Source organism: Nonomuraea sp. NPDC005692, assembly GCF_040631115.1.
GTDB lineage: Bacteria > Actinomycetota > Actinomycetes > Streptosporangiales > Streptosporangiaceae > Nonomuraea.
This window is the reverse complement of sequence record NZ_JBEXYU010000052.1, coordinates 1-54830: the sequence shown is the minus strand read 5'-3', so window position 1 is coordinate 54830 and position 54830 is coordinate 1. Positions and strand designations below refer to the sequence as shown.

The 54830-nt window shown below is 71.3% G+C and carries 48 protein-coding genes and 2 pseudogenes; 22 read left to right on the top strand and 28 right to left on the bottom strand.

The genetic code is table 11. The annotated features are described in order from the left end of the window. Positions 1 to 148: 148 nt before the first annotated feature. From ABZ459_RS49950 to ABZ459_RS49935, 4 genes are all read right to left on the bottom strand, one after another. Positions 149 to 301: a hypothetical protein gene (locus ABZ459_RS49950; RefSeq protein WP_357987662.1), complete on the bottom strand. Its 153-nt coding sequence runs from the start codon at positions 299 to 301 to the stop codon at positions 149 to 151. Between the two features lie 101 nt (positions 302 to 402). After that, entirely contained in the window at positions 403 to 4935 is a 4533-nt protein-coding gene (lanL, locus tag ABZ459_RS49945) for a class IV lanthionine synthetase LanL (protein ID WP_357987659.1), read from the bottom strand. 315 nt (positions 4936 to 5250) lie between these two features. Continuing rightward, positions 5251 to 5388 (bottom strand): hypothetical protein, encoded by a 138-nt coding sequence (locus tag ABZ459_RS49940; RefSeq protein ID WP_357987656.1) that lies wholly within the window; start codon positions 5386 to 5388, stop codon positions 5251 to 5253. Positions 5389 to 5451: 63 nt separating this feature from the next. Next, positions 5452 to 7782 carry a hypothetical protein gene (locus tag ABZ459_RS49935; protein WP_357987653.1) on the bottom strand — a complete coding sequence of 777 codons (2331 nt, stop codon included), beginning with the start codon at positions 7780 to 7782 and terminating at the stop codon, positions 5452 to 5454. A gap of 85 nt (positions 7783 to 7867) precedes the next feature. Between ABZ459_RS49935 and ABZ459_RS49930 the strand changes: the two genes are divergently transcribed. The 3 genes from ABZ459_RS49930 to ABZ459_RS49920 are packed head-to-tail and all read left to right on the top strand — an operon-like array spanning position 7868 to position 11309. Beyond that, positions 7868 to 9091: an ROK family transcriptional regulator gene (locus ABZ459_RS49930; protein WP_357987650.1), complete on the top strand. Its 1224-nt coding sequence runs from the start codon at positions 7868 to 7870 to the stop codon at positions 9089 to 9091. After that, positions 9088 to 10311 carry a 6-phospho-beta-glucosidase gene (locus ABZ459_RS49925; RefSeq protein WP_357987647.1) on the top strand — a complete coding sequence of 408 codons (1224 nt, stop codon included), beginning with the start codon at positions 9088 to 9090 and terminating at the stop codon, positions 10309 to 10311. Before ABZ459_RS49930 ends, ABZ459_RS49925 begins: the two co-directional genes overlap by 4 nt. Then, complete coding sequence (locus tag ABZ459_RS49920) at positions 10308 to 11309, top strand: BadF/BadG/BcrA/BcrD ATPase family protein (RefSeq protein ID WP_357987644.1); 1002 nt, start codon at positions 10308 to 10310, stop codon at positions 11307 to 11309. The genes ABZ459_RS49925 and ABZ459_RS49920 overlap by 4 nt, the downstream gene beginning before the upstream one ends. Here the strand turns inward: ABZ459_RS49920 and ABZ459_RS49915 are convergent. Next, complete coding sequence (locus ABZ459_RS49915) at positions 11269 to 11886, bottom strand: GNAT family N-acetyltransferase (protein ID WP_357987641.1); 618 nt, start codon at positions 11884 to 11886, stop codon at positions 11269 to 11271. The two genes, ABZ459_RS49920 and ABZ459_RS49915, sit on opposite strands and share 41 nt — an antisense overlap. 52 nt (positions 11887 to 11938) lie before the next feature. Here ABZ459_RS49915 and ABZ459_RS49910 point away from each other — a divergent pair, with 52 nt between their 5' ends. The 4 genes from ABZ459_RS49910 to ABZ459_RS49895 are packed head-to-tail and all read left to right on the top strand — an operon-like array spanning position 11939 to position 16054. Next, entirely contained in the window at positions 11939 to 13165 is a 1227-nt protein-coding gene (locus tag ABZ459_RS49910; protein WP_357987638.1) for a beta-N-acetylglucosaminidase domain-containing protein, read from the top strand. Next, positions 13159 to 14397: an extracellular solute-binding protein gene (locus ABZ459_RS49905; protein WP_357987635.1), complete on the top strand. Its 1239-nt coding sequence runs from the start codon at positions 13159 to 13161 to the stop codon at positions 14395 to 14397. Before ABZ459_RS49910 ends, ABZ459_RS49905 begins: the two co-directional genes overlap by 7 nt. After that, entirely contained in the window at positions 14394 to 15251 is an 858-nt protein-coding gene (locus ABZ459_RS49900) for a sugar ABC transporter permease (protein ID WP_357987632.1), read from the top strand. The genes ABZ459_RS49905 and ABZ459_RS49900 overlap by 4 nt, the downstream gene beginning before the upstream one ends. Further along, complete coding sequence (locus ABZ459_RS49895; protein ID WP_357987629.1) at positions 15248 to 16054, top strand: carbohydrate ABC transporter permease; 807 nt, start codon at positions 15248 to 15250, stop codon at positions 16052 to 16054. Before ABZ459_RS49900 ends, ABZ459_RS49895 begins: the two co-directional genes overlap by 4 nt. A gap of 18 nt (positions 16055 to 16072) precedes the next feature. Here ABZ459_RS49895 and ABZ459_RS49890 read toward each other — a convergent pair whose 3' ends face one another. Beyond that, positions 16073 to 16729, bottom strand: a complete 657-nt coding sequence (locus tag ABZ459_RS49890) for a TetR/AcrR family transcriptional regulator (RefSeq protein ID WP_357987626.1) — start codon at positions 16727 to 16729, stop codon at positions 16073 to 16075. An 84-nt stretch (positions 16730 to 16813) separates the two neighbouring features. Then, a complete protein-coding gene (locus ABZ459_RS49885) occupies positions 16814 to 17614 on the bottom strand; it encodes an acetylxylan esterase (protein ID WP_357987623.1) in 801 nt (266 codons plus the stop codon). 114 nt (positions 17615 to 17728) lie between these two features. Between ABZ459_RS49885 and ABZ459_RS49880 the strand changes: the two genes are divergently transcribed. Then, entirely contained in the window at positions 17729 to 18850 is a 1122-nt protein-coding gene (locus ABZ459_RS49880) for a helix-turn-helix domain-containing protein (protein WP_357987620.1), read from the top strand. Here the strand turns inward: ABZ459_RS49880 and ABZ459_RS49875 are convergent. From ABZ459_RS49875 to ABZ459_RS49845, 7 genes are read right to left on the bottom strand one after another with little or no spacing between them, the layout of a single operon-like run. Further along, the gene (locus ABZ459_RS49875; RefSeq protein ID WP_357987618.1) at positions 18822 to 20216 is read right to left on the bottom strand and encodes a carboxylesterase family protein; all 1395 of its coding nucleotides are present in this window, start codon (positions 20214 to 20216) and stop codon (positions 18822 to 18824) included. The two genes, ABZ459_RS49880 and ABZ459_RS49875, sit on opposite strands and share 29 nt — an antisense overlap. 33 nt (positions 20217 to 20249) lie before the next feature. After that, a complete protein-coding gene (locus ABZ459_RS49870; RefSeq protein WP_357987615.1) occupies positions 20250 to 22169 on the bottom strand; it encodes a geranylgeranyl reductase family protein in 1920 nt (639 codons plus the stop codon). Continuing rightward, the gene (locus ABZ459_RS49865; protein ID WP_357987611.1) at positions 22166 to 23119 is read right to left on the bottom strand and encodes a polyprenyl synthetase family protein; all 954 of its coding nucleotides are present in this window, start codon (positions 23117 to 23119) and stop codon (positions 22166 to 22168) included. The genes ABZ459_RS49870 and ABZ459_RS49865 overlap by 4 nt, the downstream gene beginning before the upstream one ends. Continuing rightward, positions 23116 to 24555, bottom strand: a complete 1440-nt coding sequence (locus ABZ459_RS49860) for a hypothetical protein (protein ID WP_357987608.1) — start codon at positions 24553 to 24555, stop codon at positions 23116 to 23118. The genes ABZ459_RS49865 and ABZ459_RS49860 overlap by 4 nt, the downstream gene beginning before the upstream one ends. 53 nt (positions 24556 to 24608) lie before the next feature. After that, complete coding sequence (locus tag ABZ459_RS49855; RefSeq protein ID WP_357987605.1) at positions 24609 to 24836, bottom strand: hypothetical protein; 228 nt, start codon at positions 24834 to 24836, stop codon at positions 24609 to 24611. After that, positions 24829 to 28410 carry a PKD domain-containing protein gene (locus tag ABZ459_RS49850; protein ID WP_357987602.1) on the bottom strand — a complete coding sequence of 1194 codons (3582 nt, stop codon included), beginning with the start codon at positions 28408 to 28410 and terminating at the stop codon, positions 24829 to 24831. Before ABZ459_RS49850 ends, ABZ459_RS49855 begins: the two co-directional genes overlap by 8 nt. Then, the gene (locus tag ABZ459_RS49845) at positions 28410 to 28949 is read right to left on the bottom strand and encodes a hypothetical protein (RefSeq protein ID WP_357987599.1); all 540 of its coding nucleotides are present in this window, start codon (positions 28947 to 28949) and stop codon (positions 28410 to 28412) included. Before ABZ459_RS49845 ends, ABZ459_RS49850 begins: the two co-directional genes overlap by 1 nt. A gap of 289 nt (positions 28950 to 29238) precedes the next feature. Here ABZ459_RS49845 and ABZ459_RS49840 point away from each other — a divergent pair, with 289 nt between their 5' ends. The 4 genes from ABZ459_RS49840 to ABZ459_RS49825 all read left to right on the top strand — a co-directional run bounded on the left by ABZ459_RS49840 (position 29239) and on the right by ABZ459_RS49825 (position 32305). Next, positions 29239 to 29571: a hypothetical protein gene (locus ABZ459_RS49840; protein WP_357987596.1), complete on the top strand. Its 333-nt coding sequence runs from the start codon at positions 29239 to 29241 to the stop codon at positions 29569 to 29571. 178 nt (positions 29572 to 29749) lie between these two features. Then, entirely contained in the window at positions 29750 to 30592 is an 843-nt protein-coding gene (locus ABZ459_RS49835) for a hypothetical protein (RefSeq protein WP_357987593.1), read from the top strand. A 159-nt stretch (positions 30593 to 30751) separates the two neighbouring features. Continuing rightward, the gene (locus ABZ459_RS49830) at positions 30752 to 31687 is read left to right on the top strand and encodes an alpha/beta fold hydrolase (protein ID WP_357987590.1); all 936 of its coding nucleotides are present in this window, start codon (positions 30752 to 30754) and stop codon (positions 31685 to 31687) included. A gap of 9 nt (positions 31688 to 31696) precedes the next feature. Then, the gene (locus ABZ459_RS49825; protein WP_357987587.1) at positions 31697 to 32305 is read left to right on the top strand and encodes a TetR/AcrR family transcriptional regulator; all 609 of its coding nucleotides are present in this window, start codon (positions 31697 to 31699) and stop codon (positions 32303 to 32305) included. A gap of 123 nt (positions 32306 to 32428) precedes the next feature. Here the strand turns inward: ABZ459_RS49825 and ABZ459_RS49820 are convergent, their stop codons facing one another. Then, positions 32429 to 33409 carry a nitrilase family protein gene (locus ABZ459_RS49820; RefSeq protein WP_357987584.1) on the bottom strand — a complete coding sequence of 327 codons (981 nt, stop codon included), beginning with the start codon at positions 33407 to 33409 and terminating at the stop codon, positions 32429 to 32431. A 152-nt stretch (positions 33410 to 33561) separates the two neighbouring features. On the opposite strand from ABZ459_RS49820, the gene ABZ459_RS49815 reads away from it, so the two are divergent. After that, positions 33562 to 34458: a LysR family transcriptional regulator gene (locus ABZ459_RS49815; protein WP_357987581.1), complete on the top strand. Its 897-nt coding sequence runs from the start codon at positions 33562 to 33564 to the stop codon at positions 34456 to 34458. A gap of 58 nt (positions 34459 to 34516) precedes the next feature. Here the strand turns inward: ABZ459_RS49815 and ABZ459_RS49810 are convergent, their stop codons facing one another. From ABZ459_RS49810 to ABZ459_RS49770, 9 genes are all read right to left on the bottom strand, one after another. After that, positions 34517 to 35770, bottom strand: a complete 1254-nt coding sequence (locus tag ABZ459_RS49810) for a hypothetical protein (protein WP_357987578.1) — start codon at positions 35768 to 35770, stop codon at positions 34517 to 34519. Between the two features lie 120 nt (positions 35771 to 35890). After that, entirely contained in the window at positions 35891 to 36376 is a 486-nt protein-coding gene (locus ABZ459_RS49805; protein ID WP_357987575.1) for a hypothetical protein, read from the bottom strand. Between the two features lie 69 nt (positions 36377 to 36445). Beyond that, positions 36446 to 36676, bottom strand: a complete 231-nt coding sequence (locus ABZ459_RS49800) for a hypothetical protein (RefSeq protein WP_357987572.1) — start codon at positions 36674 to 36676, stop codon at positions 36446 to 36448. Between the two features lie 490 nt (positions 36677 to 37166). Further along, positions 37167 to 37757 carry an MFS transporter gene (locus ABZ459_RS49795; protein WP_357987677.1) on the bottom strand — a complete coding sequence of 197 codons (591 nt, stop codon included), beginning with the start codon at positions 37755 to 37757 and terminating at the stop codon, positions 37167 to 37169. A gap of 156 nt (positions 37758 to 37913) precedes the next feature. Then, positions 37914 to 38144 (bottom strand): hypothetical protein, encoded by a 231-nt coding sequence (locus ABZ459_RS49790; protein WP_357987569.1) that lies wholly within the window; start codon positions 38142 to 38144, stop codon positions 37914 to 37916. 401 nt (positions 38145 to 38545) lie between these two features. After that, positions 38546 to 38998, bottom strand: a complete 453-nt coding sequence (locus tag ABZ459_RS49785; RefSeq protein WP_357987566.1) for a MarR family transcriptional regulator — start codon at positions 38996 to 38998, stop codon at positions 38546 to 38548. A 127-nt stretch (positions 38999 to 39125) separates the two neighbouring features. Further along, on the bottom strand, positions 39126 to 40796 hold the full coding sequence (locus ABZ459_RS49780; RefSeq protein WP_357987564.1) for a protein kinase: 1671 nt from the start codon (positions 40794 to 40796) through the stop codon (positions 39126 to 39128). 347 nt (positions 40797 to 41143) lie between these two features. Further along, complete coding sequence (locus ABZ459_RS49775; RefSeq protein WP_357987561.1) at positions 41144 to 41416, bottom strand: hypothetical protein; 273 nt, start codon at positions 41414 to 41416, stop codon at positions 41144 to 41146. Between the two features lie 177 nt (positions 41417 to 41593). Continuing rightward, positions 41594 to 42868, bottom strand: coding sequence for an alpha/beta fold hydrolase (locus ABZ459_RS49770; RefSeq protein ID WP_357987558.1), 1275 nt, complete (start codon positions 42866 to 42868; stop codon positions 41594 to 41596). A 232-nt stretch (positions 42869 to 43100) separates the two neighbouring features. On the opposite strand from ABZ459_RS49770, the gene ABZ459_RS49765 reads away from it, so the two are divergent. Continuing rightward, on the top strand, positions 43101 to 44057 hold the full coding sequence (locus tag ABZ459_RS49765) for an aldo/keto reductase (protein WP_357987555.1): 957 nt from the start codon (positions 43101 to 43103) through the stop codon (positions 44055 to 44057). Positions 44058 to 44322: 265 nt separating this feature from the next. Then, the gene (locus tag ABZ459_RS49760; RefSeq protein WP_357987552.1) at positions 44323 to 45459 is read left to right on the top strand and encodes a hypothetical protein; all 1137 of its coding nucleotides are present in this window, start codon (positions 44323 to 44325) and stop codon (positions 45457 to 45459) included. A gap of 814 nt (positions 45460 to 46273) precedes the next feature. Here ABZ459_RS49760 and ABZ459_RS49755 read toward each other — a convergent pair. After that, the gene (locus ABZ459_RS49755; protein ID WP_357987549.1) at positions 46274 to 47461 is read right to left on the bottom strand and encodes an FAD-dependent monooxygenase; all 1188 of its coding nucleotides are present in this window, start codon (positions 47459 to 47461) and stop codon (positions 46274 to 46276) included. A 65-nt stretch (positions 47462 to 47526) separates the two neighbouring features. Here ABZ459_RS49755 and ABZ459_RS49750 point away from each other — a divergent pair, with 65 nt between their 5' ends. The 6 genes and pseudogenes from ABZ459_RS49750 to ABZ459_RS49725 all read left to right on the top strand — a co-directional run bounded on the left by ABZ459_RS49750 (position 47527) and on the right by ABZ459_RS49725 (position 52912). After that, the gene (locus tag ABZ459_RS49750; RefSeq protein ID WP_357987546.1) at positions 47527 to 48177 is read left to right on the top strand and encodes a hypothetical protein; all 651 of its coding nucleotides are present in this window, start codon (positions 47527 to 47529) and stop codon (positions 48175 to 48177) included. Between the two features lie 631 nt (positions 48178 to 48808). After that, positions 48809 to 50572: a hypothetical protein gene (locus ABZ459_RS49745; RefSeq protein ID WP_357987543.1), complete on the top strand. Its 1764-nt coding sequence runs from the start codon at positions 48809 to 48811 to the stop codon at positions 50570 to 50572. 296 nt (positions 50573 to 50868) lie between these two features. Beyond that, positions 50869 to 51105: a tyrosine-type recombinase/integrase gene (locus tag ABZ459_RS49740; RefSeq protein WP_357987674.1), complete on the top strand. Its 237-nt coding sequence runs from the start codon at positions 50869 to 50871 to the stop codon at positions 51103 to 51105. A 315-nt stretch (positions 51106 to 51420) separates the two neighbouring features. Then, positions 51421 to 52110, top strand: a complete 690-nt coding sequence (locus ABZ459_RS49735; RefSeq protein WP_357987540.1) for a Pr6Pr family membrane protein — start codon at positions 51421 to 51423, stop codon at positions 52108 to 52110. Positions 52111 to 52359: 249 nt separating this feature from the next. Then, a pseudogene (locus ABZ459_RS49730) lies at positions 52360 to 52662 on the top strand (DUF2165 family protein); the annotation flags it as partial. A gap of 85 nt (positions 52663 to 52747) precedes the next feature. Then, positions 52748 to 52912 carry a DUF2165 family protein gene (locus ABZ459_RS49725; protein WP_357987671.1) on the top strand — a complete coding sequence of 55 codons (165 nt, stop codon included), beginning with the start codon at positions 52748 to 52750 and terminating at the stop codon, positions 52910 to 52912. An 18-nt stretch (positions 52913 to 52930) separates the two neighbouring features. On the opposite strand, the gene ABZ459_RS49720 is transcribed toward ABZ459_RS49725, so the two are convergent. Beyond that, positions 52931 to 53311 carry a hypothetical protein gene (locus ABZ459_RS49720; protein WP_357987668.1) on the bottom strand — a complete coding sequence of 127 codons (381 nt, stop codon included), beginning with the start codon at positions 53309 to 53311 and terminating at the stop codon, positions 52931 to 52933. Positions 53312 to 53335: 24 nt separating this feature from the next. Next, positions 53336 to 53407: pseudogene (locus tag ABZ459_RS49715) on the bottom strand (TetR family transcriptional regulator); the annotation flags it as partial. On the opposite strand from ABZ459_RS49715, the gene ABZ459_RS49710 reads away from it, so the two are divergent. Next, the gene (locus ABZ459_RS49710) at positions 53376 to 54227 is read left to right on the top strand and encodes a nuclear transport factor 2 family protein (protein ID WP_357987665.1); all 852 of its coding nucleotides are present in this window, start codon (positions 53376 to 53378) and stop codon (positions 54225 to 54227) included. The pseudogene ABZ459_RS49715 and the gene ABZ459_RS49710 sit on opposite strands and share 32 nt — an antisense overlap. Positions 54228 to 54330: 103 nt before the next feature. Here the strand turns inward: ABZ459_RS49710 and ABZ459_RS49705 are convergent. After that, positions 54331 to 54830, bottom strand: a 500-nt coding sequence (locus ABZ459_RS49705; protein WP_357987537.1) for a proprotein convertase P-domain-containing protein, incomplete at its 5' end; no start/stop codon positions are given.

Sequence of the window (54830 nt, the reverse complement as noted above, 5' to 3'; positions counted from 1 at the left end):
GTTGTTTTTTTTTTTTTAGTACTTGGTTTTTACCTCCCCCACACCCGGCGGGCGGCGGGGGGGGGCGGCGGGGGCGGCCCCCCCCCCCCGCACCTCATTCAGCTGTCCGTCCGGTCATCACCCGGAACGCCGTGGGCGTCCGGACGGCTCAGTACCAGCCACCGGTGGTGGTGATGGTCTGGGTGTTCATGGTGGACCCGCCGCAGTTGACGCTCACGTCGAAGCAGGTCATGTCGCAGTACATGAGGCCGGCCTCGTCGGCGGTCGGCAGCATGTCCAGGGCGGAGACGTTCAGCTCCATGGCAATTCCCTTCCCTATGGTGGTGAGCGGGCGGCCGCCTCGCGCGGCGCCCCATTTCACGGCCGGTCCCGGAGCGAATCCGTACCGGCCGAGCCGGTGAGCTACGCGCCTGGTCCGGCGCGCAGGAAGCCGACGACGCGGTCCAGGGCCACGGTGTCGCGGACGTCGTGCTGCAGGTCGTGGCCCCCGCCGGGGACCTCCAGATAGGCCGGTGCGGCGCCCTCGGGCCACCGGGCCGCGCGCAGGCGCGCGTACAGACGGCGGGAGTGCTCGACGGGGATGATCGGGTCGTCCTCGCCGTGCACGATGAGCAGCGGCAGCCGCATGCGGCCGGCGAGCCGCAGCAGGTCGCGGGGGCCGAGCTCGTCGTCGATGTCGGTGCGTCCGCCGAGCCGGTCCAGCAGGGCGCGCACCGGGGGCGGACCGTCCTCGTACAGCTGCCGTCCGGACAGGAAGGGCGCGACGACCGCGGCGCTGGACCAGAGGTCCGCCTGGGCGGCGCAGGCCAGCAGCGCGAGGTACGCGCCATAGCTGGCCCCGTACAACATCGGCCGCGGTTCGCCGGGGCCGCGGGCGCCGGCCAGAGCGCGGCCGAGGGCGAGGACGTCGGCGAGGTCGGGGCCGCCCCAGGCGTCGCGGATGGCGTCACGGTGGGCGGCTCCGTAGCCGGTGCTGCCGCGCTGGTTGGGCGCGACGACGGCGATGCCCGCCCCGGACAGGCGCTGGAAGAGCGGTTCGTGGGCGAACCGCCAGGCGGCCTCGGGGCCGCCGTGCAGCGCGACCACCACCCGGCGACTGGCCGCGGGATCGCCGTACACGATCGCCTCGATCGGCCCCGCCGCCCCCGGCCAGGACAGCACCCGGGCCGGGGACGGCCGGATCGCCGCCGGCGGACGCGACACGGAACAGCCGGCGAGGTCGACCAGGCCGGCAGGGCGGTCGGGCGCACTGTGGACGAGGTGCAGGCCGCCGGTGTTCCAGCGGGCGGCCGGATGGATCACCCCGGCGGGCAGGCCGGCCTCGGCGCCGGCGTCCTCGGCCAGGTCGTGCAGGACGAGGTGGGAGCGGGTGCGGCGGTTGACCGCGAGGGCCAGCCGCCGTCCCGAGGGGTTCAGCGCCAGCGGCGTCACCTCGCCGTCGAAGGCGTTCAGCCGCTCGGGGTGGCGGGTGGGCCCGTCGTCGTCGCGGTCGCGGACGCCCAGGCGGTACGCGCCCTCGCGGCGCACGGCCGTCAGCAGCACGCCCGCGCCGGGCGCCGCCAGCAGGACGTACTCGTCGCCCGCCGGGCCGGGCAGCGGGGTGAGTGCGCCGTTCGAGGTGTCCAGGACCACGGTGGCCGGCCCGGTCCCGGCCCTGGTCAGGGCGAGCCGCCGGCCGGCCTCGTCGAGCCAGATCCCACCCCTGACCGGGTGCGGCGCCGTGGCGATCCGCTCCGGGCGTTCCGCCCGCCCGGACAGGCGCCACACCGAGGTACGCCCGTCGGCGCCGGTGGCCAGCACCAGGGCGGCGGTCCCCGGAGCCACGCCCGCCACGACCCTGACCACGCCGCCGCGGAAGACCGCCAGCTCCTGTTCCTCGGCGTCCCCGTCCTCGCGGGGCGGCGCGGTGACCAGCGTCAGGCGGTGCGCGTCGGCCCCGGCGCGGCACAGCAGCACGTCGCCGCCGTCCGTGGGCGTCGGCACGCTCGTCGAGGTCTCACCGGCGCGGGTGCGGAGGGTGCGCGAGCGTGCTCCGGCGACGTCCCATACCTCCGGGACGAGGTGGCCGCGGCCCCGCCGGGCGAGGCAGGCGGCGTACCGGCCGTCCCCGGAGAACCGGAAGTTGATGCGGGTGACGTCGGGCAGGTGGCCCTCCTCCGCGGCGGTGTTGCTCATCGGGCGTGCCCCCCCGGGAACGCCGTCCGCCGTCCAGGGGCGGGGCCCGCCGTGCCGGAGCCTGTCCAGGAAGCTCAGGACGCCCGCCAGCCCGGTGTTCCAGCCGACGCCCGTCGCCGCCCCTCCCTCGTCCGGCGTCACCAGCGACCCGCCGCGCACGACGGCACGGCTCCACAGGACCGCGGCCAGTTCCTCGGCCTGCGCCCGGTAGCCGGGCTCGTCCAGGAAGCCGGCCAGGTCGAGCAGGAACTGCCCGTCACCGGCCAAACCGTGGCAGGCCGAGGTGCCCGAGGCCAGGCGCCGGGCGTACACGGTGGCGGCGGCGCCCTCGGCGGCCTGCCGGAATCGCGGGTCGCCGGTGGCCACGTGCAGGCGGACGAGGAACGTCCCTATCCCCGACGATCCGCTGCACCAGTGAGGAATCCCGCCGCCGCCGCCGGGAGAGTCCGGCCACCAGGCCGTCCCGTCGCGGTGTTCCGCCGCGGCCAGCAGCGTCTCCCCCGCCGCCACGGCGGTCTCCAGGCAGTCCGCGCGATCCAGCGCGGCGCCGGCGGCCAGCAGGAACGTCGCGATCCCCGCGACCCCGTGGGCGAAGCCGTAGTGCACGAGGCCGGCCAGCGTGGAGTCAAAGTCGCCGGGGACGGGCCACAGCACCTCACCGGCGGTGTGCCGGGCCGCCTTCAGCAGGGCGTCGGCGCACTCACCTGCGCGCTCGCCGAAGCGGGCCTCGCCCGTCTCCCGCCAGAAGTGCAGCAGGGCCAGCCCCGTACCGGCCAGGCCGTGGCACACGTCCGGGTTCGGCCAGGTCACCGGCAGGGTGAGCGCCATCTCGACGCCCGCGGCGCGCACGGCGTCGTCACCGAGCCGGCGTCCCGCCTCGAACAGGCCCCAGGCGATGCCGGCCCGGCCGAAGTACAGGCCGGGGGACGGCCGGTGTTCACCCTCCAGACGGCGGATCGTCCAGGCCGCGGCCTCCCGCAGGACCGTGCCGGCGTCGGCCCGCGCCTGCGGGGTGAGCGCCCGGTCATCCGCCCGGAGGACGGACGCCAGCAGGTGGAGCACCCCCGCCGAGCCGTACTGGACGGCACACGGATCGGCCGTCGCCCCGAACCCGGAGGCGGGCCACAGGGCGCCCGCGGGGCCGGGGGCGGCGAGCGCCTCCGGCGACATCGCGTGCCGCAGGTAGGCGATGCCGTCCCGGAGGAGGCGATCCTGCCCGGACACGTCCAGGCGGCGGACGTCGGCCGCCACGGACGGCACGTCGCGTCCGGACATCTCGGCCAGGAACTCCTCCGCCCGGCGCAGGTCCCACCGCTCCTCGGGGTGCTCCGCCATCAGGCCGAGCAGCAGGGGCGCCATCGCGGTCGCCACGGGATCACCGCCGACGGCGACGCCGACCAGCGTGGCCAGCCGCGCGTCCCGTGACCGCCCGCCGGGGGGCTCGTCGTCCAGCAGCATCGGCGTGGACGCGGTGCACAGGTGGTACAGCGTCGCGCCCAGCGCGTACAGGTCGACGGCGCCACCGGGCGCGGGCGCGTGCACGGCCGCGGCCCGCTGCTCGGGAGCCGCGTAGCCCGGCGTGAAGCTCCGCTGGACGGCCGTACCGGGGACGGCGGCCAGTTCCAGGTCGATCAGCCGGCATTCGTGCTCGGGGGTGATCATGACGTTGTTCGGCGTCAGATCGCGCAGCACGTACCCCTGGCCGTGCACGGTGGAGACCAGCGCCACCAGGCTTCTGGACAGGCGCAGGACGACCTCCAGCCACGCCGCGTCGGAACCGGCGCGGCGGTGCTCGCCGGCCCAGGTGCTCAGCGCGGTCCCGGGCAGCAGTTCCTGCGCCAGGAACAGGTTGCCGTCCTGCTCGAAGAGAGCCACCTTGCGCGCCGTGACGCCCGGCGGGGCGAACAGGTCGAGCATGTGCGCCTCGTGACGGAGCAGGTCACGCATGTCGCGCCCGTCGATCGACGCGCCGAGGTGGGGGCGGGCCTGCTTGATGACCACCTCTCCCCCCTCGTGCCGGTCCTCGGCCAGGAACACACCGCCCTTGGCGCTGTGCCGGATGGCCTTGCGCACCACGAACCGGCCGGCGAGCAGCACCTGCTCCGGGCGGGCCGCCCGCGACGGCGCCTGTTCCGGCTCGAAGGGGCACGCCGCCCACGCCGGCGGGGAGTACCACGCCTCACGCCGGTCGATCTCCTTGGTGCCGTCGGGCGCGGTCAGCCGGGAGACGTAGGTGCCGTCGTGGCCGAGTTCGCTCGGGGCGGCGAACACCCCGTAGCGGTAGTGGACGAGACTTCCCGTCCGGTAGGCGCGGTCGGACAGGATCGGCGGCCCGCTCAGGGCGTAGGTGGCCGCGTGCAGATCCTCGGCGATCGCCGCGGCGGCCCGGTCGTCCGGCGGGTACACGGTGACGAACTTGCCGACCGAGCCGCGCGGGGTCTCACGGGAGAGGAGTCCGGTCACCTCCTGAAGGCCGGAGGCGAACTTGAACGCGCACCGGTGGCGGCTCAGCACGCCGACGACCCGGGTCAGCACGAGGGGCGCCGACAGCGGGGTGGCCGACACGTGCAGCTTCCAGCCCTGCGCCCGCTGGACGGAGTCCGCCGGGGTCACGTAGGTCCACGGAGTGCCGGGGTGGATCTCCCAGCCGGCGATCGCCGCCTGCCCGGTCGGCTGCTGCCCGGTCGCCCGTGCCAGTGCCGCCCTGGCGACGTCCTGGAGCAGGAAACGATCCCCCTCGGGGCGCTCTCCGTTGTCCATGGGCTCACTTCCGTCCTCACATCTGTTCACTCGACCTGGGAGGAAGGTATGGCGACGAGTTGTGGCCGGCTTGTGGCCGGGCTCGGCGGCCTGGGCCGTCGGGGTCGTCCAGGGCGGCCAGTCGCCACAAGTGATTCCAAGGTTCTGCGGGCCGCCGCGGACGGCGGCCGGGAAGGCTCAGCTCAGGGCCGTGGTGAGGGTGTCCGGAACCGACGGAAGCCCGCGCGCCGGGATCGGCGCGCGGGCTTCACTGTCAGGCGGGAGACGGCGGAACCGTCACCGCCGGATGGAGGCGCCTTTCCGGCGCCGCGGCCGTCAATACACGTCGAACATCACCAGCCCCTCCACCACGGTCCTTCCGCAGCCGGTGAACCCGCAGCTCATCATGCAACCGGAGAGCTGGGCTTCCTCCTGGGCGGGCAGCATGTCCAAGGCGAAGATGTCGAGTTCCATGCGGACGACTGTTCAGCACCCACCTTGTGGCTCACATGTGGCCACCTGCGCCTCGCGGACGGCTCACTTCTCGGCGATGAACCCGTGGTACCGGCCCATCCAGTACGGAAGCAGGTACGAGGTGCCGTCGTTCTCGCCGTAGCCGTCGCCGCCCTGGTCCAGCTTGTACGGGTCGTGGTTCCAGTGGCTGATCACCCGCTCGTCGATCGGCAGCACGGTGCCGCTGCGGAGCATGCCGAGCTTCTTCGGGTCGGCGTCGGGCCGGATGTGCCGGCCGAGGTTGACGATGTCGAGGCGCTGGCTGTTGCTCTGCTTCCAGTCGATCATGTTGATCGGGAAGCGCTTCAGGGTGTCGATCGACTGCTGCAGCCAGGGCCCGTTCATCTCCAGGGGGAAGGGGCCGTAGGCGTCGGTCCAGACCTGGTCCTTCAGGGTGACGCCGGCGATGAAGTTGAAGAACGGGTTGAGCTCGTACTGCTCCTGCTGCCAGTAGTCGTAGAGGGAGCGGGCCCAGGTGGCCTTCAGGCCGGCGTCCTGCTCGTAGCGGAGCAGGTGGTAGTAGTTCATGAAGGCCATCTCGTCGTCGGACTGGTTGCCGCCGCCGACGCCCGGGGTGATCTTGGGCTGCTGGGTGTTCAGGTCGTAGCCGTGCTCGTCGATGAGCTTGGCCTTGGCCTGCGCGTATTTTTCTGGATTTTTCGCGACATGTTGGGCGATGGTGAGGAAGGTAATGATCGTCTGGCTGTTGAGGCCGCGTTCCTCCCTCCGCCACGGGTTGCCGTTGAGCTCCTTCGGGTTGAAGAAGCCCCAGCGGGTGGGCTTGCCGTCATGGTCGACCAGCGAGAAGTCGTGGTCGATCAGGTGGTCGGTGAGCCTGGTGACGACCCCCGCCACCTCGTCCTTCTCCGCGCCGGTCGCGACCAGGTCGTAGTAGAGCGCGTAGAGGAAGTAGTGGCCGACCAGCTCGTCCGAGCTGGCGTCGGTCTTCCAGAACCACTTGCCGTCGGCGCTCTTGGGCCAGCGCGGGACCAGGATCTTCCAGTACGCGTCGCCCTTCTGCTTGTCGCGGTCGTGCTGCTCGTCGTCCTTGATGTTGGGGTCGGTCGCCGTGGTCTCCAGGATCGTGCGGGCGATGAAGCCCTTGGGCGCCGGGTTGGTGCCCGCCTGGGTGACGTCGCCGAGGAACTTCAGCGCCTCGAACGCCTTGCGCGCGTTGGCCTTGGCCGTGCCGTCCTTGGTGGCGGCGTACCTGAACGCCTCGGCCGCGCCGTACATGCCCGTCCAGAGGCCGTCGTTGTCGCTGGCGCCCTGGCCGTACTGGGTCAGGTCGCCCGGCCTGGCCAGCCCGATGCCCTCGACGAAGCCGTACGGGGTGCGCTTGTGCCGGGCGTCGATGGCCTGCTCGTAGACGGCCGCCTTGTCCTCCAGCGTGGTACGGCGGGCCTCGATGACGCCGGCGGCCGTGGCGGTGCCGAAGTAGGCGTTGGCGTTCTTGTCCACGGCGATCGCGGCGACCGTGTCGTCGGGCAGCCAGCGGCGGCCCTGCCGGTACTCCCAGGTGACTCCGTCGAAGTGCACGGCGCCCTTGGCCGTGCCGAGCCAGACGTCGCCGCCGGCGCCGGGGGCGATCGCGGTGAAGCCGAGCATGGGCAGCCCTTCGGCGGGGCCGTACTGCTTGAGGGTGGCGCCGTCCCGGAGCGTGAGGCCGGTGGGGCCGGCCAGCCAGAGGCGGCCCTTGGAGTCGTAGGCCAGGTGGGTGGTGCCGGGGGCGGGTGAGATCTGGCCCCACGACCGGCCGGTCTGCTCGAAGACGCCGGTGGCGGTGGCGACGGCGACGGCCCCGGATCCGGCGCGGGCGGCGGCGGTGGCCTGTCCGGGCAGCCGGTCGGGACGCCACGAGCCGCCGGGGCCCTTGCGGTAGAGGCGGTCGCCCTGGACGAGGATCACGTCGTCACCGCCGAGCAGCAGGGCCGTGGCCGGATCGACGCCCGGCGGCAGCCGATCGGCGCCGCCCTTGGCGGGGTCGGCCCGGTCGTCGCCCTCCCCCGCCTGCCGGCCCGCCTTCGCCGCGTTCCTGATCGTCAGCAGGCCGCCGGCGGTGAGGGCGACGAGGTCGTCGCCGCGCCAGACGACCTTGTGGGCGGCGGTGGCCGACAGGGAGGTCCAGGCGCCGGCGGCGTACAGCGCCAGGCCCTTGTCGTGGGCGGCGGCGACGACGCCACCAGGGCCGGCGGCGAGTGCGGTGATCTTGCCTGGCAGAGCCGGCAGCGTGGCGCCGACCTGGAGGACGAAGGGTTCGACGACCGTGGCGGCCGACGCGGGTGCGGCGGTGACGGCCGGTCCCGCGCCGAGCGCGACGGTCGCGGCGAGCAGGAGGTTCTGGAGTCGTGCCATGGGGTTCCTCCGGATGAGGGGGCTGCGAGATACAGTAAAGAGTCTTTATTGCATCCGGGCAAGAGTCTTTACTAGAATTCGGGCCATGTCCCAGCATGCGACGCTCACCACCCTGCGCGAGATCAACGCATCCGTGGTCCTGGAGGCCATTCGAGCCGACCCGCCGATCTCACGGGCCGAGGTGAGCCGCCGCACCGGCATGACCAAGCCGACGGTGGCCAACGCCCTCGACCTCCTCGCCTCCGCCGGTCTGGTCCGCCAGGCCGAGCCACCCGGCGAGATGCATTACGGCGCCGTCTACTTCGAGCCGGTCCACACCCTGGCCCACGTCCTGGCCCTGGACATCGGCACCCGCTTCGTCCGCGGCGCGCTGTGCGACCTGCGCGGCACGATGCTGGCCAGGCACGACGAACGCATCGACGACTCCGACCCGGCGACGATCCTGCGCGCCGCCGTGGCCGTCCGCGACACCCTGTCCCCCGGCGGCCCGGCGGCGCGGAGCGGGGGGATCGAGCTGGTCGCGGCCGGGGTGCCGGGCGTGGTGGACCCCGAGGAGGGGGTCATCCGGCAGAGCAACCGGCCCGCGCTGGAGGGCATGGCGATCCGGTCCGGGCTGGAGGCCGCGCTCGGCGTGCCCGCCGAGGTCGAGACCGACGTCAACCTGGCGGTCATCGGCGAGCACGCCCTGGGCGCCGGGCAGGGGGTCGCCGACTTCGCGTTCCTGTCCATCGGCGCCGGCGTCGGGGCCGGGCTGATCCTGGGGAACCGGGCCCATCGAGGGCATCGCGGGGCCGCCGGCGAGGTCGACGACCCCGCGCCCGGCGAGGACGAGCTGCCCGACAGCCCTTCGGGGGACGCGCTGATGAAATGGGCCCGCGCCTGGATCGCCGCAGGTCTGCGCGACGGCGACACCGCGCTGCGGCTCGACGCCACCCCCGAGGCCATCTTCGCCGCCGCGTCCAGGGGAGACGGGCTGGCCTCGGCCATCGTCGCCGAAGAGGCCCGGCGGATCGCGCTGCGGATCGCCACCATCTCCCGGGTCGCCGACGTCGAACTGGTCGTGCTCGGCGGGGGCATCGGGCTGGCCTGCGCGAGCATCCTGCCGGAGATCAGCGCCGCGCTGGCGGGCATGCTGCGCCACCCGCCCACCGTCCAGGTCTCGGCGCTCGGCAACGCCCCCGTGCTGACCGGCGGCCTGGCCCACGGCACGCGCCTGCTCAGGGAGTCGGTCGCCACCCGCCGCATCTCGGCCGCGGCCAAGGTCTCAGGGGCGGCGAAGGCCGCCGGTTCCGGGGCGGAGGCCCGATGAAGGTCACCGTCGTCGGGGGCGGCTCCACCTACACACCCGAGCTCGCCGGCGGCCTGGCCGCCCTGGAGCTGGACGAACTCGTCCTCATGGACCCCGACCAGGAACGCCTGGCCGTCGTCGGCGGCCTGGCCACCCGCATGCTGCGCGGCAGGGCGGGACGCGTCCGGCTCACCACCGTCCTGGACGACGCCGTCGAAGGCGCGGACGCCGTGCTGCTGCAGTTACGCGTCGGCGGCCAGCGAGCGCGGCACGGCGACGAGACCTGGCCGCTGGAGTGCGGCTGCGTCGGCCAGGAGACCACCGGCGCGGGCGGCCTGGCCAAGGCCCTGCGGACCGTTCCCGAAGTGCTGCGCATCGCCGAACGGGTCCGCGTCCTCGCCCCCGCCGCCTGGCTGATCGACTTCACGAACCCCGTCGGGCTCGTCACCCGCGCGCTGCTCGACTCCGGTCATCGGGCCGTCGGCCTGTGCAACGTGGCCATCGGGTTCCAGCGGCTGTTCGCCCGGCTGCACGGCTGCGCGCCCTCGGAGCTCACACTGGGACATGTCGGGCTCAACCACTTGTCGTGGGAGCGTTCGGCGTGGGTGGACGGGGTCGACGTGCTGCCCGGGCTGATCGAGCGGCACGTCGCCGAGCTGGCCGGGGAGTGCGAGCTGCCCGCCGAGCTGATCACCGCGCTGGGCGTCGTGCCCTCCTACTACCTGCGCTTCTTCTACGCCCACGACCAGGTGGTGGCCGAGCAGCTCGGACGTCCGACGCGGGCGCAGGAGGTGCTGGAGCTGGAGCGGCGGCTGCTGGCGATGTACCCGACGCTGGACGACAAGCCGGAGCTCCTGGAGCAGCGGGGCGGCGCGTTCTACTCGACGGCCGCGGTCGACCTGCTCGCCTCGCTGCTCCATGATCGGGGGGATGTCCAGGTGGTCAACGTCCGCAACGAGGGCACCTTGCCCTTCCTGCCCGCTTCGGCGGTGATCGAGACGCCGGCGCGGATCACCGCCGCCGGTGCCGTGCCGCTGGCCGTGCCGGCGGTGGAGCCCTTGCAGGCGGGGCTGATCGCGCACGTCAGCGCGTACGAGGAGCTGGCGGTGCGGGCGGCGGCCTGCCCTGACCGGGCGCATGTGGAGGCGGCGCTGCTGGCCCATCCGCTGGTGGGGCAGTACGACCTGGCGCAGGAGCTCGCCGACCGGCTGCTCGCGGCCCACCAGGTCTGGGCCTCGTGACCGGGGCTGCGGTCCTGGCGATCGACGCGGGCAACAGCAAGACCGACGTGGCGCTGGTCGGCGCCGACGGCGAGTTGCTCGCCTGGGTGCGCGGCGGCGGGTTCCAGCCGCACGGGCCGCGGCTTCCCGCCGCGATCGGCCTGCTCGCCGACCTCGCGGCGGCGGCCGCACGGCAGGCGGACCCGCACCGGGAGAGCGCCCGCGGCGGGTTCGCGGCCGAGCGGGTGTCGGCGTTCCTGGCGCACTGCGACCTGCCGGTCGAGCAGGAGATCCTGCAGCGGGCCGTCGAGGCGCGGCGGTGGGCGCCCGAGGTCACCGTGGACAACGACACCTTCGCGATCCTGCGGGCGGGGGCGGGCGTGCCGTACGGCGTGGCGGTGGTGTGCGGCGGCGGGATGAACTGCGTGGCGCGCGGCCCCGGCGGCCAGGTCGCGCGGTGGCCGGCGCTGGGACGGCGCTCGGGCGACTGGGGCGGCGGGGAATGGCTGGGCGAGGAGGTGCTGTGGTGGGCCGTGCGCGACGAGGACGGCCGCGGACCGCGCACCCTGCTGCGCGAGGCCGCGGCCGCCCGCTTCGGCATGCCGGACGTCACCTCGGTGTGCGTGGGCTTCCACCTCGGACACCTGCCCGAGGAACGGCTGCACGAGCTGGTGCCGGTGCTGTTCGAGGTGGCGGGACGAGGGGACGCCGTCGCCGTCTCGCTGGTGGAGCGCCTGGGCGACGAGGTCGCCGCCTGGGCCGGCGCGGCGATCGAGCGGCTGGACTGGGGCGAGGTGAGCGTGCCCGTCGTGCTCGGGGGCGGGGTGCTGACCGGCCGGGACGCCCGGCTGCTGGCCCGGATCGGCAAGGGGCTGCCCGGGGTGGACGTCCGGGTGCTGGACGCGCCGCCGATCGTGGGGTCGGCCCTGCACGGGCTGGACCGCCTCGGCGCGACGTCCGAGGCGGTGGAGCGGCGGCTCAGAGCCGGATTCGCCACTCGGCGGCCGTCATTCCCATGAACACGACCGAGTCCTCCCGCTTGAGCTCGGTGAAGCCGAGCTTGGCGTAGAACGCCACGGCCCGGGTGTTCCGCGCGGAGACGCCCAGGTGGACGCCCCGGGAGCCGCGTTCGTCGAGGGCCTGGAGGAGCGTGGCGATCAGCCTGCTCCCCCAGCCCGCGCCCTGCAGGCGGGGCAGCAGGTCGATGTGCAGGTGCGAGGGGTGGCCGGCGACGACCTCGGCGGGGGCCGGGCGGGGGGCGGCCAGGTGGTCGGCCAGCCAGCGTTCGGGCTCGGTGACGTGCCGGTACCGCGCGCGCAGCGCCGGCCACCACAGGCGTTCGCAGTCGGCCTCGAAGGCCCGCGTGTCCAGGGCCCCGAGCACGTATCCCCCGGGCCCGCCCGGCCCGTCGCCGGAGCCGTCGTCGAGCACCCAGGCCAGGGACGGCTGCAGGGCCAGGTAGGGGCCCACGTAGACGTCCGCCAGCAGGTGTGGCGTCGGGTAGACGGCTGAGGCGTCCTGGCCGTCGAGGCCGGTGCGCAGGCAGACTTCGTACAGAGCCGGTTCGTCGCCCGGTCGGTATGTCCTGATTCTCATGAGTCTAGTAAAGACTCTTGCCTAGATGAGATAAAGACTCTTTACTGTCTTCATGAAGTCAGCAGGCTTTGCGGTCCGCGGGGTCATCGAAGGGTTCTACGGCCGCCCATGGAGTCACGAGCAGCGGCTCGACCTGCTCGGCTTCCTCGGCGCCCGGGGCATGAACACCTACGTCCACGCTCCCAAGGCCGACCGGCCGTCGTGGCGGGAGGCCGGCGTGCAGGGGCTGGGCGAGCTGGCCGCGCGCGGCAGGCAGGCGGGGGTGGACGTCATCCACTGCCTCTCGCCCGGCCTGTCACTGCGTTACTCCGACGCCGGCGACGTCCAGGCGTTGTGCGTGGCGTTCGAGCGGGCCATGGAGGCCGGGGCCGCAGGCGTGGGGCTGCTGCTCGACGACATCCCCCTGCGGCTGCGGCACCCGCGGGACGCCGCCGCCTTCGACGACCTCGCCGCCGCGCAGGTCGCGCTCATCGAGGCCGTCTTCGCGCGCACCGGACGGCTGATCGTCTGCCCCACCGTCTACTGCGGCACCGGCGACGACCCGTACGTACGGGCCCTCAGCCTGATCGACGCCCGGATCGACCTGTTCTGGACCGGCCGGAGCATCTGCTCGGCCACCATCGACCTGGCCGACGCCGCCGCCGTCACCCGCACGCTGAACCGGGCCCCGCTCTACTGGGACAACTACCCGGTCAACGACGTCGCGATGGGCCACGAGCTGCACATCGGCCCGTACCGGGGCAGGGACCGGCACCTGTACCGGTTCGCGACCGGTGTCGTGGCCAACGGCATGGAGCTCTACGAGTCCTCGAAGATCGCCTTCGCCACGGTCGCCGACTACCTGCGCGACCCGGAGGGCTACGACCCGGAGGAGAGCTGGCAGCGGGCCCTGGCCGACGTCGTCGGAGACGGCGCGGATCTGGCCGCCTACCGGCTCTTCGCCGACAACGTGCGCGGCTCCTGCCTGGAGCCGTACGACGCGCCCAGGCTCACGGGGGTGCTGGAGCAGTGGGCGTTCGAGCGCGAGTCCGGCGACGCCGTGGCGGCCGACCGGCTGCTGGCCGAACACGCGCGGGAGCTGCTGGCCGCGGCCGAGCACCTGCTGCGCGGGCCGGTGCGGCGCAGCGCGCTGGTGGCGGAGGCCCGGCCCTGGCTGGAGGAGTTCGAGCGGGGCGCGCTGGCGCTGCTGGCCACCGCTCGTCAGAACGTACGACCGCACCCCCGTCGCCCCGCACCCAAGCGGGTGTTCGGCGACTGTCTCGAGGAGTTCTCATGGTGAACAGGACGGCCGGGGCGCTCGCCCTGATGCTGCTGGTGTCGGCCTGCGGTGGCGGCGGGCAGAGCGCGGCCACCGACAAAGTGTTACGGATCGCGATGAGCTCCCCCGGCGAGGAGCAGATCAAGGTGTGGAAGGACGTCGCGGCCCAGTACGAGAAGACACACCCGGGCGCCAAGGTCGAGCTCAACTTCCAGGAGGACGACCTCTACCAGACCATCGGCCTGCAGAACCTGCTCAACGGCCGGCAGGCGCCCGACGTCTACTTCGAGTGGGCGGGCGACCGCCTGCGCACCCGGGTCAAGGACGGCTTCGCCGCCGACATCTCCTCCCAAGTCACCACAGGCCCCCTCAAGGGCCTCATCCCGGACGAGGCGTACAAGCGCACCACGGTCGACGGCAAGACGGTCATGGTGCCGTTCGCGGCCGACGTCACCAACGTCCTCTGGTACAACACCAAGATCCTGGCCGACGCCGGCGTGCGACCGCCCAGGACGTTCGAGGAGCTGCTCACGGCCTGCGACACGCTCAACGCCAGGGGCGTCACCCCGATCGCCTCGGGCAACAAGGACCTGTGGGCCGCCGGCAACTGGCTGTCCCACCTGGTCTCCCGGGTCGTCGGCGAGCAGTCCTACCAGGACGTGCTGTCGGGCAAGTCCCCCATGACCGACCCCGCCTGGGAACGCGCGCTCGGCTACGTGGCCCAGCTGCACGACCACAAGTGCGTCAACAGCAGCGCCAACGCCGCCAACGACAACGAGGGCGCGCAGCTGTTCTTCCAGGGCAAGGCCGCCATGCACCCGATCGGGGCGTGGCTGGTCAGCTGGGCCCTGGACGAGGCCCCGAAGCTGGACTTCGACTACGTCAACCTGCCGGCGATGACCGGCGGCGCCGGCGACCAGGACAGCGTGATCGGCGTCGTCACCGGCTACGTGATCAACGCCAGGAGCAAGAAGGTCAAGGAGTCGGCCGAGTTCCTGGCGCTGCTGAACTCCCCCGCCAACGCCGCCGCGTTCGTCAAGGCGGGCACGGTGCCCCAGGCCAGGGCGGAGGGCGCCGGGCAGATCGACGCGCGCACCACCCGGCTCAACGACCTGCTGGCCGACGCCAGAACCGTGGTCTCCCCGCCGGACACCGGCTATGACCTCAAGCGCGCCGACGCGCTCTACCGCGCGCTGGCCGCGGTGCTCGGCGGGGTGAAGTCTCCCAAGGAAGCGCTGGCCGTCGCGGGATGAGACGCAAGCTCACGCCGTACCTGTTCGCCGCCCCGGCGCTGCTGGTGTTCGGCTTCGCGGTGCTGGTGCCCGCGCTGGCGACCGGGGCGTTCAGCCTGACAGAGTGGACCGGTTTCGGGCCGATGGAGTTCGTCGGCCTCGACAATTTCCTCAGAGCAGCCCAGGACACGATTTTTCTGGATTCGTTCGTCCATGTCGGCATCTACATTCTGGTGACCATCGTCCTGGAGGTCGCCGTGGGCCTCGTCCTCGCCGGGCTGCTGGTCACCCGGCGCGGCGGGGCGCCCTGGTTCCGCGTCGCCCTCTTCACCCCGGTCATGTTGCCGATGGTGGTCGTGGCCGTGCTCTGGGCGTTCGTCTACAACGCCGACTTCGGCCTGGTCAACGCGCTGCTGGAGCTCGTCGGCGTGCCGGGCGGGGTCTGGCTGGGCGACGAGAGCACGGCGCTGCTCGCCGTCTGCGTCGTCTCCGGCTGGGTGTACGCCGGCTTCTACATGGCGATCTTCTACGCCGCCTTCGCCCAGATCCCGTCGGACGTGGTCGAGGCCGCCCGCCTCGACGGCGCCGGTGAGCCGGCCATCTTCCGCCGGATCAAGGTGCCGATGATCAGGGACGCGGTCGAGGTCTGCCTGCTGCTCTGCGTCACGGGCGGCTTCCAGACGTTCGACCTGTTCTACGTCATGACGGGCGGCGGGCCGTACAACGCGACGGAGATCCCCACCACCTACCTGACCCGGGTGGTCTTCCGCGACGGCGAGGTCGGCTACGGCTCGGCCATGGCGGTGCTGATGACCGCGGCCGTCGTGCTCATCGGGCTGGCCTTCATGCGCCTGCGCAGGAGGTCGGCCCGATGAGAAGGCTCTCGACCGTGCTGCTGGCCGTGGTGTCGGCGGCGTTCTTCCTGCCGCTGCTGTGGATGGTGGCCTCCAGCTTCAAGTCCAACGCGCAGATCTTCGCCGACCCGTTCGCCCTGCCCGAGGCGCTGGACTTCGGCCGCTGGGCCGAGGCGTGGGAGGTCGGCGGCATCGGCGGGTACGCGCTCAACAGCGTGATCGTGACCTCGGTGTCGGTGTTGCTGATCCTGGCGCTGTCGTCGGCGGCGGCGTTCGCGTTCAGCCGCTTCGACTTCCGCGGGCGCGGGCTGCTCATGGGCCTGCTGGCGCTCGGGCTGCTGCTGCCGCTGCAGTCGTACTTCATCGCCCAGAGCACGATGTTCACCGAGCTGGCGCTGAGCGACACCCGGTGGGCGCTGATCATCCCGTACACGGCCATGGGGCTGCCGCTGGCCACGTACCTGATCAAGGTCTACCTGGACGCGCTGCCACGGGAGCTGTTCGAGGCCGCGCACATCGACGGCGCCTCCGACCTGCGGGTCTACCTGCTGATCGCGCTGCCGCTGCTGCGGCCGGGGCTGGCGACCGTGGCCGTGTTCTCGGCGCTGTCCTGCTGGAACGAGTTCCTGCTGGCCCTGCTCTACATCCAGGACGACTCGCTCAAGACGATCCCGACCGGCCTGCTGGCCTTCTCCAGCCGCTACGTGACCGACTACGGCCTGCTGTTCTCGGCCCTGTCGATCATCACCCTGCCGATGATCGCGGTCTACGTGGTGTTCAACCGTCAGGTGGTGAGCGGCATCACGGCGGGCAGCCTGAAGTAAGCCCGGCGCCGTTCGCCGTCAGGAGCTCTCCCCGGTGATGCGCAACGCGAAGTCCGCGTAGGTGTCCGCGACTTCGTACGGTTCGTACGGCAGGGCGGAGTCGTACCAGTTCGCCACGCGCATCCCCATCCCGCTGATCGCGGTCACCGCGAGAAAGGCGTCGGGCACGGCGAAGACGCCCGCGGCGATGCCCTCGTCGATGATGTCGATGAGCAGTTGCCGGCCGGCCGCGCGCAGCCTGAGCGCGGGGCCGGCCAGCTCGGGAGACAGGGCGTGCAGCTCGTTGTCGGCCACGACGGCCAGCATGGGGAACTCCGCGTGCGCCAGGACGTGGGCGCGGACCACCCGGCGCAGGCGCGACGCGGGATCCGCCGGGCCCGCCGCGGCCGCCTCGGTCAGCCGCCGGTGGTGCTCCTCGTGACCGATGCGCACCAGCTCCGCCAGGACGTTCTCCTTGGTCGGGTAGTGCGAGTAGAGCGTCGCCGAGCGGATCTCGCAGGCCACCGCGAGGTCGCGGATGGAGGTGCCGTAGAAGCCCCGCTCGGCGAAGAGCTGCAGCGCCTCGCGCAGGATCCGGCCGGAGGTGCCCCGGAGCAGGATGTGCTCGGGCAGCCGGATGTCGGAGGCGGCGATCCGGCGCTGGGTCGCCGGAGCCGCCGATCGGTCGTCAGTCACGCGCTCATTCTGCCAAGACGCCGCTCCGGCTGGTCTCCTCGCACGTCGGGACGCCGACGTGACCACGGCCGGAGGGCTCTTCGGTCACCGCGGCACGAGCGCGTTGCGGCGCACGTCCGACCAGGTGTCGTGGTCCAGGCAGATGCCGCAGTCCGGGCCGTGGAACAGGGCCCGCGCCTCGGGGTCGTCCATGAGCTGGAAGCGCCACCAGGCGGTGGTGGGCGCGGCGAACGGCCCGGGGTCGCCGACGACGGTGAAGTGGTCGGCGCCGCGCACCTCGCCGTAGATCGCCGGGATGTGGTCCGCGTCGTCGTAGAAGGACCTGACCAGCCAGGGCCAGACGATGGAGTCGTTCTGGCCGGCCATGAGGAAGGCGGGCCCGTGCACGCCGTCGATGTCGGCCAGCGGGCCGGGCTGGATGGGCAGGACGGTGTCCACCCGGGCGTCGGCGCCGACGACGATGGCGGCCGCGCCGCCCTGTGAGTGCCCGGAGGCGCCGATGCGGGTCAGGTCGACCTTGCCGTGGAAGGGGCTCGACGGGTCGGCGTCGCGGCGGGCGAGCGCGTCGATCCCGGCACGCATCGAGACGCCGAGGTTCGACATCGGGGTGTTGGCGGCGGAGACGATGAACCCGTGGCCGGCCCACTGCAGCAGCAGGTCGCGGTAGACGAGCGGGGCGCCGCCCGTGCCGTTGCCCCACACGATCACCGGGTGGCGGCGGTCGCTGCTCGCGATGTCGCGCGGGTAGTAGAGGGTGTTGACCACGCCGACCTCCACGGCGGTCGCGTAGGGGCCGGGCGCGCCCCAGTCCGTGGTCGCGGCGTGGGCGGGAGCGGTGCCGAGTGCGTGCACGACGAGCAGGGCGATGAGCAGGCGTCGGAACAAGGCGGCCTCCTGACTGGGGGGTTTGCACGAATCCTGTACACGGCGGAGGCCGCCGTCTCTCCGCATTCGGGCCAAGAATTGACGCGCGGGTTTGGGCAATGTGACGATCACGGGATGTCCGACCTGCACAGCCGGATGCAGCCGAGGGTGCGCGGGCTGACCGCCGCGGTGATCGCCCGGTGCGCCGCCGAAGTGCCGTTCTACCGGGAGTTGCCGCCCGAGACCCTGCACGGCGAGGTGGCCCACTCGGTCTCGGCCGTCCTGACGATCCTGCTGCGGACGCTCAGCCGCCCCGACGCCATGGGCCCGGCCGACCTCACCCGCGTCATCGAGTGGTCCGCGCGCCGCGCCGAGGACCACCTGCCGCTGGACGCGGCGGTGACCGCCTACCTGATCGGCGCCGAGGTCTGGTGGCAGGCGCTGACCGAGGTGGCCGCGCCTGAGGAACTGGCCTCGGCCGGCCGGCGGATGCTCGGCTGTCTGCGCACGGCGATGCCCGCCGTGGCCCTGGCGCACCAGCAGGCCCAGGAGGACATCAGGAGCGAGGACAAACGGGCGCGACGCGCGCTGATCGGCGCGTTGCTGGGCGGCCACCCGTACGAGAGCCTGGCCGGGGCGGCGGGGGTGGAAGTGGGCCAGGAGCACGAGGTCCTGCTCCTCGACCTGGGGCAGCCCGCGCCGCCGGCCCGGCTCGTGCAGTCGGCCCTGGACGCGCACACCGGGACGCTGGTCCTGATGGACCACGTCGAGGGAATCGCGCTGCTGCCCGGCGGACACGCCCTGGACGCCGTCCCGGGCAGGCTGGCCAGGGCCGTGGGACGGCCCGTGCTGGCCGCCGCGGCCCGCGCCGCGGCGCCCGCGGCGATCCCCGACGCGGCGCGGGAGGCCCGCGAGGTGCTGGACCTGGTGCGCAGGCTCGACCGGCCGCCCGGCCTCTACCGCCTGGACGACGTGCTGCTCGAACACCAGCTCGCCCGTCCGGGCGCGGGGCTGGCCCGGCTGGCCGCCAAGCTCGCGCCGCTCGACGGCCATCCCCACCTGCTGGAGACGCTGCGGGCCTTCGTCGAGCGCGGCCACAACCGCCGCCGGACCGCGCTCGACCTGCACATCCACCGCAACACGCTGGACTACCGGCTGCGCCGGGTGAGCGTGCTGACCGGCCTCGACCTCGCCGAACCGGCGCAGGCGCGGCTGCTGGCGGCGGCGATCACCGCGCGCGAGCTGACCAGACCCTGAGCTCCTCGTCGCGCGGCGCGTGCACGACGCCAGAGCCCGGCGAGTCGAAGACCATGACGGGCCGGGAGGAGTCCCACGACTGCCAGCCCGGATCGCCGGTCGCGGCGAAGGCGACCCAGGCTCGGTGCATGGTGTCGGCCAGTTCTTGCGGAGGCTCGTCGCCGGCCAGCTCGCGGGAGTGCCGCAGGTTGTCGAAGACGAAGCCGATCTCCAGGGCGTGACAGGCGCGCAGGTCCATGACCTTCGACCGCCAGGCGAACTCGTAGACGTGGGCCCGCTCCACGCTGTCGGCCAGGCGGTTGACCGGGGCGCGCAGGAGTAGGTCGGTAGCCATCTCGCCGAGCAGCTCACCGGGCGTGGCGCCGGGGCTGGCGGACCGGTAGAGCCGCAGGGCCCGTCCCGGGACGCGCAGCTTCAGCAGGGCCAGGCGGAGCATGAGCCGGCCGACCCGGTCCACGGCTCCGCTGGGCACGAACCAGAGCCGGTACTCCTCCCGGTTGGCGCCGATGAGCAGGGCGGCCTCGACCGGACCGGCGTCCGGCTCGGTCACGATGTGGAAGCCGGGCCCGCCGCTGATCGGGTCCGCCTTGCCGACCACCTCGCTCTGGACGTCGAGCAGCCGCTCCCGGTCGATCGCGGCGAACGCCTCGGCCGTGGCCGGCACCTTCAGCCGGGCCGCCATCAGCTGCGCCGTCCGCGCGGCCTCGGCCCGCGTGACGGTGTGCGGCGGGCCGCTCTGCATGATCGCCCGGCGGAACAGGCCCCTGGCGCGCGGGCTGGTGAGCAGCGCGCCGATGCTGATCGCGCCCGCCGACTCGCCGAAGACGGTGACGTTGCCTGGATCGCCGCCGAAGGCCGCGATGTTGTCGCGCACCCATTCCAGCGCGGCGATCTGGTCGAGCAGGCCGCGGTTGTCCGGCGCGTCGGGGAAGACGCCGAAGCCCTCGACACCGAGCCGGTAGTTGATCGAGACCAGGACGACGCCGTCCCTGGCGAAGGCGTGGCCGTCGTACAGGGGCAGGCTGGACGAGCCGTTGCGCAGGGAGCCGCCGTGGATCCACACCATCACGGGACGCGCGCCGCCGTCCGCGCCAGGCGTCCAGACGTTCAGGTTGAGGCACTCGTCGCCGGGGATCTGCTCCTCGGGGATGAGCCGGTCGAGCGGCGGCCGGTAGGGCCGTTTGGGGGCGGTCGGGCCGAACTCCGCCGCGTCACGGACGCCGTCCCAGCACTCGACGGGCGCGGGGGCGCGGAAGCGGTGGGCGCCGAACGGCGGCGCCGCATAGGGGATGCCCCGGAAGACCTGGATCCCGTCCTGGAGCCGGCCGCGCACCTTGCCGTGCCGGGTGGCCGCGATGATGTCCATGCGCCGGATCCTACCGATCGATCGGTCGGGACGTCAGACGACTGATCCGGAGAGCGCAGAGAGCAGGTCGACGACGGGACCGGCAGGGAGGACGGACAACGCGGCGTGGGCCAGGCCGGCGTGTTCGGCGGCCAGTGCGCGGAGCTCGGCCGGGTCCGCGCCCCCGGGGCCGTCGCGCAGGTCGTCGATGAGGGCGAAGCTGACGCCCAGGTGCCGTCCGTAGGCGGCGAGGGCGGTGACGGTGGCCGGGGGCGCCCCCGACAGGCGGGCCCCCAGGCGGCAGGGCAGTTCGAAGGCGATCGCCAGCTTCCCCGCCAGCATCTCGGCGTACTCGGGCAGGCCGAGCTCTCCGGCACGCAGTTCGCGGGCCCGGGCCTGGCAAGCGGCCGCCAGCGCCCGCGAGAAGTCGGCGGTGACGGCGCCACCGGCCTTGGCCGCGAAGTCGAAGGCGCGGGCGAGGAAGAAGTCGGCCACCAGCACCGAGAACCTGTTGCCCCACGGAAGGCCGGACGAGGAGCGCTCCTCCCGAGTGCCGTCCGTGGCCAACGCCGCCAGCAGGCCGAGGTCGGCCGCGGCGGCCAGGGCGTGGATGAGCGGATGGCGTTCCCCGCCGCCCAGGTAGGAGGCAAGGAGCAGGAGCACGGACGGCCGGACCGTCTGGGCCGACAGGTCGTCGGTGACGCCGCTGAGCCGTACGAACATCGGCCAGTCCGCGCGCACGCAGTCGGCGAGCAGCTCCGCGACGGCCAGGAGGTCGCGGCGGAGCATGCGGCTCAGCTCGGGGTCCGAAGGTGGGAGCGGGGGAAGGACGAGCTCGGTCCGGGCGCCGTCGGGAAAGAGCGCCAGACGGCGGCAGAGCGTGAACAGCGGGCGATCGTCGTCGAAGGTGGCGTCCAGGACCCGCCAGGCGAGCTGGTAGCGGCGTACCGAGTGGCGTCCGGCCTCGAAGTAGCCGCCGTAGCGGGCGGCCAGCCGCCGGGCGTAGGGGCCGGGGAGGATCGGGCCGGGCAGGGTGGCGTCGATGTGGGCGGCCGCCAGCGCGCCGGATTCGAGGGCGTAGCTGATGCCTTCTCCGGTGAACGGGCTGATGAGCCCGGCGGCGTCGCCGGCCAGCAGCAGTCCGGGAACGCCGCAGCGCTCCGGCTCGAAGTCGAGGCGGAGGGGGGCGCCGCTCATCGGGCCTTCCCTGGTCGCGGTCGCGAACCCCGGGTCCAGCTCGGCGAGGTCGGCGACGAAACGGTCGAACATGCCGCGCAGTCCCTCGGGGTTCATGGGACCGAACAGGCCGACGCCCACGTTCGCACGCCCCTGGCCGAGCGGGAAGATCCAGCCGTAGGACGGCAGCAGGTGCTTGTCCGTGACGTCGGTGAGGGGAAGGACGATCTGCAGCAGGTCGTCCGTCCCCTTGATCCCGGCGTAGTAGGCACGGGCCGCGAATCCGGTCCACTCCCGTCCGGGTGAGCGAAGGCCGGTCTGCCTGGCCAGCCGGGAGGCGGCGCCGTCGGCGGCCACCACTACCGGTGCCTCCACGCGCGTCCGCCGGCCGTCCCGGATCATCTCGATGCCGCGCACCCCGGAGGGCCCGCCGATCGGCCCGCTCACCTGCGCGGTCCAGAGCGTGGCGCCCGCCTCCACGGCGCGGGCGCACAGCCGGGCGTCGAGGTCGAACCGGGGCAGCACCAGACCGAAACCGGAATAGGGGAAGTCGCGGGCGCCCTTGCCGCGCATGTGCACGCGCACACCGCCCACCCGCTGCGCGTCGGCGAGGTCAGGCAGCACGCCCATCTCCGCCAGCTGCCGCACCGCACCACGCGTCAGACCGTCGCCGCAGCACTTGTCCCGGGGAAAGGCGCGCCGCTCGACCAGCAACACGCTCCTTCCCCGCCGAGCCAGGTGGTAGGCGGCGGCCGACCCTGCCGGACCCGCTCCCACGACCACCGCGTCAAAGCTCATGCCGCCCTCGCCACCGCGTAGGAGGCCAGCAGGGCGAGGGAGTCGCGGGCGGCGTTGCCGGGCAGCACGCCGAGCCGGTCGCGGGCGTCCCGGGCCAGCGTGCCCGCCTCCTCCAGGACCTCTTCCACCACGCCCGACGCCAGCACGCGCCCGGCCACCTGCGCCGGATCGGGCTCGATCTCCGCCAGGAGCGTACGCAACCGTTCGTCCCGTCCCAGCAAGCGGAGCACCGGCAAGGTGTAGACCCCCTCCCTGAGGTCGTTCAAGGGCTGTTTTCCCATCGACGCCGCGCTGCCGCGCAGGTCGAGGGCGTCGTCCGCGAGCTGGAAGGCCAGCCCGAGCTCTGCGCCGTAGCGGGCCAGCGCCTCGGCCTGCTCCTCGGGCACCTCGGCCAGAAGGGCGCCCAGGCGGCAGGGCAGCTCGAACAACGTGGCCGTCTTCCGGCGCAGGATGTCCAGATGGGCGCCCTCGGTGAGCCCGGTGTCGAACGCGCTCTCCGTCTCCAGAAGCTGCCCCGAGCACAGCCGTACCATCGCCCCGGCCGCCGCGCGGCCGCACGCGTCGGGCAGGCCGGCCAGCAACCGGGTGGCCTGGGAGACCAGGAACGTGCCGGCCACGACGGCGGCGGGCTCGCCCCACAAGGCGTTGACGCTCGGGCCGTGGCGCCGGGTCGGAGCCCGGTCCATGACGTCGTCGTGGTACAGCGAGGCCAGATGGAACATCTCCAGCGCCGCCGCCGCGTCGAGCAACGGTTCGGCGCGGAACGCGCCGAACTCGGCGGACAGCAGCAGCAGGGCCGGACGCAGGCGTTTGCCGCCCCTGCGCGCCAGGGTGACGGCCATGGTACGCAGGCCCACGTCGGCGGAGGCGACGGCGGCCTCGATCCGCCGGTCCAGGCCGGCGAGCGTCCGTTCGGTACGGGCGCTCACCAGCCACTGGCCGTCGGTCACCGGCCGTTGTCCGGCTGTGTCAGGAACTCCACCCGGTCCACCATCGACCGGACGCGGCGTAGCAGCTCGGTCTCGTCCAAGGCGCGCAGGATCTCGGCGGCGGTGCGGCCCACGAAGTCCCGCGCGATGCCCAGGGCCTCCTCGGCCACCTCGGCTTCGTCGGCCCTGAGGTGCTCGCGCATGCGGGCCAGCGCTTCCCGCGCCTCCTCCAGGTGCTCGTCGGTCACCGTCGCCTCCGAGCGCAGCGGCTGTAGCGCCACCGCTCGGGCGGTTTCGGCGTACTTGTCGTACAAGCCCTGCAGTGTGCGCACGGTCGCCTCGTCGAGCTCGGTGCGGCGGTTGCGCTCCAGGATGCGCGACTCGTTGGCGAAATAGGTGTCCACGAGGTAGCGGCCGACCCGGGTCTGCTGCAGGTGCCGCTGGCGGAACTCACGCTCCACCGACTGGTCCAGCTTGAGGTCGCGTTGCAGCACCTGGCTCGCGGCGGCGGCCGACCCGCAGCCGCAGGCGTCCTCGTTGCCGCCCTCGCCGCCCCGATAGACCACCGAGCCCGAGTCCCCGCCCTCGGACATGTAGGCAGTGGCGATCTGCCCGTCGAAGCTCCGGATCACGTTCGAGGCGTACTGGACGAGCGCGGTGACGTCGATCTCGGTCACAGTCGAGGTGGTGTACTCCGTGGTCCGGCCCACCTTCTCCACGTTCGTCCCGATGTCCACTCCGGCGGTCACCGCGGCGCCGCCCAGGAACTCGACGTTGAGCTGGGTCAGCACCTGGTCGATGGGGTTGATCAGGGTACGATTGCACGTCCCGGCGAACAGCAGCCCGATCGCCGGATGGTCCGGGGTGGCGACCGGGATGAGGTCGTTCTTGACCCGGTCCTCCACGTCGTTCGGATCGCGCGGCTGGGCGATGGCCGCGTCCGCGGTGTTGCCGTTGGCGTTCAGTGTCACGAAGCGCTTGAGCGTGGCGATGGTGTCGCCGGCGGTGGTGCCGCCGTCGAAGACGCCGGGCTGCACGATCGCGTCGCCGATCATGGCGTTGTTGCCGTCGGCCAGCACGTGGTTGTTGCTGAGGATGTTGACCGTGCGATCGGTGTTGTCGATGACCAGCGAGCCGAGCGTCCCGGCGGTGACGTTGAAGTGGCCGATGCTGACTCCGTTGGGCGCCGGCCGTTCCCTGGCGGTGAACGACTGCGCGTAGAACGGTCCGGTCTCGACCACGTCCACCTCGATGGCGTCGCGGCCGAAGTACAACCTCCTGGGTAACAGGCGCGAGGTGGGCAGGAACTGCTCGGGCACCTTGCGCAGCACGTAGACGACGACGGCGGGCTCGTCGGTACGGCCGCCGTCGACGATCCGCCTGCCGTAGGCGAAGCCCGCGATGTTCTGATCGGCCAGCAGGCCGGCCAGCGGGCCCTCCCGAGCCGCGCGGGCCAAGGCCCGCCCCCTGAGGTATCGGTCATCACCTGGAATGGTCACGGCTGGCCTCCTCATCTGTGAGCGTCGAATGGTCCTGCCGGTTGAAGGCGCACGGGGACGCCCTCGACGGCGGCGGGCCGCGCGGGCACGGGCTCGCTGACGTAGACCGTGATGACGTACGGCCCTTCCGGGTCGGGCCGGCCGATGCCGATGCCGTGGCCGGAGAAGCGGGCCAGCAGTTCCTGGCGATGCTCGGCGAGCACGGTCCGGACCTCGGCCAGCGAGTACGGATCAGCCATCGCGTCCCTCCGCTGGGATCAGCGCGCACACCCGGATCAGCACGCCCTCGGCCGCCTCGCCCTCGATCTCCACGACGGCGATCCCGGGCCCGGTGAGCGTGACGGTGACCGGGGCGGCGGGGTGAGCGGCCGTCACCTGGGCGCTGTCCAGGACGGCGCCGCCGGGTCCGCGGGCGGTCAGCGTGATGTCCCGTCCGCCCTGGTGGGCGAGCGTGACGGTCACTCGTATGGCCGGTACGGCGGGCCAGGCGGCCAGCCCGGGGCCGAGGAAGAGCGCGGTGCCGGCCGCGAACCCGGTGATGTGCCGGCCGGCGCCGTCGGGGGTCGACAGCCGGAACCCGGACTCCGTCCAGGTGGCCGGGAAGCTCTCGTCGCGCCCGCGGTGGCTGAAGTCCAGGCAGACCTCGCGCGGCTCGGGCGGCTCGGCCGCTTCGGGGCAGAACGGCTGGACGGCCAGCAGCTCGACGTCGTCGAACCAGGCGATGCCGTCGCGGGTCTCCAGGAAGACCGTGATCGCTCGGGCGGCGGCGGTGACCCGGACGGTCAGCGGCGTCCAGCGGTCGGCCACGACGCCTTCGGACCAACTTACGGCCGGGTGGTCGGGGTCGGTGCCGCCGGTCGGGTCGACGCCGAGACGCGCTGCGGCGGGGCGCGACTCCTCCAGGTCGTACCAGGCGGTGAGCTGGTAGGCCCAGCCCGGGTTGGCGCCCACCCGCTGGTGGATCCCGGCCCGTCCGCGCTCGGCGCGGATGCCCTGAGCGCGGCGTCCGGAGTGGACGACGAAGCCGGTGGCCAGGTGCGTGCCGGTGCGGTACGGCTCCCACCCGTTGGCCACCTCGCCGCTCCTGCGGCGGGCGAAGCCGCCCTCGAAGTGGCCGTTGACCACGTCGGTGACCTGCACCACGAGCGTGTCCTCGGCGACGCCGCCGTCGTCGTCGGTCACCACGCAGCGCGCCAGGTAGGTGCCGCAGCGCCGGTAGACGTGCGAAGCGACGGCGGTGCCCCGGCCGGCGGGCGGCTCGTGGGTCTCGGTGACCGTGGCCGGGATCGCAGCGGTGCAGTCACCGAACTCCCAGGTCGCGGCATGTGTGTCGCACCAGCCCTGATCGGTGAAGGCGGCCGAGAGCGTGATGACGCTGCACGGGTAGGCGAACAGGGCCGGACCGGCGACCACGACCGGCGGCACGTTGCGGACGGTGACCGTGCGCGTGTCGGTGTCCATGCCGCCGTTCTGGTCGCGCACCTGGAGCGTGACGGTGTAGACGCCGTTGTCGCACCAGGCGTGGGTGACGGTCGTGGAGGTCCCGGAGATCGTGCCGGTCTCGGTCGGCTGGTCGTCGCCGAAGTTCCAGAGGGTGGTGTGGGTGTCGGCCGGTTCGACGTCGGAGAAGTGGCCGACCAGCGTGACCTGCCGGCCCTCGTCGAGGGTGATGTCCGGCCCGGCGTCGGCCACCGGGGGCACGTTCGCCACATGGACCAGCGTGTAGTGGGCGCTGGCCGCGCCGCCCGGTTCGGTGATGGCCAGTGTGTGCGCGGCGAGGTAGACGCCGCTGGCCGGGTAGACGTGGGACAGGTCGCGGGTCGCGGCTGGTGGGGTGCCGTCGCCCGGGTTCCAGGTGTAGGCGGCGACAGGGGTGGTGCTGGCCGCCGCCAGGGTCAGGGCGGACTGTGCCGTGCCGAAGTAGGGGCCCCCGCTGCGCGCGGCCAGCACCTGCGTCTGCTCGCAGGAGGAGAGCACGTCCATGGTGCCGGCGATGACCAGGCCGTCGGCGGCGATGACGATCGGATCATGGAAGATCGCCCGCACCCGGCCGATCCGGGCCAGCTCCGGCGGCCAGCCGGTGATCCCCGTGACCGCTCCGGTGATCGGGTCGATCGCCATCGAGCTGCCGATGCCGGAGGCGATGGCGGTGATGATCGCGGCGGCCACGATGATGACGATCGCGATGAGGATGCTGCCCGCGCCCCAGGTGATGATCGCCAGGATGACCGCGATGATCCAGAAGGCCACCGACTCCTCCGGATCGACGTCGGGGTCGCCGATCAGGTGGTTGTCCATCTGCTGCACGCCGTCGGGGTTGAGCGCGCCGTCCGGATTCCAGTGGAGGCCGACGTCGGCGCGGAAGTCGGCGTCCACGTCGATGCTGCCCAGGATGGCGTCGATGACGGTCAGCTCGCCGGTCATCCGGATCGCGCCGTCGACCAGGTCGATGTCCAGGCTTCTGACGTCGGCCGCGGTGCCGTCCTGGTCGACCCGGCGCGGCAGGTCGGAGTCGGCCCAGCCGTTGTCCCGGCGGGCCTTGTCGATGTTCTGCCGGACGAGCGAGCCGGTCAGCGCGACGGCGAACTCCATGCCGTCGGGGATGAAGGCGGGCATCGCGGCGATGTCCGCGCCGGGGGCGGAGTTGATCGCGATCACCAGGTAGTCGGCCGGCACCCTGGTGGCCACGTCGCGGGCGTCGAACACCTCACCGCTCGCTTCGGGGGTCCAGAGGCCGACGAAGCGGCGGGCGGCCAGGTCGGCGTGGATCAGGTCGCCGAGCGTGCGCTCCAGGTCGGCCACCGTGGGCGCGGCGATCGACCGCGCGCCGAACGCCCGCACCAGCGCGGTGCCCCGCTGGCCGAGCTGGGTGCGCAGCGCGCCTTCCAGCAGGTTGAACAGCGTCGCGTTGTTGGCCGTGTAGTTGGCGCCCTCGATGCCGAACCTGGGCGTCGGGATGATGACGCCGGCCGTGCACGTGGCGGTGTCGAAGCGGAGGGTGCAGGAGCCGGGCGGGCGCTCCAGCGGGACCCGGATCTCCAGGCGGGTCTCGACGCCCATCGGGGTGGCCAGCGGCGGGGCCGCGCCGCTGCGCCTGATGTTGAAGACGCGCAGGTAGACCGGGAGGCTGAACAGCACGGTCGCCGGGTCGGGGCGGCTGACCGTGATGGCGCGCGCCGCGTCCTTCTGGTCGTCGTAGATCTCCAGATGCGTGTCGACGGTGTAGCCGCCGATGCCGAACGAGAGCGCCTGATCGGTTTCATCCTGCGTCCACGGAAGGGCGGGAATGCCCGGATGGACCGTTCCGTCGGGTCCGCCGTTCTCGTAGGCGAAGTGCACGTACTCCTGCAGTACGGTCAGCAGCTTGCCCTCGATCGGGTCGCCGCCGGTCACCGTGGCGCTCACGCGTTCCCGGGCTAGCGCGTCGAACCTGATCCCCACGTTCTTCGAGCCCGGGAGCACCCCGATCGGTGCCTCGACCCGGGCGGCCGCGGTCAGGTCGAGCAGCCCCGCGGACGGCACCGGCGGATCGGCCACGAGCACCTGGATGATCAGTCCCAGCGTGAGTCGCGCCCCGTCCACGGCCGGTTCCGTCGTCGCGTCAAGCTGGTCGCGTGGGAGCTCGACCTGTCCGCCCGCGGTCACGTACGTCCCGATCGCGACTCCCGGCGGGATCGGCAGGTACTGCGGGATCCGGCCGTCGCCGGTCGCGGTGCCGCCGCACTCGGCCGACTTCCATGCCCCGATCAGAGCCTTGCGCAGTACGGCGGCGCCGGCCTCCACAACAACCTCAAAGCCGTGCGTGTCGGCCATCACCCCTCCTGCAAACGCCCCTTGACCGCGGTCACCGCAGGAACCCGCTCGCCCGACAGCACCGCCTCGAAGACGGCCTCGGGCGCCAGTGCCGGTCGCCTGCCCGACAACCGGCGGTACTCCAGCAGGGGCCGCATCACCTCGTGGCGGTCCCGCAGGGCCTCCAGGCGATCCGCGCCGGCCCCTCCGGGACGCCAGCGTGGCGGCTCGGTGCCGATCATCTCGTTCTCCCCCGTCACGCCGAGTTCCAGCAACGCCCGGCGCACGTCGGCGCCGTCGTCCGGATCGACCGGCCTGCGAGCCAGGCGCTCGACCTCGCGCCGCAACCTGGCCAGGAGCTCGGCCGCCTCGGGGCCGAGGCGCAGACGGTCCGTGATGCCGGGGCGGGCATGCGGGGTGATGGTGTAGCCGAGGCGCTCGATGGCGAGTACCGGGTTGGCCGCCGCCGCCCGCGCGAGGGTCGGATGATCATTCATCCGGCGCAGGATCGCGGCCGCCGCACGCTGCAGGTCTGCCCACGAATCGATCGTCTTCGACATCTGATCTCCCTGCTTGGCCGCAGGCCGGACCTTGTTATTTCACGCAGCGAAGGGGCTGTCAACGAGGCGGAACGTCCGTTTCAGGACGTCGTGAGCGGCCGGAGGGGCAGGAGATGATCTCTGGAGACGGAGCTGTGGCAGGAGCGAGCCTCTGGCGAGCATCGCTACGGAGAGGCACCGGCCGTGATCGGCTTTTCGGCTGCGCCGGGGCCGGGAAGCTCGGGTGGAAGGGTGGGCGGCGACCGGGCAATCAGTAGTGTCCGACATCCCCGGCGAGAGAGACCCATGCATGACCACGTTCCTCGACGGAGCGGTCGCCGATCCCGAGCGATTCTCCGCCCTCTTCGATGCCCACTACGAGGAGATCCGCAGCTACATCGGCCGCCGCCTCGACCTCGACGTCGCCAAAGGCGGCGTCAGACCTTGGCTGTACGGCATCGCCACCAAGCTCATCGGCCGGCACCGGCGCGCCGAGTTCCGGCGATACCGGGCAGAGGCCGGCGGGTCCTCGGCGTACGTGATCGAACGGCTGGGCTGGACCGACGACCCGGCGCCCAAGGGAGTCGACCTTCTCCTGACGCGCAAGGGGGGCCAGAACAGGTTCGGTGCCGGTCGCAGGTAGGGGCCCAGCAGCAGTTGGGCGGCTCGCTCACCCATCCGCAGATGCGCCGCCGGGTCGGGGTGCAGGACGTAGGGCTGTTTCCCCGGCCTTTGGCGCACGAGCAGGACGCCGGTCGTGGCGACGCCCGTGCAGGATCAGCTTCCCCGCGGAGAACAACTGTTGCCGCATAATCGGTGTCATGGATCCCGCGTGGATAGCTGTGGTCGGAACCGCGATTGGAGCCACAGGTGCTACAAGCGCAGCACTGATTGCGGGATGGGCCGCCCGACGGCAGGCCAACGTGCAAAGCGTCAGCCAACGAGCACAGTGGCGCCGTCAAACGAGACGAGACGCCTACAGCGCCTTCCTCGACGCCGGAGTACAGGCGCGCGATGAGCTGATGGTCGTGTGGCGCCTGCTCCGGGAGGCCAGTCCCGATGTGGTCAGGCTTGATGCACAGATAGCGAGTGTCGAGCCGCACATCAACGCGGTGAAGCGAGCGAGCGCAACAGTCTTCGTGGAGGGGCCTCAAGCCATTCTGGAGCCGACTCGCCGCACGGAAGAGAACATCACGCTGTTTCGCACCCTTCTTCGCAGGACGCTGACGGACCTGCGTGCGGGGCGGGACGTCAAGGAGTACCTCTCCTTGTGCGACCGGCAGGATCACCAGGTCCGCGACCTGCTCGACCGCTTCGCCGCGTTCGCCCGCGCGGTGCTCGACGAGGTCGAGCCCGACTGGAATCTGCTGAGTATCGTCGAGGTGTCCGACGTCGACGAGGAGTTGCAATGGCTGAAGAAGGCCATGAGCGAGCGACTCGAAATAGATGAGAGTGAAATTGACGTCAAGGGAAGGCTGACGGGCCAGGGCTACGATTCGCTCGCCGTCTTCGTCCTGTTCAGTCGAATCCAGGCGCAATGGGGAGTGGCTCCGGATGGCGGCTGGCCGATCTCCTCGCTTTTCGACAAGTCCGTCGAAGAAATCGCCGGCTATATAGCGACTCAACGCAACCATGCCAACTCGAGGAGTTTGCCAAGGAGTTGACAGCGCGCTTCGGCGTGGGCTCCGTGCCGTCCTGGTGCTCACGGGCGGAGATGTTGGCGCCGGGCAGATCGGGAACGTGCCTGTCACCTTTCAACCACCTCGACGGCACCCGGCCGGCCGTTAGGATACGACTGTATCCATACGGGAGATGGGGGTACGATGCGCATCCCTGACCGGCCGTCCGCCTTCACCAACGACTCTGCCCGTGACAAGTACTACGCCGTCTATGACCGGTTGCTCGGCGAGTTGTGGCCGGTGCCGGTGGACGCCGTCGACGTGCAGACCCGCGCCGGCAGTGTGCGGGTCCACCGGGCCGGGCCCGCCGCGGGGGATCCCGTGGTCCTCGTGGCCGGCGCGGGCGGGAACGCGCTGGCCTGGTACCGCTACATCGAGCCGCTGGCGCGCACGCGTCCGGTCCTGGCCGTCGACCCGCTCGGCGAGCCGGGCCGCTCGGTTCAGAGGCGGACGCTGGCGACCGGTGCCGAGGTCGGCGGCTGGCTCACCGACGTCCTGGCCGCTTTCGGAGCCGAGCGTGCACACGTGGCGGGCTTCTCCGCCGGCGGCTGGACCGCGGTGTGGGCCGCGGCGCAACAGCGACCCGGCGAGGGCGGCAGAGTCGCCGCGCTGACGCTGCTGGATCCGGGGGGCTTCGCGCCGATCACCGGGCGGTTCGTCCGGTGGGCCGCCGCCGGCGCCGTCGCCTCCATGCTTCCGCGTCCGTTGCGGCACCGCATGGCCGATGTCGTGAACAACGGGCTGCTGCGCGATGACGGGCTGGTCAGGCTGGGGCGGGCGGGCGGATGGTCCTTCCGCCGGCACGTACTCATCCCCTCCCCCTACACCGACGAGCAGATCCGCGAGGTGGCCGTGCCCGTGCAGGTGCTGCTGGGCGCCCGCAGCGCGCTGCACGACGCGCGGGCGGTCGCCGCGCGGCTGGCCGACGTCGCGCCGTCCTGGCGCGTGGAGATCGTGCCCGGCACCGGCCATTCGCTGCCCGTCGAAGCTCCGGAGCTGGCCGCCGAGCGGATCCTCAGCTTTCCCGCCCAGGAGCGTCCCGGGACCGCGGCACCGAACCACAACAGCAACAGAAGGTAGGAAACGGGCATGCCCCGGCAGGTCGATCACGACGAGCGGCGGCGCCAGTTGACCGAGGCGCTGCTGCGCATCGCCAGCACCCGCGGCCTGCAGGCGGTGTCGATGCGCGAGATCGCCGCCGAGGCCGGGGTCTCCCTGCGTGTCGTCCAGTACTACTTCACGAACAAGCAGGCCCTGATCGAGTCCGGCCTCACCGAACTGGGCGCCCGCATGGACCGCCGGGTCCGGCAGCGGGCCGCCGCCGTCGCGGGCGAGCTGACAGCACGGGACGTCTTCGCCGCCGTCCTCGACGCGGCCCTGCCCTGCGACGAGCAGAGCCGCCTGGACTCCATGGCCTGGACCGCCTACTACACCGCCGCCCTCACCGACCCGGTGCTCGCCGCGGTCGGGGTCACCCTGCCCAACGCGTTGGAGAACTTCCTCACCGTACGGCTGACCGCCGCACAGCAGGCCGGGGACATCGCCCCCGATCGCGACCCGCGTACCGAGGTCGCCGGCCTGCTGGCCCTCGCCACCGGTCTGACCCAAAGTGTCCTGAGCGGGCAGCGCAGCCACGAGTCCGCCGTCAAGATCATCGAATACCACCTGGACCGGCTGTTCAGGCCCGTCTCGGATTGACCCAGCAGGGCCTCTGCCCTGGTCGAGCACCTGTTCAAAACCGCCTCGGCCGAACGCGGCGCACATATGTCCCGCTTTGTCGGCGTGCCGACCAAGTTCACGTTCAAGAGCGCGGAGGAAGGCTCAGCCCTCTGCCGACGCTTCGGCGCCGCGGGTGCGGAGGAGTGGCACCGGGTCGGTGGCGAACCGGGCGGCGCGAGGCTCACGTTCGTCTCCGAACCGGTGGGTGAGGATGCCGTAGAGTTCCGGGCGTCGTCCCTGGATCCATCGGCGGCCGGTCGAGAGTGGCAGCAGGGTGAGGTCGAGGTCGGCGGTCACCATGTCGTCGCCGGCCTTCCAGGTTTCGCCGAGGATGCGGCCGTAGGGATCGATGATCATCGCGTTGCCGGTGCGGATCTCGTCGTCGTCCTCACCGATGCCGTTGCTGAACAGGACGAACAGCCCGTTGTCATGAGCCCGGGCGGGCAGCCAGCGCATCAGCCACTGGCGTCCGCTGGGGCCGCGCAGCTCGGCTTCGATCGCCTTCGGAGCGCTGTGCCGGTTCCGCCATAGCTCCACGGGGATCGGGCGCATCCCGTGCGGGCTGCGCGAGGCGGTGCCGCCGGTCTGGTGGGGCGCCACCAGGATCGAGGCGCCCATCAGCGCGGTGGCGCGGACGTTCTCGACCAGGTTGTTGTCCCAGCAGATGAGGATGCCCACTCGGACGCCCCAGGGGGTGTCGAAGACGGTGTAGGCGTCGCCGCTGCTGATCGCCGGGTGCTCGAAGGCGTGCAGCTTGCGATGACGATGGACGCGTCCGTCCGGGAGGCAGAGGGCATAGCTGTTGAACAGCCGCCCTTCCGCGTCGCTCTCCAGGAAGCCGACCCCCACCGCGACGCCGTGCTCGGCCGCCAGCGCGCGGACGGCGGTGACGGACGGACCGCCCAACGGCTCGGCGAGTTCGCGCAGCCGCTCGGGGGTATGGCGGCGGAGATGCCAGTACCCCAGCAGGCACATTTCCGGGAAGGCGACGACCTGCACGCCATCCGCGCTCGCCACGCGCACGTAGTGCTCGACCTGGGCCAGGTTGTACGCCTTGTCATCGGGCCGATGCTCGAACTGCACGGTCGCGCACCGCAATGTCGGCGTAGGGGTCTCGGCCGCTTCATCGTTCCGTGCCATCGCGAACCTCCGGATACTCGGGTGGTTCACCAGGAGACCGTACGTGCATCCCATTCGTCCAATGAATCTTTTTCGCTGTTCGATAGAATTCCGGAATGGATCTGGTTCTGCTTCGCGCCTTCCTCACGGTCGCCGAATACGGTCATTACGGCCGCGCCGCGCGCACGCTGAGCGTCACCCAGCCGACGCTCACGAAACAGATCCAGTCGTTGGAAGCGCAGGTGGGAGGCCGGCTGTTCGATCGCGGCCGGCACGGCGCCGTACTGACCGATCTGGGCACTGCCCTGCTCCCGGACGCGCAGGCCCTCCTGCGGCAAGCAGGCGCGCTCACCCGGCGGATGGCGAGAATGGCCGCCGGCGAGATCGGGAGGCTGGCGGTCGGCTTCGGGCTGTCGAGCATCGACCTGGCCCCTCGGATCGTCGCCGCGTTCCGGCGGCGCCATCCCGACGCGCACGTCACCTTGGATGACATGTCGTCACAGGCCCAGCTCGACCGGATCAACGCGGGCGACCTCGACGTCGGTTTCGTCCGCCTGCCCCTCGAACGCGGATGGGGACGACTGCCACTGGCCGGCGACCGCCTCGCCCTGGCCTGTGCCGACCATGACGACCAGCCTCCGCACGACATCGGGGATCTCGCCGAATGGGTGGCCCGCCACGACTTCCTCCAGTTGGCGCAGGAGAGAGGGCCTGGACTGGTACGGCAGATCAACCGACTGTGCACGGCCGTCACGGTCCGCCCTGCCGTCGTCCAGGAGGCGCAGGATCTGCAGACCGTGCTCGCGCTGGTGGCGGCCGGTGCGGGAGTCGCCTTCGTGCCGGCCAGCGCCCGCCGCATCGCGCCGCCCTCGGTCACCATCACGCCGATTCGCCATCCGGCGGCCGAATGGCAGATCGCCGTGGTGTGGAAGGACGGGCAGCCGCGCCCGTTGACGACCGGTTTCCTCGACCTCGTACGAGAACACGGTCATCTGGAAGCCGGCGGCTCCTGAGCCGGCTGCCCCGCGACGCGTCCGGCTCCAGACAGCCGGACGCGACGCTGAGGAGACGTCAGGAGATGGTGAGCGTGCCGTTCGGGTTGCGGGCGCACGTGACGGTCGTGCGGGGCGCCGCGGCGAGGGCGCCGGCCAGGCACTGGCCGAGCACCGTGTGGCCGGCGGCGTTGGGGTGCCACGACTCCTGACAGGTCTGGAAGTAGGTGACGCAGGTGTTCGCCGCCCGCTGGATGCCGATCTTGTCCCAGCCGGACAGGCTTGTGATGAACGTGCCGGACGGCCCGTCCTGTACCCGGACCGGCGTCGCGAGCGCACCGGCCGGGCTGCCGGGGTTCTCGCAGAGCCTGGCGCCGTCGAAGGCCCGCTGCACGTCCAGTACGCGCAGGTCGGCCGCCGGGCGTTCGGCTGCCAGCGTGGCATAGGCGTTCTTGACCAGTGAGCCGAGGTTCTGGGAGAACACGTGCCCAGGGGCGAGGCTCGCACGGTGGATCGGGCACCCGGCGGCGTAGCGCTCGGCGCCGAGGGCGCGGAACTTGTCGCGGGTGTCGGTGCGGCCGTCCTCGTCGTAGTACTGCGGGGCGACGTCGGGCGGCAGCGGGTTGGTGTAGGTCTGCAGAATCACCTGGTGGGTGCCGTCGGCGTCGATCTGGTCGAGGGTGTCGAGGATCTGGCGCAGGGCCGCGGTGGTCTCGGTGGTGGCGGCGGCGACCTCGGTGTCGGTGGCCAGGTCCGAGGCGGTGCAGGGCCGCTGCGGCACCTCGCCCTTCAGATAGGCCCAGAACTCCCACCAGCCCGTCCAGGCGTCGGCGATGAAGCGGTTGGCGCACAGCGTGGCCACGTCGCCGAAGGTGAACTGGGTGTTGTTGGAGCCGAGGCCGACGAGGACGACGTCGATGTCGTGCGTCCGTGCGACGGCGCGCAGCTGATCGAGTTGCGAGGCGACGGCGCGGCCCTCGTCCCGCGCGCTTGCGGGGGCGGCGATGTCGGCGGGCTGGGCGCCGGAGCAGGCGAGGTTGAAGCGTTGCTGAATGCCCGGGAGCGGCGCCGTGAACACCGAGGCGTTCGCCGACCGGTGACAGAAGTAGGCGTTGCTGTTGGCCGCCGACCAGCCGGGGAAGGCCTGTGCCGTGCCGGAGGCGTCGACGACGGGCTGGTAGTCCCCCGCGCCCTCCCCGCTGATGAAGCTGTCGCCGAGCGCGACGGCGGCGGTGGGCAGAGCCGCCTGCGCCGGTCCACTCTGCACGGCCTGGATGCCCGCAGCACTCGCCAGGAGCATGACGACCGCGGCGGCACTCTGGAGGAGCCTCATGACCACCTCATTTCATACTAAATAAGTACGAAATACGCATGTGTGGATCACAACATGCCGCACCAGCAGCGTCAACATCTGCGCGGGCCACGCGTTTCCGTGGTGGTGCGCGCGCGGTGGTTACTCGATCACCCGTCCCGTCGACTTCTGTCCGTCCATGCGTACGGCCAGGCAGTACACGGTCCTGTTTCGAGGCCATTCCTCCGGCAGCGGCGCAAGCCCCGCGGTGTCGATCTCATCCCTTTTCGAGTTTTTGATGCGCATCCTGGGAAGACACCCGTTCTCCATGAGCCGCGTCATGTCCGCACCCGGATACGGCCCCTCCGGGAGCACATATGTGGTGGCGAACTCAGCCGAGTGCGGCACGTGGCAGGGGACGACGGTCACCATGTACGTCTGGGGCAAGGGCTCGATGCAGTCGCCGGGTCGCAGGACGGTGGCGGGAAACCGTTGCGTGCCGGGAATGGTGCTCTGCTGCAGTGGAGTCTGCGGGACGGCGGCGGCTTCCGGCTGAGCGGACTCGGACGACTCCACCGGCACCGGGTCACCTGCGCAGCCGGCGAGCGAGATGGCTAAGCAGCATGCGATCAGTGATGTACGAACCATGGCACAAGGGTGGCAGCTTCAGAGCACCTCCTGGTGTGCCTACCGACACCCTCCGCCAGCACGGAGGGCCTACGTGGATCCCTCCTGGCGGGCGGCCGTTGCCGCGTGCGGCGGCCGCATGCTGGCGATGGCGTCGCTGTCACGCACGCGCAGGGAGATGAGGAATCCGAGCACTGCGAGGGCGGCGGTGCTGAGGAAGATGTCATGGTAGGCGGCGAAGAGCGCCTCCTGCCTGCCCGCGAGCTCGGCGGCACGGGAGCCGAGATCGCCCAGCCTGGACTCGGTTCGCGTGGTGAGCAACGTGGCGGCCACTGCGACGCCGGCAGCGCTGGCGACCTGACGCGTGGTGGAGAGCCCGCGCCGTCGCCTCCGGGGAGATCGTGGCGAAGGTGGCGGCCTGCAGCGAGATGATGGTGAGCGCCATACCCGCGCCCATGGCCAGCAGCGGCAGCCGCACGGCCCAGAGGCTCGTACCGGGGCCGACCACGACCAGTGATGCCAGGGCGACGGCGATGACGGCGAATCCGGTCGAGCAGGCGGCGAGGGCCGAGCCGCGGGTACAGCCGTCCGGCCAGCGGGAGAGCCGCCATCATGCCCAGCGCCTGGAACATCGTGACCAGGCCGGAGCCGGTCGCGTCGACGCCCATCTGGTACTGCAGAAGCAACGGCACGAGGAACAACGCGCCCATCAGCGCCCCCGAGGCCGGGAGGCCGGGAGCATCAGCAGGTTGCCGGTCCGGAACAGGCGGTCCTTCAGCAGGCGTAGATCGAATCATCGGTTCGGCGCGGGTCAGCTCGATCGCGGTGAACGCGGCGGCCAGCGCGAGGCCGGCTCCCAGCGGCACCAGTACGGCGGCGCCGGTCCCCCCTCTCGGGCGCCGCCGTCGAGCCCGAGCAGCAGCAGCGCGTGCGCGCCGCCACCGGTCAGGAATCCGGCGACGTCGAAGCGACCGGGGTGGTCGGCGCGTTCCTCGCGAAGAGCCGCCATCGCGAAGAGGAGACCGAGCACGCCGATCGGGACCTTGATGAAGAAGATCCACCGCCAGCTGATGTTGTCGACCATCCACCCGCCGAGCACCGGGCCGAGGGCCGGGGCGAGAGTGGTCGGTATGGACAGCACCGCTGAGGCTTTGGCGCGCTCGGACGGCGGGAAGGCTCGAAACAGCTCCCCGAGGGAGCCGGCGAGGCCGCCCCAGACCGAGGCGGCGGTGAAGACCGCGAGCGCGAACAGGAACGTGCGCTTGGTGCCGAACCGGTCGGCGACCCACCCCGAGGCAGGGATGAACACCGCCATGCTGACCAGGTAACCGGTGACCAGCCACTGCAGTGTCTCGGTCCCGGCGCCGAAGTGGCGGCCGAACACGAACGCGGTGGCGACCAGCCACTTGTTAGGTCACCCGTCGCAACATGGGTGTCTCTCCTGTCTGCCCACCGGCCGAGGTCTGCCGTCACCCGGCCAGGCCGGGTGCACGCAGGTGGTGAGTACGTCGTTTTTGGGCGAAGCCGGTCACACGGTCATCACCCGGGTGGAGGATGGTCAGAACCCGATGGGCTCGCGGATGAGGACCACGTTGCCGCGGCCGGGGAACATCTCCTTGTCGATGATGAGGATCTTGGAGAGCAGGGCGGGGGCGCCGGATGCCACTCGGGCGCGAGAGTCCTCACGCGGGTAGGCGTAGGTCTCGATACGGCGCAGCGCCGTGTCGAGGTCGGGGGCTGCGCCGACGACGCGCATCTCGTCGATCCGTCCTTCTTCGCGCAGGCGCATGAGCGCGGGACGCAGGGTGTCGAAACTGCCGGACGCGTTGATGTCGTCGTCCAGCCCCGACAGGCGCAGTGTCTCGCTGGCGGCGGTGAGGATGCTCTTGCCGGTGGGCAGCAGCCGGTTGACGAGGGCGCGAGCCTCGGCCGCGGTGTCGACGACCTCGACGGTGTGGCCCTTCTCCCGCAGGGCCGCCGCGCGGCGGAGGCAGGAAGGGTGAGGCCCATGGCGAGGGCGTCGATGGTCAGGACGTGAATACCGGGATGGCGATCAGAGCGGAAGAGGCCGCCGGCTCGGACGGCAGGTCCGCGACGGGAAGGCCACCACTGCTTGAGCGGCCCTCGCTTGGTCGTGATCGCCCGTCAGCGGCGGCACGGCCTTGTCTGGCACACGGAAGTCACCAGGCCCTATGACGGAACCGGCAGGCAGGAGCCGTCACGGCCCGCAGCCGGGAACCGGCGCAAGGCCCGGTGCCCGTCGCCCGATTGGGCCGTCCGGAGCATCGCGAGCAGGCCGGCCCGCTGCTCGGCGTCAAGCACCGAGATGATCGGCGCCCCTTCGAACAGCAGCTTCAGCAGGCGCCCCCTGAGCTCCTGCCCGGCCTCCGTGAGGACGAGCCGCTTGGCCCTGCGGTCGTCCGGATCCGGCTCCCTGCGCAGGAGGCCGCCGGCTTCGAGCGAGTCGGCGATCGCGGTGACATGGGAAGGCTCACAGTGCAGGTGACCGGCCATCGCCCCCATGCGCTGAGGCTCCTGCAGCTGAATCACCGTGTGAGCCTGCGGTACGGTGAGCCCGACCGCGGCGGTGACCTGCTCGAAATGCGCCCGCAGAGCCGCATCCGCGGCGAACAGCCGCTCCACGATCTCCTGGCCCTCCGGATCCGGCCACTCGATCCGTATGTCCGCCATGGTCCTCACACCCCGGGCATTACTTCGGTGAATGAACTATTCTACGGCGACACGTGTGGCGTTCAGCCGCGCACGGTGGTCAGCTGGTGAGTCTGGCCGCCTGCATGGCGTCGAGCCGCCGCACGAGCAGAGCGGTGACGATCGCCGTCGGCACGGCCAACGCGTGCAGGGCCAGGGAGGCCCAGGCGCTCGGCGTGAACTCGTACATCTGGCTGACGGTGTCGTCCGGCTGGGGTTCGTGGTGGGTGGTGAGGAGTGTCGTCCACTCGATCCAGAACAGGGGCCAGGTCAGGAAGGTGACCAGCCACAGGGCCCACCAGGTGTGCAGGAGACCGGCCGGGGCTGTCGTGCCGCTGCGTCCAGGGGGGCTGGAGGCGTGCCAGATGTCGTCGGCGATCTGCTTGGGCAGCCACAGGTTGCCGATCGGGATGAACCAGCCGTACACGGCCATGGAGGGGCGGTAGCGCAGCCGGCCGGGCGCGAGCCGTTCGGCGACGGCTCGTACCTGGGAGAACCAGAGCAGCCAGCACGCCGTCAATCCCAGCCCGGCGACGATCTGGGCCACCAGCATGATCTGGCTGACCATCTCGTTGAAATCGCGGATGCCGTCGTAGGTCTCCGCGTCGTACCACCGTCCCGCATCGTCGGCAACATCGAACTGGTTGATCACTATGCTCACGGAGACCAGGGCGAAGAGGGCCAGCAGCACATGGGCGGCGATCCGGTAGCCGGTGGCAGGGCGCAGGGGGTCGCGGCCGCGCACCTGGCGGCGTTCGTCGACCAACAAGGGCTGGGGATCCGCATGGGTGGGCGAGGGTGGCGCCGTCGTTCGGGGGCCGCCGCCGGTCGCGGCGGCCGGGTCGTGAAGGGCGGTCAGCGCCAGGGTCCGGCGCTCGGCGATGACCTGGGTGAGCGCCTCAGGCAGCCACCGACCCTGGTCGGGCGAAGCAAGCGCGGTGAGCTGGGTCAGCACCTGCTCCAGGCGGGGCCGGGCGGCGGGGTCCTTGGCCAGGCAGGCCGTCACCAGGGCGGCCAGCGGGGCGGGCACTCCGTGCAGGTCGGGCTCGGCGTGCACCACGCGGAAGACGACCGCGTGGACGGGCCCCGTTCCGAAGGGGCTGCGGCCGGTCACGGCGAAGGCGAGCACGCAGCCGAGCGAGAACACGTCCGAGGGCGGCCCGACCTGCTGGGCCATGGCCTGTTCGGGGGACATGAACGCGGCGGTGCCCAGCACGGTGGAGGTCTGGGTGTGGCTGGTGGCGTCCAGGGCGCGGGCGATGCCGAAGTCGATCAGGCGGGGCCCGTCCTCAGCGAGGATGACGTTGGCGGGTTTGAGGTCGCGGTGCACCATCTCGCAGGCGTGCACCGCGGCGAGCCCTTCGGCCAGCCCGGCTCCCAGCACCGCGGCCGACTCCAGAGGGAGCGGCCCGTGCTCTTCGATGGCCTGTTGCAGGGAGGGGCCGGGGATGTAGGCCGTGGCCAGCCACGGCTGGGCGGCGTCGGTGTCGGCGTCCACGACTTGGGCGGTGTAGAACCCGCCGACCTTACGGGCGGCCTCCACCTCGGAGGCGAAGCGGCGACGGAAGTCCGCGTTGTCGGCCAGTTCGGGACGTACCACCTTGACGGCCACCAGGCGCCCGCCAGGGGAACGGCCCAGGAACACCTGCCCCATCCCGCCCCCGCCGAGACGTGCGTGCAGCCGATAGGGGCCCATGTGGGGCGAGTCGCCGTCGCGCAGGGGGTTGGCCATGGCACCGCTTCCGTGTCGAGTTCCTTGCCGGCTGGTGTTGATCATCCCAAAAGGTGCGCTTGTTGGAGGAGTTCTGGCACCTGTAACCGCCCGCCACGGCCATGACCAGGCCCTGCTGGGCCAGCACGCGCAGGCCATCGCGGAGCACCGACACGAAGAAGCGGCACTCCGCCTTCGCCAGGAGGGCAGTGCGGCAGGCGTACGACGGCATCCACCGGCGGCCCGTGACGACCAACGAGGACTCGCGAGAGATCAACGCGGGTTGGGCTCTTCGCCGTGCCTCTTCCCCCGTAGCGCCAGAGTTCGGTCCGCTCCTCCCTGGAGGCCGAGGCGAGGACTCTCTCGCGTTAGAACATCGGTTCAGCCCAGATGTACTCCCAGGAATCGACATGGACGTCGCGCACCCAAACCGCCTTCGAAGAGCTGTTGCGCAGAATCTCTTCGGCCTGCTCGGCGGTCACCGGCTCGGCGTCGGTGGCCGGCAGCTCCCCGTCGGTCACGGTGTACTCGCGCCGGCCGCCCGGGATCCTGTCCTGCGCCTCCCGCAGCTGCTCGATCCTCTGCGGCACACCTGCCGCCACGATCCGGGCGACCGGGCTGAGCTCGGGGTCGCCGAACACAGGCGGGTGCAGGGACAGAGGGGAACGAGCTCGGCGAGGTAGCCCATACCTCGGCGACGCACCTCCGGCAGCCGCCTTCCGACAGATCCCGGACGAACGCCGACTGGCGGCCGGCCGAAGTTGGTGAAGACGGCGATCAGCGGGCGGCGACGTCCTGTCCCGTTGACACGTGGTCCCTTAGAGATCGCGCAGGAACGGGACCAGCGTCCGGGTCAGCTCGTTGCGGTCGGGCGCGGCGAACAGCGGGTCCAGGTGGTTCATCCTCTTGTCGCCCGCGTAGGTGGCGCGGGGGATCCGGGAGTGCTCGACCACCCAGCGGGCCGCGGTCAGCTGGGTGCCCTTGTCGAGCCCGGTCTCGAAGGCGTACAGCGGCACGTTCACCTCGCGGGTGTGCCACAGCCGCAGGCCGAGCAGCTTGGCCGACTCGGTGTCGGCGTAGGGGTCGACGGCGTCCAGGTCGATGCTGAGCCGCTTGGGCCAGTACCACTCGAACGTGGACGGCTTCGGCCCTGCCATCGCCTCGGCGACCCGGTTGAGCGGGGTCATCCCGTCGTCGATCCAGTCGCCGTCCTCGCCCAGCCTCCCGGACACCACCGCCAGCGCGGGAGACGTGCCCGGGGCCGCCTGGACCAGCCAGCCGAGCAGTCCCGCGTTCGTCACCGGGCGCGGCGGGCGCAGCTTCTCGGGGAGCCTGCCGGCCAGCACCGACGGCTCGTGCGGGGCGCGGTGGGCGTACCAGGCGACGAGCTGGTACCAGATGGCCGCCGACTCCGGCTTGGCGCCCAGCCCGGTGCCCAGTGACAGGCCGCTCTCGAACGGCTCGCCCTTGTCCAGCTCGGCCAGGCGGGCCTTGATCTCCTCCGGCGAGTTGTGTATTTCGCCGCCCTCTCCCGCGAACGCACCGTGCACGCCGCCGTCGATCAGCACCAGCCCGTCCAGGTCCTTGTAGCCGGGCCTGCCGTGGAAGTCCCACGCGGCGTAGGCCAGGGCGGTCGTCGCGCCCCACGAGTGCCCACCGAGCACGACCTGCCGTCTGCCGTGATCGGAGGCCTTCAGCACCACGTCGCGCAGATCGTCCAGCGTCTGGCGGAGCCCTATCTGCTTGGTCTCACTCGGGCGCTTGTAGCCCCGGTCAAGGTAGTACGTGGCGGGGTCCTCGGTACGGAAACCGGTGAGGTCGGCCAGCGCTGCCTCCCTGCGGTCGACCGCCCACACCTGTGTGCCGGGCGTACCGGCCGCCAGGTCCCTGGCCAGTTCGCGGAACCCGTTGGCCGCGCCGTACCAGCCCGAGACCAGCACCACCACCTTCTTGGCGTTGGGGTCACCGACCTTCAGCACGTGCGTGTCATCGATGGAGATGTACGGCTCGGCTGTGCTTGCGGCGTGGGCCTCCGATGCGCCGCCGAACACCAGCAGCCCGGCTACGGCGGCGGCAAGCAGTTTCTTGTTCATCCAGAAACCTCCCTTTTGTCGCCAGGAAGGAGCGCCCGCGACTCTCGGAGGTTCCTGTGATTCAGCCCACAGACCTTCTGGTCGATGCGGCATGCCCGCCTGTCCGTCCAGCCGTTGGGAAATCTGGAGCGCCCATGACCGGCGATTCATCACTCCGCTCCTGGGCAGACCGCATGGTCCTATCAGGATGGAGAGGAGAAACGTCGTGAACGGCGAGATGCATCAGGATCGGATGACTCGGCGGTTGTGGCCCGGTGGCCCGGAGGTGGGCGCGGTCGGGCTCGGCTGCATGGGGATGACGTGGGCATACGGTGACTCCCCCGACGCCGAGGACCCCCGTACCGTCATCGGGCGGGCGCTGGACCTGGGCGTGAACTTCCTCGACACCGCCGACGTGTACGGACCCTTCACCAACGAGGAGACCGTCGGCAGGGCCATCGCCGGACGGCGGGAGGAGGTCGTGCTCGCCACCAAGGGCGGCAACGTCGCGCGGACCACCGAGAACGGCGCGCCCGCCCTGCCCGTGCCGGACGGAAGGCCCGAGCATCTGCGCGCGGCCGTCGACGCCTCGCTCCGGCGGCTGGGCGTGGACCATGTCGACCTGTACTACCTGCACCGCCCTGACCCCGAGGTGCCGGTCGAGGAGAGTGTCGGCGCCCTGGCCGAGATGGTGGCCGCGGGCAAGGCGCTGGCCGTGGGGGTCTCGGAGTTCAGCCTGGAACAGCTCGACCGGGCGCAGGCCGTCCACCCGATCAAGGCCGTGCAGTCGGAGCTGTCCCTGTGGACGAGAGACCACCTGTCCACGTCGCTGGAGTGGTGCGCCCGCCACGACGCCGCCTTTGTCGCCTACTCCCCGCTCGGCCGCGGTTTCCTGACCGGCCGCTTCCGTGAGGCCGGCTTCTCCCCGGACGACTACCGCTCCCGCAACCCCCGCTTCCAGGAGGAGAACCTGAAGGCCAACCTGGTCATCGTGGACGCGGTCGAGCGGATCGCCGCACGGCACCAGGCCACCGCGGCCCAGGTCGCCCTCGCCTGGACGCTCGCCCAGGGAGAGCGCGTCGTCCCGATTCCGGGGAGCCGGCGTCGCTCACGCGTGGAGGAGAACGCCGCCGCGGCACGCCTCAGACTCACCCCGGAAGACCTCGCGGATCTGGACGCGTTGCCCGCACCGGTCGGCAGCCGGTACTGACACGCCGACTCCAGGAGGGGTGGGCCGGAAGTCCCGACAATCGCCCGCAATACAGAGTAGTCGGGCGTTGTGGGGCAGGGCATCTCGTACCGGAGCGGTGGGTGACGTGGATGTGGGTTGGGATGCCGCCGTATGGCATGGACATGTACGTCTACAAGTCGCCCTCGGTTCTCAGGGGCTTCGCAGACGCTCGCCGGTGGCCGGAGCGCTGTGGAGGCGCCGGAAATCCACATCACGCCCGAGCGTCTGCAAGACTCCGGAAACCATGAAGATCTTGTGGATCGTCTGCGTCCTGGTTCTGGCGGGCTGCACGGCAGCTCCGGCGCGCACCGTGCCGAGGACTCCGGCGGCGAGCACGACCCCCGTCGCGTCGCCCGAAGAGAGCGACCTCGACGACGAGGAGGGTACCTCTGACGACAGCGCCACCACGGTGCTCGACGTGGCGGTGGCGGGCCCGGAGGCGGCCTGGGCGGTCGGCTATGCCGTAAGCGCGGAGGACGAGCCGTCCGTCGGCGTGCTCCTGCGGATGGACCGCGACGGGTGGCGTGTCGACCAGCGTCTGCACGAGCGATTCCCCGACGCGATCGACTCCATCGTGTCGGGCGTGGACGCCGACGGACCGAACCAGGTCTGGGCAGTCGGTGACACCGGCGACCTCGACGAGGATTCCGAGGAGGTGCGGCTCCCCTACGCCCTGCGCTGGGACGGCCGGCGTTGGAGGACGTTCGGACCTGCCCAGCTCCCGAAGGTCGGCGCGCTGGCCGACGTCGCCGTGGACGGTTCGCGGGCGTTCCTGATCGGCAGGCGCGGGAAAGGCAAGAGGTCCGTCCCCGTCCTCGTGACCTGGAACGGCAGGCGTTTCGGCAAGCAGGAAGCCCCGCGCGGAGGCACATTCCACGCCGTGGACGCGGGAGCCGGGCAGGTCTGGATCGCGGGCAGCTCCTCCAGCGGGCGATGCGCTGATTCGCGCCCGGCGATCTGGCACAGTGCGACTCCCGGCAGTGCGCCGGTGGAGATGCGGCTGCCCGCGCTGGGCCAGGGCATGCTCCGGCACATCTGGCAGAACCGGCCGTCCGACGTGTGGGCCGTGGGTGAGCGCGGCACCTCGGGGGACTGTGACGAGTACGGCACAGGCGAACCACTGATCCTGCACTGGAACGGAAGCTCCTGGACGCAGGTCGAACCCCCCAGGTGGAAGGGCTCGCTGTACGGCGTCGCCGCCGTCGGCGAGGACGACGTGTGGGTGGTGGGTTACGAAGAGGACGTGACGTCCGAAGTCACGTTGCTGCACTACGACGGGCGGCGGTGGAAGCGCAAGGCCGGGTACACCGAAGGCGGCTCGAACGTCTCCGGCCTCGCCCGGGTCGACGCCAACCTGCTGCTGGCCACCGGGGACCGCTGAGCCGACCGTTCTCTCCGAAGTGAGACGGCTTCCCGATCGGCCTCCATCGACACCTGTTCAAGAGGGGCGTTGGCCCGGGGGGTACGAGGGGGTTGGGGTGATCGCTTCCCAACCCCTTGGCTACCGGACTGCCTCATGATCTCGGCTCTTGGGCCGGTCGTCGTTGTCCTTTCAGGGGCTTTCGAACTTGGTTCGTCCTGGTTGGGGCGTGTGGAGTGGGTGCTTGGGAAGGCTCGGGTGGTGTCAGGCCGCTGACGGAGCGTGGTGAACACGCTGTCGGGCATGGCGAACCCGGCGGTTGGGCCGCGTTGACGGCTTCGGGCGGTGGATGTGGCGCCCTTGGTCGAGGAAGTGGTCCTTGGCGACGGTGACGAGCAGCGCGACCAGGACGGTCTGGGCGGCGCGTCCGTGGGCGAGCCGGTTCTTGGGGCTGCGGAGGCCAAGATCGTGTCCCCTTGATCCTGCCGTTGAGGCCCTCGGTGTTGGCCCGGACTTGTAGGTTCCGATCCAGGCAGGACTGAGGCAGGCCAGGTCCTGGCGGAATTTGTCGAGGTGGCCGAGGTCGTCCTTGCGGACGGTGATGGTGTGTTGGTGGCAGATTCTCGGCAGTTCGCCAGTCTTCGGGTCGGGCTGCGAGGAAGGACGCGGGGTTTGGCCGTCGGGTAAGCGCCTCGTTGCCGGGTGTGGGTGAGGTCGACCGCCGTGGGCCGGTTGGGTCCGCGCTGGTGGAGGCGGTCGAAGCGGGGCAGGTGACCGACCGGGGAGATGTCTGCTCTGCGGCCCAGGGCGATCCGCGAACGGGCGGGAGGCGGGGTCACCCCTTGGGCGTTGGGCCTTCGAGCGATACCGGCGTCCAATCAGCGGTGCGGACCAGTTCTCTCAGCCCGACGCTTGCCGGCAGAAGCCGCATCGTGGTGTTGCGCGCCATGATGACCAGCCTGTTCTCCAGCTGTGCTCCCATCCGCCCGACCCGACGGACGTTCCGCGCGACGGCCTGGGTCCGCGGTCGCCGCGCGTGATCGTAGCGGGCGAGCGCGGAGACCGGATCGGGTCCGGCTCTCAGCTCGGCGGCAAGGACGACGGCGTCCTCGAGCGCCATGCCGGCCCCCTGCCCGAGGTGTGGCTGCATCGCGTGGGCCGCGTCCCCGATCAGGACCGTCCTGCCGCGGACATAGCTCGGCAGCGGGGCGACCAGGTCGAAGATGTCGTGGCGCAGCACGGCCTCGGGCGGCGTGGCCGCGAGCACGGCCGGTATGGGATCATGCCAGGAGCCGAATCGCGCCCGTACTTCTCCGAGTTCATCGGCGTACCGCGTGCCCCGTGACGCATTGGCCAGGGCGTGCCACTCTATCCGTCCGCCGCTCAGCGATGAGAAGCCGAACTCCATGCCACGGCCCCAGGTCTGATCGATGCCTTGCGAGGATTCGACAGATTCGCTCGTCACGCCCCGCCAGACGGTCGCACCGCTGTAGGCCGTGCCGGAATGCTCCGGCCACACCTGTGACCGCACCCAGCTGTTCAGCCCGTCGGCTCCGATGACGATGTCCGCGTCGAGTACGGCGTCGCCGTCCGAGGTGGTGAAGTGGACGCGGGCTCCCGTGCCGTCCCGCTCCAGCGCTCTGATCAGCGCGCCCGGCACCAGGGCGTCGGACGGCAGGGCCTGGGCCAGCACGTTGTGCAGCTCGGGACGGAGAAACGAGTAGACCGCCGTCCCCAGTCGGTCCTCGATGGCGGCGCCATCCATGGGTGTCAGCAGCCGGCCTGATGGGGCGGAGATCCTGCCGCCGGACTGACGGTGCCCGACGTCGCGTACGGCAGCGCCCATTCCCAGCGTGTCGAGCGCACGCAATCCGTTGGCCAGCAGCGAGATGCCCGCCCCGATCGCCCCGAACACGGGAGCCCTCTCCAGTACCGTGACCCGCCATCCGATGCGCCGCAGCCCGACGGCGGCGGCCAGCCCCGCGATGCCGCCACCGACGACGATCGCCGATCTCTCGTCCATGACACTCCCTTCTACATTTGTAGAAGAGGATACTACGCATGTAGAAGGGAGAGGGAGAGCAAGAGATGACGGAGCACCGGGATCGCCGCGCCGTACTGGCCGACGCGGCCATCGAGCTGGTGGCCGCGCGCGGGATACGCGGGCTCACCCATCGCGCGGTCGACGCCCAGGCAGAGATGCCCCCCGGCACCACCTCGGCCTACTACCGGACGTGGAAAGCCCTGCTCACCGGGCTGGTCCGGCGACTCGCCGACCTGGACAGGGCCGACCTGGAACGCCGCGCCCTGGCAGCGGAAGGACCACTCCTGGGGGAGCCGCAGAACATTCCCGTGACCGCGGACGGGGTGAACCGTCTGGCCGAGGCCACGGCCGCGGTCATCGACCATTGGCTCAGCGCGGGCCGCACCCGCACACTCGCTCGCCACGTCTGTGCTCTTGAGTCCGCCCATGACCCCGAATTGCGTGAACTGCTGGCCCCGCACAACGACGCCGCGCGAGCATCGGCGAGCGCGTTCCTGGCTCGTGCCGGAGTTCGGGACGCCGACCGCCGTGGTCGCGACTACGTCGCATGCATCAACGGACTGATCCTCGACCGCCTCGTCGGCGTGGGAGCGTCCATCGCGCCAATCCCCGGCACCCAGGAGAGCAGAGACGAACTCCACCAGAGCATCCGCTCGCTGCTGGAGGCCATGATCCGGCCTGAGGGCAGCCGATAGGCGGGAGCCGTCCCCGACCTGATCGAGGACGTGCAAGCCCAGGTCTACGAGGTGCGCCGCGTCCACCTGCGGCTCGATCGGCCGGACCCGGAGCTCGGCCGGTGCCGCTCGATCGTGCGGCCGCTCCACTCGTACTGTACGACCCAGCGAGCGCGGAGATTCCGTGCTGTCCGCCGCCACGCTGCTGTTCGCCGGGCCTGACGATGCGCCTGAGACCGGGGTGGGCGAAGTCGAGGAAACGCCCGGCGGCATTCCTCGTGATCCTCCGCACGGAGCACGCCGACCTCAGCGCCGCAGCCTTCAACCACACCTACGCCCGGGGGCGCTCCAGCGGGCCGCGAGCTGGTGCCGGCAATGGGAACACGCGAGGGGTGCATGTAGCAGGTCACCGAGCAAGAGAGCTTCGTCATGTACGTCGTGGACAGCCTCTCAAGACCTGCAGGTAATGGTCATTTCTGCGAGAGCTCCCCACTCGGGTGCACGACGCGACGGCTCGGCGGACGCGACACCTCAGGCTCGCCGGATGCGGGGCACCGGCCTGTCGCAGGAGGGCGGGCGGCCAGTTGGCGGAGAAGCGGGCTCGTCCCTCAGCAGGAGGCAGGCCACGTGAGGGCTGCTCATAGTTGACGGCATGACGCGCAGATCCTTACGGCGGGCCCTGCCCCGCGCCCTCACCGCGGGGGCCCTCGCCATCGCCCTGGTCGCGACCTCCGGCTTCACGCCCGCGAGCGCCACCCCGATCATCGACGTCCCGCTGCTCGACGACTACGACGCCGAATCGCTGGCGAACCTCCCCGCCGTCGGCGGTCTGGAGTACCTGGAGCAGCGATACGCGCCGACCGACACCTGCTCACCGGTCGGCACCGGGCCCGGCGGACCGCTGTTCTGGGGGGACGACAAACCCAACCAGTTCCGTCAGGGCATCCCACGACCGGGGCAGAGAGTCGTGAAGATCGTCATCATGGGCGACTCGTACATGTCCGGAGAGGGGGCGGGAGACTACTTCAACAGGCGCGGCTTCCTGCCCGAGCCCATGCGCTTCCTGCCAGGGCCCAACGGTGGACGCGTCCCGGCCGAAGGGCACACCACGGCCGACTACGAGACCGACTTCCGTCACCGTTCGGCCAACGCCGCGGTCCTGCAGGCCATCGACCAGCTGCGCCGCGCCAACCCCGAGGTGTTCTTCGACGTCCGATTCAACGCCTCCTCCGGCGCCGCCTCCGAGCACTTCTTCGTCGGACAGAACGACCACGGCCGCGTCAATCCGCCGCAGAACGAGGGACTGGACGAGGCCACCGACCTGGTGATCTCCGGCTTCGGCGGCAACGACGCCGACTTCGGGCCCAGGCTGGCGGCCGTACTCGAGAAGGGGGACGCCTTCAGCGGCATCGAGGCGCGGAACGCGCCCCTGTTGAACACCACCCGAACCTCGGCACAGGAATGGGCCGACTCGGAACCGCCACGTCCACCGTTCGTCCGCCCGCTGACGCAACCGTCGACCCTGTCGGCTCGGCTGGTGCAGCTTGTGCGAGCGATGCGCGCCGCCACCAGCGGCAAGGCCAGGATCATGATGGTCAACTATCCCCAGGGGGCCGCAGACGGCCTCCTGCCGTTGGGACTCATGGGATGGCTGGTACGGAAGTATGACCACAAGTCGTACTGGGAGAAACTCCGCGCTCTGTCACCGCAGGTGACCGCTTCCATCAAAAAGGCGCAGCAGGTCCTGGCCGACCACGGAATCGCCGCCGACATGCTGGACATCGAGAACGCCTTCACCGGCCACGAGCTGGGGACCAAGGCGCCCTACATCCGCAATGTCAACTTCGCCCTCGGCGCGGGAGGTGACACCTTCAACAGCAGACAGCAGACAGGGCATCCCAACAAGCAAGGGCAGAAGGTACTGGCGGGCCACTACGCCCTGATGATCGCGGGTGAGCTCGGGCTGCGCCTCAAGGCATCCGACGGGGCGCCTCCACCGGCCAGGGCGGCGCAGCCGTGCGACCCCGACCGCAGTGACCGTCACTACCTGCCCGCCACGGCCACCCAGGGCGGCGGGTCGACCGGCGGCACCGGCGGCGGGGGAGGCGGCACCAGCACCCCCAACGTGGGCCCGCGTTCGACCATGACCTACGTCAACATCGACCCGCCGCTGTCCCAGCCCACGAATCCCGGCCCCCGTCCCACCCCCGCCAACCCGCAACCCTCCCCCGGGACGCCGGACCCGGCGACCCCTCGATGGACCATCTATCCGGTCGACACCGTCCAGCCCACCACACCGGCCATCTCCTTCGACCTGACCCAGCCGCTGCCCTACCTGTGGCCTGTTGGCGGTGGGTCGAGCCCTTACCGCGACGTCTTCGAGGTGAAGATCAACGCCGCCCAGCTCATGCAGTGAGGATCACCACCGACCGGATCCGCACCTGCTGAAGACCCACCCGCCCTGACCGAGGGCCCCCCTGTTGAGTGCCCTCGGAGACAATCGCCGCGCTGCGCTCGGCCGACGCCGCCGCGGTGGCGTCGCTGGTCACCGGATGCGCGCCGGCGAACTGAAGAGTCTCAAGGACGGGCGGGTGGAACGCACAGCCGGCCAGTGGGTGATCCGCTTCCGGCTCAAGGGCGGCGCCGTCATCGTGGTGCCACTACCTGAGGTGGCCATGGCGTTGCTGCGGCCGCTGGTGACCAGCCACAAAGCTGGGCGACCTGCTGCTGCAGCGCGCGACGGCCGCAGCTTCGACCGCTGGCGGCAGCAGACCGCGCTACGCCGCCCGTGCCACCGACCTGTACATGGCGAAGCCGACCCCGCACATCCTCCGCGCCCCCGCCGCCATCCTCCCGCTCGCCATGGGCGTCCCGGTGGAGAAGGTCCAGGCACTGCTGGGACACACCTCCCCCGTCACCGCGCAGCGCTACGACCGGCCGCGGTCGTAGCCGGACGAGCACGCCGTGCACCGGCTCACCGAGCTGCTCACCCGGCAAACGTGGCCGCCTCGGTCAGGTGATCCCCGCACCGCGGCGACCATCCGCGCCGCTCGACGGCGCAGCTCGAGCTGTCTACGAGTGGGCGCGACCTGGCCGGACCGGGGACCTCGGAAGATCGCTTCCCGCGTCAGGAGCGATCGTTTCCGAACCGGACCGGGGCGATGGCGGCGGGCGGCCTCGAGGAGGCCATCAGGGCCCGGCCCTTGCTTTCGACGTTCCAGCGGTCGGCGAAGTGCAGGCCGGTACGAGGCGCTTCGTGCGACCATGATCCCTGTGATTTGGGGGACGGCGTACCGCTTGATGCTGATAGCGGCTGCCATGGTTGGCCTGTTCTATACCTGGATGGGGCTGGGCAGCCCGCTGAACCCGCTCGTGCTCTTCACCGTGCAGAGCAATCTGCTGCTCATCGGGTTCTACTCCTGGAAAGTGGTCGGCAGATGGCGCCCCTCTGCTGAGCTCAAGGGAGCTGTGACGCTCTACATCGTGATCACTGGGCTGGTCTGGCACTTTCTACGCATGCGTGGAGCGAGTCCCTTTGAACACCTCTCCCTGCACGGCTACGGTCTGGGCAACTTCCTCCTCCACTATGTGACGCCCGTCATGGCTGTGATCGACTGGCTGTTCCTCGACCGGAGCGCTCCTCGGCCAAGATGGGCGGCCGCTGTCCGATGGCTGGTCTACCCGATGGCATATCTAGCCTTCGCCCTGGTCAGAGGCGCCCTACTGCCCCCAGACGCGTGGAAGCGGTATCCCTATCCCTTTCTGGATGTGGACAAGTTCGGGTACGACGGGGTGGCGCTCATGGCGCTGGCGCTGGCCGTGTGCTTCGTACTGCTCGGAGACGGGTTGATAGCCCTGCGCAGCCTGGCCGATCACGCCAGTCGTAGGCTCGCGGCCTTCACCCCTTCGGCTCCCGCCGACACCGCGGACCCTGCTGCTCCAGCGAGGCGCTGAGACCATGGGATTCGCACTTCACCCGCGTCACGCGCAGGCGTGAGCCGGCCCGTGCCCTCGATGAGTGATTTGCGGAGTCGGCTACTATAAGTCACGTTGTTCCACCTCAGGCTGAGGGGCCCGCGACGTCACCACCAGTGACGGAGCCAGTGGAGCGGCCCGGCGAGTTCCTCCACGCCGGGCGAGCGGGCCCCGTGGATCTTTCCCTTTCAGGACACCTCCTCTGGGCTCGTGCTCATTCGATCAGAGATGTCAAAGGAAAGAACCTTGGCCCGCTTCGACACCATCGTCGCTCTTCGCCTGGCGAAGGCGCTGCTCACCTTCACCGTCGGCGGCTTCGCGCTGCTCGTCGTGTTCGGCAACCTCACCGACTACGGCACGAACTTCGAGTTCGTCCGGCACGTGCTGGCCATGGACGCGCAGAAGCCCGAGCTCGCCGCGGTCAGCCAGATCAACTACCGCGCCATCCCGTGGACGTGGGCGCACCACGTCGCCTACCTCGGCGTCATCCTCACCGAGGCGGTCATCATGGTGACCTGCCTGGTGTCGGCCTGGCAGCAGGTCAGGGCCGTCGGCCGCGACGACGCCGCCTTCCAGCGGTCCAAGCGAATGGGGCGTCGTCGGCTGCACGGTCGCCCTGCTGCTGTGGTTCTTCGGCTTCCAGGCCATCGGCGGCGAATGGTTCGGCATGTGGATGAACGGCACCTGGAACGGCATCCCCGACGCGGTACGGCTGTGCACGTACATCGGGATCGTGCTGATCTTCCTCAGCCTCCGCAACGACACCCGCGAGAGCGCCTGAGCGGACCGGCGGCCTCCGTCATGGCTGGACGCCGCCGTGACGGAGGCCGTTCAGCAGGAGGGTGAGCAGGCGGTCGGCCCGAGCCGGGCTGTCGGGGGCGTCCTGGGCGGCCCAGGCGATCGCGCCGACCATCCTCAGCACGTCCGCGTCGTCCGCCTCGGCGGCGATCACGCGCGACCGCCGTGCCCTCGCCAGCAACGCGGCTCCCAGCTCGAACATCTGCGCATGCCAGCTCGACACCGGGTCGGTCTCGCGATCGAGCGCCGAGTTCATCACGGCTGCCGACAGACCTCGATAGGTCAGGCCGTGCCCGAGCGCGGCACGCAACCACGTGGACAACGCGTCGAACGCGTCCTCGGCCGTCAGCAGCCGGTGGCCGAGGTCGACCAGTCCGGCCATCTGCTCGGCGAGCACCGCCTCGATGAGATCCAGCCGGGTGGGGAAATGCCGATAGAGCGTCCCGCTGGCCACCCCTGCCCGCCGGGCGATCTCGTCGAGGGAGGCGTCGACGCCGACAGATCAAGACAGAACCGACATCACCGACCTGATCCATCTGCACGGCCACCTCACCGACGACGGCGAGCTGGACCGAGCCGACGAGCTGTTCGCCCCGGACGTCATCTATGACCTGGCCGACTTCGGCCTCGGCTCCCTGCACGGGATCGCCGCCATCCGCACGGCCGCGCTCGCCTTGGGCGACGCCAACCCGGTCGGCCATCACGTCACCAACATCGTGATCACGCAGATCGACGATCGTTCGGCTCGGGTCCGGTCCAAGGGAATCGGCGTCAAGGCCGACGGAACGGCCGGCAGCGTCGTCTACGACGACGTCCTCACCCGCCGACCCGACGGCTGGAGGATCAGCCACCGCAGGGTGACCGCCAGGCGGGCGGCGCTCGACGAGCAGGACGCCGGCCCGCGTGCGGTGCTGGAGCGCTGGCGCCGAGCCGCCGTCGCGCAGTCCGCCGACGACCTGCGGGACGTCTACGCCCTCGACGCGGTCCACGAGTTCCCGTTCACCGGCCCGGGTCTGCCGTCCCGGCTCGCGGGCCGGGACGAGATCGTGAACTGGATCACCGCGGGCTGGCAGCGCCACCCGCTGAAGTACGAGCGCTACCGCACCCTGGCCATCCATGACACCGACGATCCGGGAACGATCGTCGTCGAGCAGGAAGCCGTCGGGACCAGCGCGACCACCGGGGAGTTCGCGCTGCCCAACCTCCTCGTGCTCACCGTTCAGCATGGGCGGATCACCCGTCTGCGCGACTACGTCAACCTCCCGGCAGCCGCAGCCGCGATGGGCGGGGAGAGCTGAACGCGGCTTGTCCGGATGAACCCGGAGCTCAGCGCATCCGGGACAACGTGAAGGAGCCCCGGCCGGAGGTCCGGCCGGGGCTCGCTGTCCCTGGTTCCGACGGCTAGAGCGTGATGCTCCAGGTGTCCAGGAAGCCGGTGTCACCGGCGTAGACGTCCCTGATGTCGAGCGTCCAGGTGCCGGCGGCCTGCTGGCTGACCGGGACCGAGAAGGTCCTGGTGCCGTACTGCGTGCAGCTGGTGCCACCGTAGGCGTCGACCAGGTAGTAGGTGCCGTTCGGGCCGCGGAGCCGGATGTTCAGGTCCTCGGCGCAGGTGTGGCTGATCGTGATGGACAACTTGACCGGGGAGATCGCGGTGCCCGTCGCGGTGGACGTGATCGGGCTCCGGGCGGTGGAGTAGTCCCTGATCTGGTAGTCGGTGTTGTTGGTGAACGTGCGGCCGGGGTTGCCGGTGCCGACCGTGAGCGTGTAGGTCGCGGTGTGCGTGGTGGAGCCGGTGCCGGTCACGGTGATCGGGTAGGTGCCCTGGGCCGTGGAGGCGCCGACCGACAGGGTCAGCGTGGAGGAGTTGCCGGAGGTCACCGAGGCCGGGTTGAAGCTGG

What these genes read in the sequence shown, in the direction of transcription:
- ABZ459_RS49895 (WP_357987629.1), top strand. Translation starts at nt 15,248, where the DNA reads ATGAGAAGGCTCTCGACCGTGCTGCTGGCCGTGGTGTCGGCGGCGTTC.
- ABZ459_RS49925 (WP_357987647.1), top strand. Translation starts at nt 9,088, where the DNA reads ATGAAGGTCACCGTCGTCGGGGGCGGCTCCACCTACACACCCGAGCTC.
- ABZ459_RS49855 (WP_357987605.1), bottom strand. Translation starts at nt 24,836, where the DNA reads ATGGCTGATCCGTACTCGCTGGCCGAGGTCCGGACCGTGCTCGCCGAG.
- ABZ459_RS49950 (WP_357987662.1), bottom strand. Translation starts at nt 301, where the DNA reads ATGGAGCTGAACGTCTCCGCCCTGGACATGCTGCCGACCGCCGACGAG.
- ABZ459_RS49755 (WP_357987549.1), bottom strand. Translation starts at nt 47,461, where the DNA reads ATGGACGAGAGATCGGCGATCGTCGTCGGTGGCGGCATCGCGGGGCTG.
- ABZ459_RS49720 (WP_357987668.1), bottom strand. Translation starts at nt 53,311, where the DNA reads ATGGCCGGACTGGTCGACCTCGGCCACCGGCTGCTGACGGCCGAGGAC.
- ABZ459_RS49745 (WP_357987543.1), top strand. Translation starts at nt 48,809, where the DNA reads ATGACGCGCAGATCCTTACGGCGGGCCCTGCCCCGCGCCCTCACCGCG.
- ABZ459_RS49930 (WP_357987650.1), top strand. Translation starts at nt 7,868, where the DNA reads ATGTCCCAGCATGCGACGCTCACCACCCTGCGCGAGATCAACGCATCC.
- ABZ459_RS49760 (WP_357987552.1), top strand. Translation starts at nt 44,323, where the DNA reads ATGAAGATCTTGTGGATCGTCTGCGTCCTGGTTCTGGCGGGCTGCACG.
- ABZ459_RS49915 (WP_357987641.1), bottom strand. Translation starts at nt 11,886, where the DNA reads ATGAGAATCAGGACATACCGACCGGGCGACGAACCGGCTCTGTACGAA.
- ABZ459_RS49880 (WP_357987620.1), top strand. Translation starts at nt 17,729, where the DNA reads ATGTCCGACCTGCACAGCCGGATGCAGCCGAGGGTGCGCGGGCTGACC.
- ABZ459_RS49935 (WP_357987653.1), bottom strand. Translation starts at nt 7,782, where the DNA reads ATGGCACGACTCCAGAACCTCCTGCTCGCCGCGACCGTCGCGCTCGGC.
- ABZ459_RS49905 (WP_357987635.1), top strand. Translation starts at nt 13,159, where the DNA reads ATGGTGAACAGGACGGCCGGGGCGCTCGCCCTGATGCTGCTGGTGTCG.
- ABZ459_RS49770 (WP_357987558.1), bottom strand. Translation starts at nt 42,868, where the DNA reads ATGAACAAGAAACTGCTTGCCGCCGCCGTAGCCGGGCTGCTGGTGTTC.
- ABZ459_RS49830 (WP_357987590.1), top strand. Translation starts at nt 30,752, where the DNA reads ATGCGCATCCCTGACCGGCCGTCCGCCTTCACCAACGACTCTGCCCGT.
- ABZ459_RS49825 (WP_357987587.1), top strand. Translation starts at nt 31,697, where the DNA reads ATGCCCCGGCAGGTCGATCACGACGAGCGGCGGCGCCAGTTGACCGAG.
- ABZ459_RS49805 (WP_357987575.1), bottom strand. Translation starts at nt 36,376, where the DNA reads ATGGTTCGTACATCACTGATCGCATGCTGCTTAGCCATCTCGCTCGCC.
- ABZ459_RS49870 (WP_357987615.1), bottom strand. Translation starts at nt 22,169, where the DNA reads ATGAGCTTTGACGCGGTGGTCGTGGGAGCGGGTCCGGCAGGGTCGGCC.
- ABZ459_RS49750 (WP_357987546.1), top strand. Translation starts at nt 47,527, where the DNA reads ATGACGGAGCACCGGGATCGCCGCGCCGTACTGGCCGACGCGGCCATC.
- ABZ459_RS49815 (WP_357987581.1), top strand. Translation starts at nt 33,562, where the DNA reads ATGGATCTGGTTCTGCTTCGCGCCTTCCTCACGGTCGCCGAATACGGT.
- ABZ459_RS49910 (WP_357987638.1), top strand. Translation starts at nt 11,939, where the DNA reads ATGAAGTCAGCAGGCTTTGCGGTCCGCGGGGTCATCGAAGGGTTCTAC.
- ABZ459_RS49810 (WP_357987578.1), bottom strand. Translation starts at nt 35,770, where the DNA reads ATGAGGCTCCTCCAGAGTGCCGCCGCGGTCGTCATGCTCCTGGCGAGT.
- ABZ459_RS49940 (WP_357987656.1), bottom strand. Translation starts at nt 5,388, where the DNA reads ATGGAACTCGACATCTTCGCCTTGGACATGCTGCCCGCCCAGGAGGAA.
- ABZ459_RS49840 (WP_357987596.1), top strand. Translation starts at nt 29,239, where the DNA reads ATGACCACGTTCCTCGACGGAGCGGTCGCCGATCCCGAGCGATTCTCC.
- ABZ459_RS49790 (WP_357987569.1), bottom strand. Translation starts at nt 38,144, where the DNA reads ATGCGCCTGCGCGAAGAAGGACGGATCGACGAGATGCGCGTCGTCGGC.
- ABZ459_RS49765 (WP_357987555.1), top strand. Translation starts at nt 43,101, where the DNA reads ATGACTCGGCGGTTGTGGCCCGGTGGCCCGGAGGTGGGCGCGGTCGGG.
- ABZ459_RS49845 (WP_357987599.1), bottom strand. Translation starts at nt 28,949, where the DNA reads ATGTCGAAGACGATCGATTCGTGGGCAGACCTGCAGCGTGCGGCGGCC.
- ABZ459_RS49735 (WP_357987540.1), top strand. Translation starts at nt 51,421, where the DNA reads ATGATCCCTGTGATTTGGGGGACGGCGTACCGCTTGATGCTGATAGCG.
- lanL (WP_357987659.1), bottom strand. Translation starts at nt 4,935, where the DNA reads ATGGACAACGGAGAGCGCCCCGAGGGGGATCGTTTCCTGCTCCAGGAC.
- ABZ459_RS49900 (WP_357987632.1), top strand. Translation starts at nt 14,394, where the DNA reads ATGAGACGCAAGCTCACGCCGTACCTGTTCGCCGCCCCGGCGCTGCTG.
- ABZ459_RS49850 (WP_357987602.1), bottom strand. Translation starts at nt 28,410, where the DNA reads ATGGCCGACACGCACGGCTTTGAGGTTGTTGTGGAGGCCGGCGCCGCC.
- ABZ459_RS49875 (WP_357987618.1), bottom strand. Translation starts at nt 20,216, where the DNA reads ATGGACATCATCGCGGCCACCCGGCACGGCAAGGTGCGCGGCCGGCTC.
- ABZ459_RS49780 (WP_357987564.1), bottom strand. Translation starts at nt 40,796, where the DNA reads ATGGCCAACCCCCTGCGCGACGGCGACTCGCCCCACATGGGCCCCTAT.
- ABZ459_RS49835 (WP_357987593.1), top strand. Translation starts at nt 29,750, where the DNA reads ATGGATCCCGCGTGGATAGCTGTGGTCGGAACCGCGATTGGAGCCACA.